This is a genomic window from Bradyrhizobium sp. Ce-3 (assembly GCF_022835695.1).
In the GTDB taxonomy this organism is placed as follows: domain Bacteria; phylum Pseudomonadota; class Alphaproteobacteria; order Rhizobiales; family Xanthobacteraceae; genus Bradyrhizobium.
This window is the reverse complement of sequence record NZ_BQUV01000010.1, coordinates 1-54580: the sequence shown is the minus strand read 5'-3', so window position 1 is coordinate 54580 and position 54580 is coordinate 1. Positions and strand designations below refer to the sequence as shown.

Annotated in this window: 53 protein-coding genes, 1 other RNA gene and 1 riboswitch (1 of these 55 cut by a window edge); of the genes, 22 read left to right on the top strand and 32 right to left on the bottom strand. The window is 65.7% G+C overall.

The genetic code is table 11. The features are described 5' to 3' along the window. Positions 1 to 155, top strand: partial view of an MFS transporter gene (locus BRSPCE3_RS29740; RefSeq protein WP_244069902.1) — the end only. It extends 1174 nt beyond the left edge of the window; 155 of the gene's 1329 nt are visible here — the last part of the coding sequence; its start codon lies off the left edge, out of view; it ends in the stop codon at positions 153 to 155. 144 nt (positions 156 to 299) lie between these two features. Here BRSPCE3_RS29740 and BRSPCE3_RS29735 read toward each other — a convergent pair whose 3' ends face one another. Continuing rightward, positions 300 to 2018, bottom strand: a complete 1719-nt coding sequence (locus BRSPCE3_RS29735) for an amidohydrolase family protein (protein WP_244069901.1) — start codon at positions 2016 to 2018, stop codon at positions 300 to 302. 167 nt (positions 2019 to 2185) lie between these two features. After that, complete coding sequence (locus BRSPCE3_RS29730) at positions 2186 to 4006, bottom strand: chloride channel protein (protein ID WP_244069900.1); 1821 nt, start codon at positions 4004 to 4006, stop codon at positions 2186 to 2188. Between the two features lie 27 nt (positions 4007 to 4033). Here BRSPCE3_RS29730 and BRSPCE3_RS29725 point away from each other — a divergent pair, with 27 nt between their 5' ends. Beyond that, positions 4034 to 4240 carry a hypothetical protein gene (locus BRSPCE3_RS29725; RefSeq protein ID WP_244069899.1) on the top strand — a complete coding sequence of 69 codons (207 nt, stop codon included), beginning with the start codon at positions 4034 to 4036 and terminating at the stop codon, positions 4238 to 4240. Positions 4241 to 4313: 73 nt separating this feature from the next. Continuing rightward, positions 4314 to 5903, top strand: coding sequence for a CYTH and CHAD domain-containing protein (locus BRSPCE3_RS29720; RefSeq protein ID WP_244069898.1), 1590 nt, complete (start codon positions 4314 to 4316; stop codon positions 5901 to 5903). A 113-nt stretch (positions 5904 to 6016) separates the two neighbouring features. Here the strand turns inward: BRSPCE3_RS29720 and BRSPCE3_RS29715 are convergent, their stop codons facing one another. Further along, the gene (locus BRSPCE3_RS29715) at positions 6017 to 7249 is read right to left on the bottom strand and encodes an MFS transporter (RefSeq protein WP_244069897.1); all 1233 of its coding nucleotides are present in this window, start codon (positions 7247 to 7249) and stop codon (positions 6017 to 6019) included. A gap of 172 nt (positions 7250 to 7421) precedes the next feature. On the opposite strand from BRSPCE3_RS29715, the gene BRSPCE3_RS29710 reads away from it, so the two are divergent. Further along, on the top strand, positions 7422 to 8669 hold the full coding sequence (locus tag BRSPCE3_RS29710; protein WP_244069896.1) for a hypothetical protein: 1248 nt from the start codon (positions 7422 to 7424) through the stop codon (positions 8667 to 8669). 153 nt (positions 8670 to 8822) lie between these two features. Here the strand turns inward: BRSPCE3_RS29710 and BRSPCE3_RS29705 are convergent, their stop codons facing one another. Continuing rightward, entirely contained in the window at positions 8823 to 8996 is a 174-nt protein-coding gene (locus BRSPCE3_RS29705; RefSeq protein WP_244069895.1) for a hypothetical protein, read from the bottom strand. Between the two features lie 110 nt (positions 8997 to 9106). Further along, positions 9107 to 11362 carry a TonB-dependent receptor gene (locus tag BRSPCE3_RS29700; protein WP_244069894.1) on the bottom strand — a complete coding sequence of 752 codons (2256 nt, stop codon included), beginning with the start codon at positions 11360 to 11362 and terminating at the stop codon, positions 9107 to 9109. A 108-nt stretch (positions 11363 to 11470) separates the two neighbouring features. Beyond that, a riboswitch (cobalamin riboswitch) is annotated at positions 11471 to 11669 on the bottom strand. 112 nt (positions 11670 to 11781) lie between these two features. On the opposite strand from BRSPCE3_RS29700, the gene BRSPCE3_RS29695 reads away from it, so the two are divergent. Genes BRSPCE3_RS29695 through BRSPCE3_RS29685 form a run of 3 tightly spaced genes read left to right on the top strand, consistent with a single transcriptional unit; the run spans position 11782 to position 14431 of the window. Continuing rightward, positions 11782 to 12825, top strand: a complete 1044-nt coding sequence (locus BRSPCE3_RS29695; protein WP_244069893.1) for an iron ABC transporter permease — start codon at positions 11782 to 11784, stop codon at positions 12823 to 12825. Then, a complete protein-coding gene (locus tag BRSPCE3_RS29690; RefSeq protein WP_244069892.1) occupies positions 12822 to 13595 on the top strand; it encodes an ABC transporter ATP-binding protein in 774 nt (257 codons plus the stop codon). Before BRSPCE3_RS29695 ends, BRSPCE3_RS29690 begins: the two co-directional genes overlap by 4 nt. Before the next feature lie 5 nt (positions 13596 to 13600). Further along, positions 13601 to 14431 (top strand): ABC transporter substrate-binding protein, encoded by an 831-nt coding sequence (locus BRSPCE3_RS29685; protein ID WP_244070131.1) that lies wholly within the window; start codon positions 13601 to 13603, stop codon positions 14429 to 14431. 95 nt (positions 14432 to 14526) lie between these two features. Here the strand turns inward: BRSPCE3_RS29685 and BRSPCE3_RS29680 are convergent, their stop codons facing one another. From BRSPCE3_RS29680 to soxX, 9 genes are all read right to left on the bottom strand, one after another. Beyond that, positions 14527 to 15567, bottom strand: coding sequence for an MBL fold metallo-hydrolase (locus tag BRSPCE3_RS29680; RefSeq protein WP_244069891.1), 1041 nt, complete (start codon positions 15565 to 15567; stop codon positions 14527 to 14529). Between the two features lie 282 nt (positions 15568 to 15849). Next, the gene (locus tag BRSPCE3_RS29675) at positions 15850 to 16293 is read right to left on the bottom strand and encodes a DsrE family protein (protein ID WP_244069890.1); all 444 of its coding nucleotides are present in this window, start codon (positions 16291 to 16293) and stop codon (positions 15850 to 15852) included. A gap of 8 nt (positions 16294 to 16301) precedes the next feature. Further along, complete coding sequence (locus BRSPCE3_RS29670; protein WP_244069889.1) at positions 16302 to 16757, bottom strand: hypothetical protein; 456 nt, start codon at positions 16755 to 16757, stop codon at positions 16302 to 16304. Continuing rightward, a complete protein-coding gene (gene soxB / locus BRSPCE3_RS29665; RefSeq protein WP_244069888.1) occupies positions 16754 to 18502 on the bottom strand; it encodes a thiosulfohydrolase SoxB in 1749 nt (582 codons plus the stop codon). The genes BRSPCE3_RS29670 and soxB overlap by 4 nt, the downstream gene beginning before the upstream one ends. A gap of 34 nt (positions 18503 to 18536) precedes the next feature. Continuing rightward, positions 18537 to 18845, bottom strand: coding sequence for a hypothetical protein (locus BRSPCE3_RS29660; RefSeq protein WP_244069887.1), 309 nt, complete (start codon positions 18843 to 18845; stop codon positions 18537 to 18539). Further along, positions 18842 to 19699, bottom strand: a complete 858-nt coding sequence (gene soxA / locus BRSPCE3_RS29655) for a sulfur oxidation c-type cytochrome SoxA (protein WP_244069886.1) — start codon at positions 19697 to 19699, stop codon at positions 18842 to 18844. Before soxA ends, BRSPCE3_RS29660 begins: the two co-directional genes overlap by 4 nt. Beyond that, entirely contained in the window at positions 19696 to 20007 is a 312-nt protein-coding gene (gene soxZ / locus BRSPCE3_RS29650) for a thiosulfate oxidation carrier complex protein SoxZ (protein WP_016848045.1), read from the bottom strand. The genes soxA and soxZ overlap by 4 nt, the downstream gene beginning before the upstream one ends. A 71-nt stretch (positions 20008 to 20078) precedes the next feature. Further along, a complete protein-coding gene (gene soxY, locus BRSPCE3_RS29645) occupies positions 20079 to 20573 on the bottom strand; it encodes a thiosulfate oxidation carrier protein SoxY (RefSeq protein WP_244069885.1) in 495 nt (164 codons plus the stop codon). 32 nt (positions 20574 to 20605) lie between these two features. Then, positions 20606 to 20896, bottom strand: a complete 291-nt coding sequence (soxX, locus tag BRSPCE3_RS29640; RefSeq protein ID WP_244070130.1) for a sulfur oxidation c-type cytochrome SoxX — start codon at positions 20894 to 20896, stop codon at positions 20606 to 20608. A 388-nt stretch (positions 20897 to 21284) separates the two neighbouring features. Here soxX and BRSPCE3_RS29635 point away from each other — a divergent pair, with 388 nt between their 5' ends. Continuing rightward, entirely contained in the window at positions 21285 to 21974 is a 690-nt protein-coding gene (locus tag BRSPCE3_RS29635; protein WP_244069884.1) for a DUF938 domain-containing protein, read from the top strand. Here BRSPCE3_RS29635 and BRSPCE3_RS29630 read toward each other — a convergent pair. Continuing rightward, positions 21965 to 22837, bottom strand: coding sequence for a protein-L-isoaspartate O-methyltransferase (locus tag BRSPCE3_RS29630; RefSeq protein ID WP_244069883.1), 873 nt, complete (start codon positions 22835 to 22837; stop codon positions 21965 to 21967). The genes BRSPCE3_RS29635 and BRSPCE3_RS29630 overlap by 10 nt on opposite strands. Before the next feature lie 79 nt (positions 22838 to 22916). On the opposite strand from BRSPCE3_RS29630, the gene BRSPCE3_RS29625 reads away from it, so the two are divergent. The 3 genes from BRSPCE3_RS29625 (at position 22917) to BRSPCE3_RS29615 (ending at position 26642) form a co-directional block, all read left to right on the top strand. Then, positions 22917 to 23414, top strand: coding sequence for a type II toxin-antitoxin system HicB family antitoxin (locus tag BRSPCE3_RS29625; protein WP_244069882.1), 498 nt, complete (start codon positions 22917 to 22919; stop codon positions 23412 to 23414). A 296-nt stretch (positions 23415 to 23710) separates the two neighbouring features. Beyond that, positions 23711 to 24955 carry an MFS transporter gene (locus BRSPCE3_RS29620; RefSeq protein ID WP_244069881.1) on the top strand — a complete coding sequence of 415 codons (1245 nt, stop codon included), beginning with the start codon at positions 23711 to 23713 and terminating at the stop codon, positions 24953 to 24955. A gap of 118 nt (positions 24956 to 25073) precedes the next feature. Next, positions 25074 to 26642 carry an MFS transporter gene (locus BRSPCE3_RS29615; RefSeq protein ID WP_283843179.1) on the top strand — a complete coding sequence of 523 codons (1569 nt, stop codon included), beginning with the start codon at positions 25074 to 25076 and terminating at the stop codon, positions 26640 to 26642. Here BRSPCE3_RS29615 and BRSPCE3_RS29610 read toward each other — a convergent pair. Further along, complete coding sequence (locus BRSPCE3_RS29610; protein WP_244069880.1) at positions 26534 to 27028, bottom strand: VOC family protein; 495 nt, start codon at positions 27026 to 27028, stop codon at positions 26534 to 26536. The two genes, BRSPCE3_RS29615 and BRSPCE3_RS29610, sit on opposite strands and share 109 nt — an antisense overlap. A 135-nt stretch (positions 27029 to 27163) precedes the next feature. Continuing rightward, the gene (locus tag BRSPCE3_RS29605) at positions 27164 to 27709 is read right to left on the bottom strand and encodes a carboxymuconolactone decarboxylase family protein (RefSeq protein WP_244069879.1); all 546 of its coding nucleotides are present in this window, start codon (positions 27707 to 27709) and stop codon (positions 27164 to 27166) included. Between the two features lie 168 nt (positions 27710 to 27877). Here BRSPCE3_RS29605 and BRSPCE3_RS29600 point away from each other — a divergent pair, with 168 nt between their 5' ends. Beyond that, on the top strand, positions 27878 to 29062 hold the full coding sequence (locus BRSPCE3_RS29600) for an acyl-CoA dehydrogenase family protein (RefSeq protein WP_244069878.1): 1185 nt from the start codon (positions 27878 to 27880) through the stop codon (positions 29060 to 29062). A gap of 155 nt (positions 29063 to 29217) precedes the next feature. Further along, positions 29218 to 30357 carry an acyl-CoA dehydrogenase family protein gene (locus BRSPCE3_RS29595; RefSeq protein WP_244069877.1) on the top strand — a complete coding sequence of 380 codons (1140 nt, stop codon included), beginning with the start codon at positions 29218 to 29220 and terminating at the stop codon, positions 30355 to 30357. 117 nt (positions 30358 to 30474) lie between these two features. Here BRSPCE3_RS29595 and BRSPCE3_RS29590 read toward each other — a convergent pair whose 3' ends face one another. The 9 genes from BRSPCE3_RS29590 to BRSPCE3_RS29550 all read right to left on the bottom strand — a co-directional run bounded on the left by BRSPCE3_RS29590 (position 30475) and on the right by BRSPCE3_RS29550 (position 38689). Beyond that, positions 30475 to 31512: an amino acid ABC transporter substrate-binding protein gene (locus BRSPCE3_RS29590; protein ID WP_244069876.1), complete on the bottom strand. Its 1038-nt coding sequence runs from the start codon at positions 31510 to 31512 to the stop codon at positions 30475 to 30477. 61 nt (positions 31513 to 31573) lie between these two features. Further along, complete coding sequence (locus BRSPCE3_RS29585; RefSeq protein WP_229167489.1) at positions 31574 to 32167, bottom strand: L,D-transpeptidase; 594 nt, start codon at positions 32165 to 32167, stop codon at positions 31574 to 31576. Between the two features lie 223 nt (positions 32168 to 32390). Then, the gene (locus BRSPCE3_RS29580) at positions 32391 to 32519 is read right to left on the bottom strand and encodes a DUF2474 domain-containing protein (RefSeq protein WP_244069875.1); all 129 of its coding nucleotides are present in this window, start codon (positions 32517 to 32519) and stop codon (positions 32391 to 32393) included. Further along, on the bottom strand, positions 32519 to 33520 hold the full coding sequence (gene cydB / locus BRSPCE3_RS29575) for a cytochrome d ubiquinol oxidase subunit II (protein ID WP_244069874.1): 1002 nt from the start codon (positions 33518 to 33520) through the stop codon (positions 32519 to 32521). The genes BRSPCE3_RS29580 and cydB overlap by 1 nt, the downstream gene beginning before the upstream one ends. Continuing rightward, positions 33517 to 34920, bottom strand: a complete 1404-nt coding sequence (locus tag BRSPCE3_RS29570) for a cytochrome ubiquinol oxidase subunit I (protein ID WP_244069873.1) — start codon at positions 34918 to 34920, stop codon at positions 33517 to 33519. The genes cydB and BRSPCE3_RS29570 overlap by 4 nt, the downstream gene beginning before the upstream one ends. 75 nt (positions 34921 to 34995) lie before the next feature. After that, positions 34996 to 35574, bottom strand: a complete 579-nt coding sequence (locus tag BRSPCE3_RS29565; RefSeq protein WP_244069872.1) for a thioredoxin family protein — start codon at positions 35572 to 35574, stop codon at positions 34996 to 34998. 18 nt (positions 35575 to 35592) lie between these two features. Next, positions 35593 to 36288 carry a cytochrome c biogenesis CcdA family protein gene (locus BRSPCE3_RS29560; RefSeq protein WP_244070129.1) on the bottom strand — a complete coding sequence of 232 codons (696 nt, stop codon included), beginning with the start codon at positions 36286 to 36288 and terminating at the stop codon, positions 35593 to 35595. Between the two features lie 481 nt (positions 36289 to 36769). Then, positions 36770 to 37381 (bottom strand): sigma-70 family RNA polymerase sigma factor, encoded by a 612-nt coding sequence (locus BRSPCE3_RS29555; protein ID WP_244069871.1) that lies wholly within the window; start codon positions 37379 to 37381, stop codon positions 36770 to 36772. A 246-nt stretch (positions 37382 to 37627) separates the two neighbouring features. After that, positions 37628 to 38689, bottom strand: a complete 1062-nt coding sequence (locus tag BRSPCE3_RS29550; RefSeq protein WP_244069870.1) for an acyltransferase family protein — start codon at positions 38687 to 38689, stop codon at positions 37628 to 37630. Between the two features lie 231 nt (positions 38690 to 38920). On the opposite strand from BRSPCE3_RS29550, the gene hrpB reads away from it, so the two are divergent. From hrpB to BRSPCE3_RS29530, 4 genes are all read left to right on the top strand, one after another. After that, positions 38921 to 41401 (top strand): ATP-dependent helicase HrpB, encoded by a 2481-nt coding sequence (gene hrpB / locus BRSPCE3_RS29545; RefSeq protein ID WP_244069869.1) that lies wholly within the window; start codon positions 38921 to 38923, stop codon positions 41399 to 41401. Between the two features lie 264 nt (positions 41402 to 41665). Beyond that, a complete protein-coding gene (locus BRSPCE3_RS29540) occupies positions 41666 to 43117 on the top strand; it encodes an NCS1 family nucleobase:cation symporter-1 (protein WP_244069868.1) in 1452 nt (483 codons plus the stop codon). A gap of 177 nt (positions 43118 to 43294) precedes the next feature. Then, positions 43295 to 43807 (top strand): TIGR02281 family clan AA aspartic protease, encoded by a 513-nt coding sequence (locus BRSPCE3_RS29535; RefSeq protein WP_244069867.1) that lies wholly within the window; start codon positions 43295 to 43297, stop codon positions 43805 to 43807. A 154-nt stretch (positions 43808 to 43961) separates the two neighbouring features. Further along, entirely contained in the window at positions 43962 to 45461 is a 1500-nt protein-coding gene (locus tag BRSPCE3_RS29530) for a phosphomannomutase/phosphoglucomutase (protein ID WP_244069866.1), read from the top strand. Between the two features lie 193 nt (positions 45462 to 45654). Here BRSPCE3_RS29530 and BRSPCE3_RS29525 read toward each other — a convergent pair whose 3' ends face one another. From BRSPCE3_RS29525 to BRSPCE3_RS29510, 4 genes are all read right to left on the bottom strand, one after another. Then, the gene (locus tag BRSPCE3_RS29525; protein ID WP_024578797.1) at positions 45655 to 46155 is read right to left on the bottom strand and encodes an Lrp/AsnC family transcriptional regulator; all 501 of its coding nucleotides are present in this window, start codon (positions 46153 to 46155) and stop codon (positions 45655 to 45657) included. Positions 46156 to 46231: 76 nt separating this feature from the next. Then, positions 46232 to 47179, bottom strand: a complete 948-nt coding sequence (locus tag BRSPCE3_RS29520) for a sugar kinase (RefSeq protein ID WP_244069865.1) — start codon at positions 47177 to 47179, stop codon at positions 46232 to 46234. Positions 47180 to 47343: 164 nt separating this feature from the next. Beyond that, positions 47344 to 48294 carry an NAD(+) diphosphatase gene (gene nudC, locus BRSPCE3_RS29515; RefSeq protein WP_244069864.1) on the bottom strand — a complete coding sequence of 317 codons (951 nt, stop codon included), beginning with the start codon at positions 48292 to 48294 and terminating at the stop codon, positions 47344 to 47346. 7 nt (positions 48295 to 48301) lie between these two features. Further along, on the bottom strand, positions 48302 to 48721 hold the full coding sequence (locus BRSPCE3_RS29510) for an HIT domain-containing protein (protein ID WP_244069863.1): 420 nt from the start codon (positions 48719 to 48721) through the stop codon (positions 48302 to 48304). A 111-nt stretch (positions 48722 to 48832) separates the two neighbouring features. Between BRSPCE3_RS29510 and ffs the strand changes: the two genes are divergently transcribed. From ffs to BRSPCE3_RS29485, 5 genes are all read left to right on the top strand, one after another. Further along, positions 48833 to 48929: signal recognition particle sRNA small type (ffs, locus tag BRSPCE3_RS29505), an RNA gene on the top strand. Positions 48930 to 49041: 112 nt separating this feature from the next. Further along, entirely contained in the window at positions 49042 to 50895 is a 1854-nt protein-coding gene (locus BRSPCE3_RS29500; RefSeq protein WP_244069862.1) for a DNA polymerase III subunit gamma/tau, read from the top strand. A gap of 21 nt (positions 50896 to 50916) precedes the next feature. Next, positions 50917 to 51237 carry a YbaB/EbfC family nucleoid-associated protein gene (locus BRSPCE3_RS29495; protein ID WP_021079589.1) on the top strand — a complete coding sequence of 107 codons (321 nt, stop codon included), beginning with the start codon at positions 50917 to 50919 and terminating at the stop codon, positions 51235 to 51237. Then, entirely contained in the window at positions 51238 to 51843 is a 606-nt protein-coding gene (gene recR / locus BRSPCE3_RS29490; protein ID WP_244069861.1) for a recombination mediator RecR, read from the top strand. It abuts the gene before it with no gap. Positions 51844 to 51989: 146 nt separating this feature from the next. Continuing rightward, on the top strand, positions 51990 to 52433 hold the full coding sequence (locus tag BRSPCE3_RS29485; RefSeq protein ID WP_375709977.1) for a hypothetical protein: 444 nt from the start codon (positions 51990 to 51992) through the stop codon (positions 52431 to 52433). Positions 52434 to 52686: 253 nt separating this feature from the next. Here BRSPCE3_RS29485 and BRSPCE3_RS29480 read toward each other — a convergent pair whose 3' ends face one another. Next, the gene (locus BRSPCE3_RS29480; protein WP_244069860.1) at positions 52687 to 54060 is read right to left on the bottom strand and encodes an AmpG family muropeptide MFS transporter; all 1374 of its coding nucleotides are present in this window, start codon (positions 54058 to 54060) and stop codon (positions 52687 to 52689) included. 77 nt (positions 54061 to 54137) lie between these two features. After that, positions 54138 to 54443 carry a GIY-YIG nuclease family protein gene (locus tag BRSPCE3_RS29475; protein WP_244069859.1) on the bottom strand — a complete coding sequence of 102 codons (306 nt, stop codon included), beginning with the start codon at positions 54441 to 54443 and terminating at the stop codon, positions 54138 to 54140. Between the last annotated feature and the right edge of the window lie 137 nt (positions 54444 to 54580).

Genomic DNA, 54580 nt, shown 5'->3' with positions numbered 1-54580 from the left:
CCGGCTACATGTCCGGCTTCACCATCAACGCCGCGATCATGGCCGGCTCCGGCGTGCTCGGGTTGCTGCTGCTGTGGCCCAATACCGAGCGCGCGCGGCTGACCGGCACGTCACAGCCCGCGGGCACGATCAAGGGCGCGATGTCGCCGACGTAAGGGCCTGCCTCTTCGACCCTCCCCTGAAGGGCGCCGCAAGGCGGGAGGGTCCGTAGCCCGGATGGAGCGAAGCGAAATCCGGGGTCGCGCTATCCGCGGATGGAATTGCCCCGGATTGCGCTTCGCTCCATCCAGGCTACGCACTTACTGCAAACCCTGCGCGCCGCGGACCAGTCTGCCCGGGCGTGCGCCGGTGGCCTTGCCCGCGCGCTGGGTCACCACGCCCGAGACGATGGTCGCGTCGTAGCCGTCGACCTGCTGCAACAGCCGGCGTCCGCCGACCGGCAGGTCGTAATGCACCTTCGGCGGATGCAGATGCAGCCGGTCGTAATCGATCACATTGACGTCGGCCTTGAAGCCTGGCGCGAGCACGCCGCGATCGGTGAGACCCACCGACAGCGCGGTCTTGCGCGACTGCGCCGCGATCACGAACGGGATCGAGAGCTTGTCGCCGCGGCTGCGGTCCCGCGTCCAGTGCGTCAGGAGATAGGTCGGGAAGCTGGCGTCGCAGATGATGCCGCAATGCGCACCGCCGTCGGACAGGCCCGGCACGGCGCTGGGTTCGCGCAGCATCTCATGGACGGCGTCGAGATTGCCGTCGGCATAATTCAGGAACGGCACATAGAGCATGCCGCGGCCCTCGTCGGTCAGCATCGCGTCATAGGCGAGCTCCTCCGGCTGCCGGCCCTGGCCCCGCGCCTGCGGGCCGAGCGCGTTCTCCGGCGGTTGCTCATAGTCCGGCGGATTGCCCAGCAGATACATCTTGTCGTAGTTCGGCCGGAAGAACAGCGGGTCGTCGGTTGCGGTTGCGCTCTCGCTCAGGATCGCCGCGCGCACCTCCGGCCGGCGCAAATGCGCAAGCCGCTCGGCCAGCGGCAGCCTGGCGATCTCGCGATAGCTCGGATGGGTCTGGAACGGGTTGCGCGACAATTCGAGGCCAAGCAACAGCCCGACCGGCCGCGCCGCGATCTGGGTCGTGATCGAGAGGCCGCGGGCGGCAGCCTCATTGATGGTGTCCATGGTCTGCCGCCAGCGCCGCGGCGCCTTGTCGGCCTGGGCGACCGAGAACGAGATCGGGCATTTGGTGGTCTCGGCGACCCGCAGCATCATCGGCAGATCTTCGTGCACGGTGCTCTGGTCGAGCACGAATTGCAGCACGCTGCGGCCGACGCCATGCATCGCGCCGGCGATCGCGGTCAATTCATCTTCGCCGGCCTTCAGCGTCGGCGTGTAGTCGCCGGTCGAGGTGCGGTGATTGAGCGTGCGCGAGGTCGAGAAGCCCAGCGCGCCTGCACGCACCGCATCGCCGGCCAGCGCCGCCATCGCCTTGTTGTCGTCAGGCGTTGCGGGATCGCGGCGTGCGCCGCGCTCGCCCATCACATAGACCCGCAGCGCCGCGTGCGGCAGCTGCGCGCCGATATCCATGTCGAAACTGCGCTTCGACAGCCATTCCATGTAGTCGGGGAAGCTCTCCCACGCCCAGGGAATGCCGGCGGAGAGCACCGGCTCAGGAATGTCCTCGACGCCTTCCATCAGCTGGATCAGCCTGACGTGGTCGCTCGGCCGGCATGGCGCGAAGCCGACGCCGCAATTGCCCATGATCGCGGTGGTGACGCCGTTCTGCGACGACGGCGTGATGTCCTGGCTCCAGGTCACCTGGCCGTCGTAATGGGTGTGGACGTCGACGAAGCCCGGCGCCACCAGCTTGCCGCGGGCGTCGATCTCTTCTTTGCCTTTCGCCGAGACCTTGCCGACCTCGGTGATCTTGCCGCCCGAGATCGCGACATCGGCTTCATAGAGGTCGCCGCCCTTGCCGTCGGCAATCGTGCCGCCGCGGATCACGAGGTCTGGGGTCGAGGTCATGGCATTTCATCCCGAAGCTGTTTTTTGGTTGCCGGCATCATGGGTGAGCCCTTGATGCTGTCAACCATCGCCGATGAAGCTCTGGGATGCGCCGGTGCTGATGTGCCCGCGAGGATCGATCGTTGCCGCCCGGCGGAAATTTGTTCCGCTGGCATGCCGCTGCGGACCTATCGCGCGCCGAAGAACGCCGTCTTCTGGGTCTCCTCGGCTTGCAGCCGGGCGCGCACCCGCATCAGGTCCTTCCAGCCGATATAGCCGACCAGGCGCTGGTCCTCGCGCGAGATCACAGGCAGATGCGAGACGTTGACCTGCATCAGGCGGTCGGCGAGCCCGTCGAGATATTCGTCGGGATAGGCGACGGTGATCTTGCCGCCGGCCAGCAACTGCTTGAGCGTCGCGGTGCGATGCTTGCCGGCGCGGCGCCAGCGCAGCACCGATGGCGGGTCGATCACCCCGAGTACGTGATGGTTGGCATCCACGACCGGGAAGCTCGGGTGACCGGTCTTGGGATTGGTCAGGAAGGCTGCCGCGCCGTGCAGCGTCATGGTGTCGGCAACGCTCTCGACCGCCTTGGTCATTACGTCGCGGACCCGCGTCAGCGCGAAGGGGTCGACCCGGTACTCGCGCACCAGATGGTGGCCGCGCCGGGCCACCTTTTCGGTCAGGATCGAGCGCCGCATCAACAGCACCGTGACGCCATGCGCGCTGCAACAGGCCGCGATCAGCGGCAGCAGCACATGGGTGTTGCCGGTGAGCTCGACGGCGAAGAACGTTGCCGTCAGCGGCGAGCGCATCGTGCCGCCCATCGTCGCGGCCATCGCCAGCAGCGCCCAGAAGCCGGGGCTCGCCGCCGGCAGATAGCCGCTCAGCGCCGTGCCCATCGCGCCGCCCATGATCAGTAGCGGCGCCAGCACGCCGCCCGACGTGCCGGAGCCGAGCGCGACCGACCAGATCACGGCCTTCACCACGAGCAGCAGCAGCGCGGCCTTCAGCACCACGTCACCTTGCAGCATCGAGGCGAGGTTGTCATAGCCGACGCCGAGTGCCTGCGGCTCGATCAAGCCGCCGAGGCCGACGACCAGGCCGCCGATCAGCGGCCACCACATCCAGTGGATCGGCAGCTTCAGGAACAGGTCCTCGCAGCCATAGACCAGTTGGGTGAGCACGCCCGACAGCAGCCCGGACAGGATTCCGATCAGCATCCAGGCACCGAGCTGCAGCACCGAGATCTCGACGCCGCCGGTGAACGGGAACAGCGGCGCCGGCATGTGCAGGAAGGTGCGCCCGACCGCCGCCACCACCGCGGCAACGGTGACAGGAATGAAGCTGCGCGGCGTCCATTCGAACAGCAGCAGCTCGACCGCGAGCATGATCGCCGCGATCGGCGTTCCGAACACCGTGGTCATGCCGGCGGCGGCGCCGGCCACCAGCAGGGTCTTGCGCTCATTGTCGCTGACGGGAAGCATCTGCGCGATCAAAGAGCCGATCGCGCCGCCGGTCATGATGATCGGGCCCTCGGCGCCGAACGGGCCGCCGGTGCCGATCGAGATCGCCGACGACAAGGGTTTGAGGATCGCGACCTTGGGATCGAGCCGGGACCGGCCCAGCAAGATCGCCTCGATCGCTTCCGGGATGCCGTGTCCGCGGATCTTCTCGCTGCCGAAGCGCGCCATCAGGCCGATGATCAGCGCGCCGGCGACCGGCACCAGCACGGTCCAGAGGCCGAGCGGCGAATCCTGCAATTTCAGGTCGGCGAAGCTGAACTGGCCGAAATAGGCGATGTTGGTGGCGAGCTTGATCAGCTCCAGCAGTGCCGCACCGGCCAGCACGCCGGCGGCGGAGACGAACACGGCGATCGCCGAGATCACCACGACGCGCGGATCGGTGGTGAAGTCGCTGAGAAGATGGCTGGCCTTGTCGCCGATCTTGGCGCTGGTCTTCGCGCCAGGTTTGGCACCGGGGTTCGATTTGGTGGAAATGACGCTCATGGGTCGCGTAACGCTCGGGTGAAGTGGATGCCGCGTCATATCGCATTACGATATAATTACAAGCGCGAGCCATCGAATGGCAGCGTTGAAATGTCTCGCGAAATCGCCGGCGACTGCCCGGAAAGCCAGATCGACTGGGAGGCGTCGTCGCTGTCCGGCCCGTCCCTCGCCCTTGGCTGGCAGTGCAGCCAAATCCAACTTAAAGGTGTGATCTTAGATCAAATTCACGGCTAAAGCAGGCCGCGATGCAGCGATATGCCTTGTCATCGTCATGAATCCTTCATAAACCACGCCGGGGACGATATCATTGAATGAGCGGCGACCGGTCGTGATCGATGCGGGCAATGCCATGGCCGTCGGGCATGGCGATCAGGCGGAAGTCGAGCTCAAGCTGCTTGCGCCGCAAGGCAGCCTCGAAAAGCTGCGCGAGGCGCCCTGCATCGTGCAGCATGCGCGCAACCGCGGCGCGTTTCATCGGCTGGAAACGGTTTACTACGACACGGCGGAGCGGCTGCTGTTTCAGCATGGCATGTCGCTGCGCGTGCGCCACAGCGGCAAGACCTTTACCCAGACGCTGAAGCTTGCCCCCAATGGCGCGCAGCCCCTGATGCGACGCCAATGGGAGATGCCCGTTGAAGGCATCGTACCGGATTTGCGGCTGCTTCCCGCCGACGAGATCGGCGAGCCCGTGGCGACGCTGAGCAACGACGCGCTGATCCCGGTGTTTGCGACCAAGGTGCGCCGACACGCGCGGCAACTCGATCTGCCCGATGCATCGGTCGAAGTCGCATTCGACGAGGGAACCATCGAGGCCGATGCGCGCCAGGAGGTCTTGTCGGAAATCGAGCTCGAGCTGAAGAGCGGCAATGCCGGCGTGCTGTTCGATTTGGGGGCGCAATTGCTCGACGCTGCGCCGTTGCAGATCGGCACGCGCAGCAAGGCGGAACGCGGCTATGCGCTCGCGTTCGATGTCGCGCCGTCGGCGGCGAAGGCCGAGGCGTCAGGTATCACCGCGGATCTCGTGGTCGACGACGTCATCGCGCGGCTGGTCGGCTCCTGCTGGCACCATCTGTTGAAGAATCACGCGGTGGCCGAGCAGGGCACGGACCCCGAAGGCGTGCACCAGATGCGGGTCGCGTTGCGGCGCCTGCGCACGATCTGCGCGCTGTTCCGGCGCGACATCCCGTCGCCGGCATTTTCGACGATCAACAGCGAAGCAAGATGGCTGATGCGGCAACTCGGCAAGGCCCGGGATTGGGACGTGTTCGCCGAAACGACGATCACCCGCCTGGTCAGCGCGGTCCCCGATATCGACCTCGACGGCCTCCGCAAGGCGGTCGAGCAGCGGCAGAAGTCGAACTACGGCGCCTTGCATGGCGTCCTGGCCGATCCCCGCTGCAGCCGCTTCCTGCTCTCGCTCGGACAGCTGGTGGAGCGCCGCAGCTGGCGCAACGACATCGACAGCGAAGCACTGGCGATCCTGTCGCAACCGATGCCGGTGATTGCCGATCGAATTCTGCAGCGCTTGCATCGCAAGACGTTGAAGCGCGGTGCGGGCTTTCGCCGGCTCGACATCCATGCGCAGCACAATCTGCGGATCAACCTCAAGAAGCTGCGCTATGCGGCGGAGTTCTTCCTGCCGCTCCATGCCGCTCACGCGCCGGCGAAGCGCTACGTGAAGCGGCTGGCCAGGCTGCAGAACTGCCTCGGGCGGGTGTGCGACATCGGCAGCACGCGCGTGCTGCTCCACACCATCGCGCAGGACGATCAGCCCGCGCTTCATCTCGGCATCGGCGCGATGGCCGGCTGGCTGGCCCGCGATCAGATCGCGGTGGCCAAGACGTTGCGCAAGAGCTGGCAGCGTTTCAAGACGACGCCGGCATTCTGGGGCCGGTGAGGCCTCTGCAATTGCTAAAGCGCGATGAGATTGGTTGAATCGTCATAGCGCTTTCGATTTATGTTGAGCATGATCTGTTCGGAAAACCGCTTCGCACTTTTCCGGATCATGCCCTAGCGGGTCTGCGTCTGGACTGCCATCGCAGAGGCCTGCGGCTTGCGTTCGGTCACCAGCGCGAGCAGTACGGTCAGCACCATGAAGACGACCGAGGCGCCGAACACCCAATGCGGCATGTGCTGGTCCATGATCCAGCCGAACAATAGCGGGCTGACGATGCCGCCGAAGTTGAAGCCGGTGGAGACGATGCCGAAGGCGCGGCCGACGGCGCCGGGAGGCGCCGCGTTGCGCACCATCATGTCGCGGGACGGCGCGATCACGCCGCCGAGGAATCCGGCAAGCCCCATCGCGAGCGTGAGCGCCACCGGCGGCAGGTTCATCAGCGCGATCAGCAGCACCAGCACGGCATTGACTGCAAAGCACGCCGCGGCGAGCTGACTGTGGCGATGGGTCCAGTCGGCGAGATAGCCGCCGGCCAGCACGCCCGCCGCGCTGGCGCCGAGGAAGGCGGTGAGCGCGATGTTGGCGGTCGAGAACGACGCGCCGTAGCCGCCCATCAGCGCCACCACGCCGAAATTGTTGATGCCCGAGGTCGACAGGCTGAGCAGCGTGAAGAACGCGGTCAGCACCATCAGCGCCGGCGTGATCACGCTGGCCTTCGGCGCCGAAGCGTCCTTCGCTTTGTTCTTGTTGGCGCCGGCATCGGGAATCCCGAGCACGATCAAAAACAGCGCCACCAGCGGTCCCACGGCGCCGGCCACGATCAGCGCACCGAGGCCGCCGATCGAGGCGACCAGTGCTGCCATGATCGCGGGCGCCACCGCGCCGCCGAGGAAGCCGGCAAAGGTGTGGATCGAGAACGCGCGGCCCATCCGCGCCTCGTCCATATGGGCCGAGAGGATCGCGTAGTTCGCCGGATGGTAGACGCTGTTGGCAAGCCCGAGCAGCACCGCGCAGACGATCAGCGAGGTGTAGCTGAGATGCAGGCCGAGCCCGATCAGCGCACAGCCGCCGACCGTCAAGCCGATCAGCAGGATCTTGCGCGCGCCGATATGGTCGGCGAGGTAGCCGATCGGCGCCTGGGTCAGGCCGGAAACCACCGCGAACACCGTCAGCGCCAGCCCGAGTTCGACATAGCCGACGCCGAGCTGCTGCTTCAGGAACGGGAACAACATCGGCAGCACGAAGATATGGAAGTGGCTGACCCAATGGGCGACCGAAATCCCCGTCAGCGTGCGCAGCGCGCTGTCGGCTTTCGCTTGCTGCGGTGCGGCCAGAACGTCGACCATTGCTGAGACAACCCCAATTTCCCGATGCCCGGCAGGGCTGACGAAAAATAGAGGCTGGCCGCTAATTGTCCATGAACGCAGGCGCATGGCTGCCCCCGGCGCGGGCGTGCCGGATCGACACATGCGGCATAAAGGGCGGCGACAAAGGGCGGCGCCGCGGTGATGATCGGTCATGATCGACGCCCAAAAGCCGCTCCGCGTGCTGGTGTCGGAGGGCTCCAGCACCTCCGGCCGCGAGGCGATCACGATCCTGGGGCTGGCCGGCCATCACGTCGAGGTCTGCGATCCCTCGCGCTGGTGCCTGGCGCGCTATTCCCGTTTCGTCCGCAAATATCACCATTGCCCGCCGCTGCGGTCGGATCCGGCCGGCTTCCTGCGTTACGTCGAACGCCTATTGGCGTCGCAGCATTTTGACGTGCTTTTGCCGACCCATGAGCAGGGCTTTCTGTTCGCGCGCGCCGCGGCGCGGCTGACGTCACGCGCCGGCCTGGCGCTGCCGGATTTCGCCTCCTACCGCGCCGTGCACGGCAAGGCCGGCTTCAGCCGGCTGCTCGATCAGCTCGGCCTGCCGCAGCCGCCGACCCGGATCGTGAGCTCGGCCGAGGAGCTGCGCGACGGCCTGCGGTTTCCATCGGTGGTCAAGACGTCGGTCGGCACCGCGAGCCGCGGCATCTGGTTCGTGCGCGACGCCGGCGATCTCAATCGGGCGCTCTACGATCTCGAATCCGCAGGCGATTTCGCCGGCGAGGTGCTGGCGCAGGATCTGATCACCGGCACCGTCGAGAAAGCCCAGTCGGTGTTCTGTCGCGGCGCGCTTGTCGGCTTCCACGCCTATCGGCAGGTCGCGGCCGGTGTCGGCGGCGGCGAGGCGATCAAGGAGAGCGTGAGCCGGCCGGCGATCCTCGCCTGCCTCGAGACCATCGGTGCGCATCTTCGCTGGCACGGCGCGCTCTCGGTCGATGTCATCATGCCGCTCGACAGCGCGACGCCGCTGCTGATCGACTGCAACCCGCGGCTGGTCGAGCCGATGAACGCATACCAGTCGGGCACCGATCTGGTCGATCTCTTGCTGCGCGTCTCGCTCGGCGAGGCGCCGGCGCCGCTTCCCGAGGGCCGCGCCGGGGTCCGCACGCATCTGGCGATGCAGGCGCTGCTCGGCAGCGCCTCGCGCGACGGCACGCGGCGTGACCTGATCCGGGAATGCGGCCGCCTCGCCGCGGGCGAAGGTCTCTATCGGGGAAGCAGCGAGGAGCTGACGCCGGTGCGGCTCGATTGGCTCAGCGCCGTGCCGCTGGCGGTGACGACAGTGCTGCTGCTGGCATCGCCGCCGATCGCCGCATCGCTGGCCCGCGGCGGGTTTGGCGCGCATTTGCTCGATCGCGCGAGTATTGCAAAGATCGAGAGCGAGGATTTCGGTTAGCTCCATCCCCACGTCGTCCCGGCGAAGGCCGGGACCCATAACCACGAATGGTTATTAATGGGCGATGGCGGAACGACGAGTCCCTTTCACAACATCCGCCGCGGAGTATGGGTCCCGGCCTTCGCCGGGACGACATCGTGGATGGCGACAGCCCTACAGCGGTTCGTCATCATTGCCGTAGCGATCGAGCTTCGGCGTGGCGATGTCGCCGTCCTCGTAATACTCGTCGTCCTGCTTTGATGCAGGCGGCGAAGGCGCCTTCGCCTTGTCGTCGGTCGTCTCTTTGACCTTGGTACCGCCCTTGCTCGTCTTTCCGACCTTGGCCATGCGTTTCCCCTGCACGGGTCAAATCAGCTGAGGCAATTCTACCCCAGTTTCCTTGCGCTGTAATGTGAGCAGACGGCGCGGCGGGGTCGCATGCCGCCGCGCCGGAGAGCTCAAAATGTCGCGCCGGCCTTGACCATGTAGGTGCGGCCGGGCAGCGGATAGGCCGAGAATCGGCCATCGGTGAACGTGCTCGCGATCGCGTAGTCGTAATACAGCGCGTTGAACAGGTTGTTGACGCCGAGCGACCAGAAGAAGCGGTCAACTTGCCCGCTCAGCTTGATATCGGCGGTGGCATTGCCGGGGATCCGGCTCTGGGTGTTGGCCTGGTCGTTGTCCATGATGCGCGAGCTCCAGGCCCGCACCGTGGCGTCGAACACCAGATAGTTCTGCCAGATATTCCAGGTCACGCCGAGATTGCCGGTATAGCGCGACACCAGCGGCACGTCGTTGCCGGCCCAGATGCCCTCGCGGAAGACGGCGCGGGTGATCGCCATGCCGCCGCGCAGGGTGACGCTATCGCTGACCTTCAGCGAGGCGCTGGTCTCGGAGCCGTAGCGGCGGGTCGGATCGAGGTTGGTATTATAGAACAGCACCGGGTTGAAATGGATCTCGTTCTCGAGATCCATCAGATAGACGCTGGTCTGGACCTGAAAGCAGTTGGTCTTGACCCGGAAGCCGCCCTCGACGTCTTCCGAGGTCTGGGTCTTGAGCTGGAAGGTCTGCGGGATCGGGGCGAAGGTCAGCGGGTCGAACGCCGGGCCCGATGCGACGCGCTCGTCGACATCGGGCGTGCGGAAGGCGCGCGCGGCGCGGCCGAACACCGAGAAGGTGTCGGTGAAACGATGCTCGACGCCGACATGCAGCGCGTATTGCGTCTCGTTGCTGTCGAGCGGCGCCGCCTGCGCATCGAACGCAAAGGGCGCGTTCGGGTCGTAGCGGTCGCGCGCCGAGACACTCGTGTTCTGCACGCGCGCGCCATAGGAGAAATCGGTCGTCGGCAGCAGACCCAGCGTATGCTGCCAATAGCCGGCCACGCTCTGCTGCTCGATGTTGTAGATGTGATAGGGATCGACGCCCTGATAGGCGCCGCGTGCCTCGCGGAAGGTCGAATCGTAATAGTCGATGCCGGTCAGGATGGTGGATGGCATCCCCAGCATCGAGTTCTTGACGCTGAGCCGCGGCGTCAGCGACCAGGTCTGCAACGCGGCATCGTTGTAGGTCGAGGCAAAGCTGATGGTCGGCACAGTGCCGAAGAAGCCGCTCTGCGTCTCGCGCTGCCGCCAGCCGCCGTCGACGATGAGGTCGACGCCATTGATCAGCGTCTTGGTGAAGCCGGTCGTCACGCTCGCGGTCTGCTGGTTGGCGTAATCGAAGGGCGTCGCGGCGCCGCGGCGATCGCTGAGCAGCTGGTTGACGCCGATCGAGGGATCGACCAGCCGTCCGCCGGGCAGGCCGAGCTTCTGGTCGCTGCCGGTGACGGTCAGGAACGCCGTTAAATCCGATGTCGTGTAGTTGACGTTGCCGACCGCGTTGCGCTGGTCGAGCGCATTGTTGACGCGGTAGCCGTCGGATTTGATGCCGTTACCGTAGAACGAGGTCGACCACGGTCCGGAATTCAGCGCCGCGGACACCGCGGCCATCCGTGTGTTGAACGAGCCGTACCCGGCCTCGGCGCGCATCGTCGCCGGCGGACCGCCGGCACCGGTCTTGGTGATGATGTTGACCACGCCGCCGACCGAGTTGTCGCCGTAGAGCACCGCGCCGCTGTTGCCGCGGGTGATCTCGATCCGCTCGATCGAATCGAGCGGGATCGTGGTGAGATCGAAGCCGGCCTTGTCGACGTCGTTGAGGCGGCGGCCGTTGAGCAGGAACAGGGTGTTGTCGGTCGCGAACGCGCCGAAGCCGCGCAGGTCGACCGAGGTCTTGGCGCCGTTCGGCCCGCCGTAGAGCGATTGCAGTTGCACGCCCGGTACCTGCGCCAGAATCTCGGGCAGCGATTGCGATGGCGAATGCGCGATGTCGTCGGCTGTGATCACGGTCGAGGAGGAGCCGACAATGCCGGCGAACTGGCGGCCGCCGCCGCTGCCGGACCCGGTGGCCGTGCCGGTCCGGGCCGAGTTCGATCCCGCTCCACTGCCCGTGTTGGTGCTCTGGGACGTGCCCGGTGCCGGGCGGCGCGGGGCGGGGGTCTCGTCAGCGGCCGGTTTGGCGCGCGTCACGTTCTGGTCGCCGGATTTGGTGACTTCGATGGCCGGCAGCTGATCGGGCGCCTGCTGCGCCCGCGCGGCTGATACAGCGATTGCCGGCACAATCATCGTCGACGCGAGCAGCAGCGCGCGGCGCGGACTGATAGGGAAGGAGAACATAAGCGAGACCTCGGTAACGTCAGTGGCACGTCACCGCGAACCAGTCTCACCATTGTGCGTGCAGCATCAGGTGAAGCTCATGCCTGTACTCCCCGACCGGCATCTTCGCGTGTGACCACGGCTGACGGCAGGTCTCCTGGCTCGCGGGTCGTTACCCTTCGTCGCCTTCCCAGGACCGAGATTCCCAGTGGCATTTGACGAAGGATTCACCGCATACAGTTGCGGGGGCAGCCGCGGCGTTGGGGAAGTTTCCCCTTACCGCATTCCCTTTTCATCTCATGAAAGAACCGTCATGGTCATCTAGGGTTCGGCCGGGCAGCAAAGTCAATCCGGCGCAGGCCGGGCAATGGCCGCACGGCCACGGTTTTTGTCGGGTGTCGCTTGTCTGCCACGGCGATCGCTGTAAGAGCATGGATCCGATGAGCGTGCAGGATTTTGCCTTGGCGGCCGAGGTCGCGGCGCGGCGCCGGTGGGGCGCCACCGCGGCGCTGCTCGCGCTCGTGGTGCTGCTGTGCCTGCTCTCGCTCGGCATCGGGCCGGTGCGGCTGTCGCCGCTTGCGGTGATCGAGGCGCTGTTCGGTGGCGGCAGCGATGTGGCGCAAGTCATCGTGCGCGAGATCCGGCTGCCGCGCACCATCCTGGCATTCGCGATCGGCGGTATTCTCGGGCTCTCGGGCGCGGCGCTGCAGGGCCTGCTGCGCAATCCGCTGGCCTCGCCGTCGCTGTTCGGCGCGCCGCAATCGGCAGCGTTCGGCGCGGTGCTGGTGATCGCGCTGGGGCTGGCCGATGTGCGCTCCTACGCGCTGCCGGTGGTGGCGATCATCACCGCGTTCGGCTCGGTGTTCGCGCTGCTCGCGATCGCCGGCCGCAATGCCGGCCTTCTGATCCTGATCCTGGCGGGGCTCGCGATCTCGAGCTTCGCGGGAGCTGCGACCGCGCTGGTGATGAACCTCTCGAGCAATCCCTTTGTGGTGCTGGAGATCGCGTTCTGGCTGCTCGGCTCGCTGGAGGACCGCAGCTTCCAGCATGTCGCGCTGGCGCTGCCGTTCATCGTCGCGGGCGCCGCGATCCTGCTCGGCCAGGCGAGCGCCTTCCGCGCGCTGACGCTCGGCGAGGAAGCCGCGCAGAGCCTCGGCGTCGATGTCGGACGGCTGCGGCTCCTCGTGATCACGGGCGTCGCGCTCGGGGTCGGCGGCGCCGTTGCGGTGACCGGCACGATCGGCTTCATCGGCCTCGTTGCTCCCCATTTGATGCGCCCCGTCATCGGTCACGATCCGGCGCGGCTGCTGGTGCCGAGTGCGCTCACCGGTTCGGCGCTGCTGCTCGCGGCCGACATCGCGGTGCGCATCATCCCTTCAACCTCGGACATCAAGGTCGGCGTGCTGACCTCGATCATCGGCGTACCGTTCTTCCTCTATCTCATCATGCGCGAACGCCGTGCGCTCGGCGGAGGCGTGGCATGACACTGCTCTCCGCCACCGCGCTCAACGCCGCGCTCGGCAGCCGCAAGGTGCTGCACGACGTCTCGCTCTCGCTGGAAGCAGGCCATCTGGTCGCGCTGGTCGGCCCGAACGGCGCCGGCAAGACCACGCTGCTGCGCGCGCTCGCCGGGCTCATTCCATCCGACGGCGAGATCAAGATCGGAGGCGACGCGCTGGCAAAGCTGTCGCTGCGCGAGCGCGCGAAGCGTTTCGCCTATTTGCCGCAGGGGCACCTGGTGCACTGGCCGCTGCCGGCACGCGATATCGTCGCGCTCGGCCGCTATCCGCATGGCGCGACCGATCCGGCGCGGCTGTCGCCGAAGGACATGGAAGCGGTGCTGCGGGCGATGCAGGCGGTCGACGTCACCGAATTCGGCGATCGCCGCGTCACCGAGCTCTCCGGCGGCGAGCGCAGCCGCGTTGCGCTGGCCCGGGTCCTCGCGGTGGAGGCGCCGGTGATCCTGGCCGACGAGCCGACCGCCTCGCTCGATCCGCGCCACCAGATCGACGTGATGCAGAAGCTGCGCAACGTCGCCGACACCGGCGTGCTCGTGATCGTGGTGACCCACGACCTCGGGCTCGCCGCGCGCTTTGCCGATCATGTGCTGGTGCTGTCGGAAGGGCGGCTGGCCGCGCAGGGCGCGCCGGCTGAAGCGTTGTCGGAAGCAGTTCTCGCCAGCGTGTTCCGGGTCAGCGCCTACCGCGCTGAATTCCAGCGCGAAGCCGTCATCGTGCCGTGGGCGGACGTGTGATGCGGATGTGGCGCCTCGCTGCGGTAGCCGCAGCGGCATGGCTGATGTCGTGCGCTGGCGTGGCCGCCGCCGGACCGCGCATCGTCTCGATGAACGTGTGCAGCGACCAGCTCGTGCTATCGCTGGCCGACCCGGACCAGATTCTCGGCCTCAGCCGGTTTTCGCGCGATGCCTGGCAATCCTGGGCGGCCGAGAAAGCACGAAGCTATCCGCTTCTGTCTGGCGGCGCCGAGGATGTGCTGCTGCTCAAGCCCGACATTGTCGTGGTCAGCCTGTTCGACAAGCGCGCGACGCGTGACCTGTTGAAGGCCAACGGGCTGCATCTCGTCGAATTCACGGTGCCGCGCACGCTGGACGAGGTGAAGAGGCAGATTTTGGCGATGGGCGATGTGCTGCAGCATCCGGATCGGGCCGAGGTGGAGATCGCGCGCCTCGATGCGGCGATCGCCCGGGCGCGGGCGGTCGCGGGCGTGCACCATTATCGCGTGTTGCCGCTGGAGCGGCGCGGCTTCGTGTCGGGCGACCAGAGCCTCATCAACTCGCTGCTGGCGGCGACCGGCCTGACCAATGCGGCCGGCGAACTCGGCCTCGGCGCAGGCGGGTTTGCTTCGCTGGAGGCGATCGTGAAATTGCGGCCGGATTTCATCCTGGTCTCGGAGGCCGGCGATCGCGCCGAGGATGAGGGCCGCGCCTTCCTGCTGCATCCGGCGCTGGAGCGCTTCTATCCGCAGCAGAAGCGCCTCGTGCTGCCGGAGCGGCTCACGGTGTGCGGCGGCGTGATGCTGGCCGATGCGCTGGATCGATTGACTGAAGAGTTGAAACGGGTGGCGCGGTAATGGCGTAGCCCGGATGGAGCGAAGCGCAATCCGGGAAAGTCGCTCTACGGAAAGATTGGCCTCGGATTTCGCTGCGCTTCATCCGGGCAACGAGATCATCCCATCACCACAGGGCCGCCGGCCTTCTTCCACGCGTCGATGCCGCCTTCGATATGCGCCGTGTTCATCAGCCCCGCCTTCTTCGCGGCCGCCACCGCCATCGCCGAGCGTTCGCCGAAGGCGCAGAAGAACACGACGCGGCGGCCGGTCGCAGCCGCGACTTCGCGCAGCATGCCGCCGGGCTGCAGGCCGGCGCCGATCCCCGGATACGGCGCGTGCAAGGCGCCGGCGAGCGTGCCGTGCTTGGCGCGCTCAGCGCTCTCGCGCAGGTCGACCAGGAGGATGTCGGGCCGGCCGAGGCTTGCGATGGCGTCGCGCGCGCTCAGCGAGAGGCCTTCCTTGGCGAGCTCGTCCTGGTGCAGGCCGACATGCATGTTGGCCGGCAACACGACATCCATCAGCTTCGGATTCGGCAGATTGAGGTTGTTCATCAGCTCGACATAGTCGTCGATCGATTTCACCTGCAGCCGCGGATTGTAGCGCTTCTCCTCGCCGATGGTGGAGACGGTGTCGCCCTTGTAGTCGTGCGCCGGGAAGACCATGGTTTCCTCGGGCAGCTTGAGCAGGCGGTTGAAGATCGAATCGTACTGCGCCCGGGCGCTGCCGTTCTGGAAATCGGTGCGGCCGGTGCCGCGGATCAACAGCGTGTCGCCGGTGAAGACGCGATCGCCCATCAGGTAACTATAGGAATCGTCGGTGTGGCCGGGCGTGTACAGCGCCTCGAGGCAAAGCCCCTCGATCGTCACCCTGTCGCCATCGGAGACGCGCATCGACACCACGTCGGCCTTGCTCTGCTCGCCCATGATGGTGATGCACTGGGTGCGGTCGCGCAGCTCGCCGAGGCCGGTGACATGATCGGCGTGCAGATGGGTGTCGACGGCTTTCACCAGGCGGAGATCGAGTTCCTGCAACAGCTTGCAGTAGCGGTCGGCCTTCTCCAGCACGGGATCGAGGATCAGTGCCTCGCCGCCGGCGCGGCTCGCGAGCAGATAGCTATAGGTGCCGGACACGCTGTCGAACAGCTGGCGAAAGATCATGACGGCTTACCTGTTCTCCGGGTCGAGTCTTGGAGAGGATATTATTCCATAGATAGGGGCGATTCAAAGCAAATCCATCCCCCGGAGTAATCCGGTCCCGTCACCCCCAAATCCATCACCGTCACCCTGAGGAGCGCGCTCTTGCGCGCGTCTCGAAGGGTGCACGGCCCGGCCGTCTCCACGGAGGAGCAAATGCCTGCAGAAAGATCGTGGCCGTGCATCCTTTCGAGACGCCGCTGCGCGGCTCCTCAGGGTGACGGGGAAGCGATTGAGGGGTGAGCCCTACGGCCTCACGTAGCTCCAGCCCTGCTCCTGCAACTCCATCAGATGCACCACACCGGACGGTACGACGGTGGCGTCGGGGACGACGGAGATGGCGTGGCCCTCGGCCTTCTCCATGCCCTGCCTGGTGTTGTTGCAGGCGGAGAACTGGATCTTGCCGGGGAAGACGTCATCCTTGAGCCGCTTGATGCGGTCCTGCACCGGCGAGGTATCGCTGCGCAGCATGTTGAGGCCGGGGCCGTAGGTGACGATGTCGATCTCCACGTCCTCGTTCCTGGCGCGGTAGTACTCGATCACGTTTTTCGCGTTGTTGAGCGCGAGATTCATGACCTGCGGATCGTTCTGGTCGACCTGGATCGCGATGTGATGCGGCTTGTCGGCGGCGGGTACGCTTGCCGTGAAGGCAAGCGAAAGCATTGCGGCAGTGGCGAGACGGCGAAGCATGAGGACTCCTAGGGGCGGACCAGCGTATAGCCGTTCTCGGTGAGAAGCAGGATCTGCGCGACGCCGACCTGCACTGGCGTGGCGGCGGTGATGTAGTCCGGCCGCTTGCCGCTGTCGCGCTCGATGGTGTCGACGGTGTTGAGGCAGATGTCGACCCGTGCGCCCTGCGCGACCAGGCTCTCGACCAGCTTGCGGTTGGGATTGTCGGGCTTGAGCAGCTCGATGCCGGGGCCGAAGGCGACGATCTCGACCGCGACCTTGTCGGGGTCGTAATGCTTCATCAGATTGTTGGCGACACTGATGACGAGGCCCTGTTTCTTCGGATCGTTGTCGGAGAGCTGCAGCACGACCTTGTGCTCGGCGAACGGCTTGTCCTGCAGCGGCGCCAGCTGGGCGCGCGCCAGCGGCATCGCCAGCGCGATCACGGCGAAGCCGAATGCCGCGATGAACGCGCGGCGCGTCATCCGTGCCTCGCAATGCCGAGGTTGTCCTCGACGCCCTTCAGCGTCACGCCGGGTTCGTCGCGGTTCGGCGGCCGGCCGGAGCGCAGATGCTTGGCCACGACATCCCAGATCGGCGCGCCGTTCTGCTGGTTGACCGAGGCCCAGCCCGCGACCTTGTAGTGCTTGCCGGCCTCGAGATGCTTGCCGTTGCCGAGCTTCAGCTCGGAGATGCGCTTGCCGACGCTCTCGCCGGGCGTGCAGGTGTAGGCGAGGCCGCCGACGCGAACCATATCGCCGCCCTGCTGGTAGTATGGATCGGCGTTGAACAGATTGTCGCAGACATCTTCCAGCACATCCTTGATCTGGCTGCCGGTCATGCTGGCGACGTAGGTCTCGGGATAGGTGATCGCGGTTTCCGACAGCACGTCTTCCATGGTCAGCGGCTGGTTCGCGAGCGTGGTGAGGCCCCAGCGGAAACCGGGCGACAATGCGATCTCGGCGTTGAGCTCGTTGAGCAGCGCGTCGCAGATCAGCTGGTCGACGGTGCCGGAGAAATTGCCGCGGCGGTACAGCAGCCGGTCGGCGGTGCCGAGCCTGTCGCTCCATTCGTCGGCATGCGGATCGCGCATCTTGTCGATCAGTGCCTGCATCGCCGGATCGGGCTTCAGCAGCTCGGCGAACACCGGCAGCAGCCGGTAGCGGACATTGGCGACCTTGCCCTTGGCGAGATCGAGATCGAGCACGCCGATGAACTTGCCGTTGGAGCCGGCATTGGTCACCAGCGTGACGCCGCCGGCATTGGTCACCGTGATCGGGATCGGGATCGCGTCATGCGTGTGGCCGCCGAGGATGACGTCGATGCCGGTAACGCGGCTGGCGAGCTTGAGGTCGACGTCCATGCCGTTATGCGACAGCAGGATCACCGCGTCGACCTTGTCGTTGTTGCGATGGCCGTCGACGAGCTTCTGCAGCTCCTCGTCGCGGATGCCGAATTTCCAGTCCGGCGTGAAGCGCTTGGGATGCGCGATCGGCACGTAGGGGAAGGCCTGGCCGATGACCGCGACGCGGTGGCCGCCGATCTCCTTGATGATCGACGGCTTGAACACCCGCCCCGAGGCCGGATCGAACGCCTTGGCGTCGTTGAACGCGGCTTCCTCGGTCAGGAACACGTTCTGCGCCAGGAACTCGCCCTTGAAGCGCGAGAGATTGTCGCGCAGCACCTGTTCGCCATAGGTGAATTCCCAATGCCCGGTCATCGCCTCGATGCCGAGCAGGTTGGCGGCTTCCACCATGTCGGCGCCGTTCATGGCGTTGGCCAGCCCCGAGCCCTGCCAGAGGTCGCCGCCGTCGATCAGGATCGAGCGCTTGTCGCCGACATCGGCGCGCAGCTTGTCGACCAGGGTCTTGAGATGGGCGAAGCCGCCGAGCCGGCCGAAGCGGACTGCGGCCTTCTCGAACTCGACGCAGGTAAAGGCATAGGCGTCGGCGCTGTCGGGCCGGATACCGAAGCGGTCGAGGAACGCCTTGCCGACCAGATGCGGCGGTTGGCCGGCCATCGCGCCGATGCCGATATTGACGCTGGATTCGCGGAAGAACACCGGCTTCAACTGCGCATGGGTGTCGGTCATGTGCAGGATGCGGGCGTTGCCGAAGCGTTCGAGGTCGTAGACGCTGGCGGTGTCGGCGCCGCGCGCGAGGCGAGGCAGGCCGGCCACAAGCGCAGCTGTAGCCGAAGCTTTCAGGAAATCCCGGCGGCGGATGATCATCACTCTCTCCGCGCGGCCCCTGGCCAGCGCGCCTTTAGCGAACTTCCATGTCCTTCCAGCGTTCCTTTTCGCTGGTGGCCTGGAAGATCGATGCCTTTGCCAGCGCCTCGGCCTCCTTGGCCTGGGCGACTGCGCTGTCGAAATCACCAGCCTCACCGGCCTTTTTTGCGGCGGCGAGCGTCGATGCGGTCGTGGTCCACTGGTTGCGCAGGGTGCCGGCTTCCTTGTTGGCGGCTTCGGCCGCGGCATAGGCCGCCTTGTAGTCGGCCTCGGAGGCGGCAACCGCGCCCGTCGCGGTCGCGATCAGCAGGGCCGATGCCGCGAAGACCATTGTCGCTCTCATGGCCTTGCTCCCGGCCCTGAGATCGGCAGGCCATTGCTGACATAGGACAGATAGTATTCGAGGTTGCGGTACTCGTCGTCCTGCGGATTGAGCGGCACGCCGCGGATCTGGCTGTTGCAGGTGGTGAAGCGGCGGCTGGTGGTGCCCATGCCCGACCATTCCGAACGGTAGATTGGCATCGCATTCAGGATGCCGAGCGCCGGCGCCAGCACCTCGGCGCGAATCCGCTCGCCCGGGCTCTGGATATGGCAGGTGGCGCAGGAGAAATTGAGCTGGCCGCGGCGGGTGTAGAAATACTCCTTGCCGTTCTGATAGGCCTCCAGCGCGCGCGGATCGTTCGGGATCTTGATGTCCATCGGCTTGCCGCGTGAGGTGAAGGCCATGTAGGCGGTGAGCGCCGCCATATCGTCCTTCACATAGGAGAACGGCGCCTCGCCATTGGCCTCGCGGCAGCGGTTGAGCGCGAGCTCGAGCGTGACGACCTTGCCTTCCTTCTCGTCGAAATAGGGATAGTTCTGGCGGATGCCGATGCCCTTGTTCGGGAAGCAGTCGCCGTAGGTCTTGCCGTTCTTGAACGGCGTCGAGAACATTTCCTTGCCGGCTTCGAGCGAGAACTCGTAGGGCGGAAACTGCTCCTTCTCTTCCCACTGCTTGTGCAGGTCCTCATTCATCGAATAGGGACCGTTGACGAAATCCTCCAGCTTCAGCTTGGGGAATTTGCTGGTGAAGAATTTCTGGAACGCGGCCTTGTCGGCGGCGGGATCGACGGCGCCGGCGGCGTGCGCCGGCGCGCACGCCAGCACGCCGAGCGCCAGCGTCGCGATTGCTGCGCGGATTGCGAAGCGCCGCGTCATTGAATCTTCGCCGTGGTGGTGTCGGTCGCGCCCTTGTTGTCGACCCAGCTGACCTTCAGGTCGTCGCCCTTCTTGCCGCCCTTGAAGGCGAACTTGACATAAGGGTCCTTGGAGACGCCGCCGCCCCAGTCGGCGACGAACACCGGCTTGCCGTCATACTCGAAGGTCAGCTGCTGGATGAAATGCGGCGGAATGATCTCGCCCTTGGCGTCCTTGACGAAGCCGGAATCCATCGGATGCTGGATCAGCGCCTGCACCTCGGTGGTGTCGCCGTTTGACGTGGCGCGCACGCGAATGCTCGATGCCATCTGGTTTATCCCTGTTGTTTGCGCATGATCTTATCGGAAAACCGGTTCCCACTTTTCCGGATCATGCGCGCTCAGCCGCCGCAGCCGCCGACGGTGACCTTGATTTCCTTTTGGGCGCTGTAGAGTTTGCCGCCGGCCTCGACGATCACGGTGACGTTGCTGGTCTTGGCCATCTTGATGCGGTTGGCGACGCTCGGCAGCGTGCCGGCGGGAATCTTGTACGAGGCGATCAGCGAGATCGGGTTCTCGGCAACCAGGAACGAGATCGAGGTGACGTCTGCCAGCGTCGTGGTGGCGGAGATCGGCACCACCGCGCCGTTCTCGGCGATCTCGGGTGCATCCATCTTGACCTTGTCCGACGGCTCGGCGGTCTTGCCGTAGAGCGCCTTGATCGCGTCGGCCTCGGTCTTCTGCTTGAACGCCTCTTCCGGATATTTGTCGTTGGCGGCGGCGAGCGCCTGCGGCACGTCGAACGGAATGACGCCGAGGCCGATCAGCGCGGCGACGCCGGCGCCCTTCAGCACCAGGCGGCGGGTTCTGAAAAATTCGTTGGTCGTGATGTTCATCGAAAAAATCTCCTCAAGCGACGGTCGTGGCGTCACAGCGTCTGCAGGAAGTCCACCACCGCGCTGATTTCCTTCTCGCTCAGGATCCTGTTGCGGCCGAACGGCGGCATCACGGTCTGCGGGTTGCGCTTGGTCTCGTCGGTGACGATCGCGATCAGCTCGTCGCGGCTGTATTTCGCCTTCAGGCCGGTCAGCTCGGGGCCGATCGTGCCGGGCAGCTCGCCGCCCTTGATGACATGGCAGGTCAGGCAATTGCCCTTGCCGCGGTCGAAGGCGAGCTTCTGGCCTTCGGCGGCGGATTGGGCCTGCGCGGGCGCGGCCATGGCGGTACCTGCCAGCAGCGCCAGAACGAAGGCTGGCTTGACGAAAGTGGCGATCAAGGACGTTTCCCAGGCTTCAATCTCGATGATCCCATCGCAATATAAAGAGGGAAAAGCATAAAGGCCATCGGCTGGCAACACGGAGAATAGGCGCTTTGCGACGGGGTTAATGCCTGAACAGCGGTCCGTACGGATGATACCAGACCCGTCACCCTGAGGTGCGAGCGGAACGAGCCTCGAAGGGTCGACGGCCCGACTGTGGCCGATTCATCCTTCGAGGCTCGCTGCGCTCGCGCCTCAGGATGACGGGTCAGGCAGTGTCGGCGAGTCGGCCCCGCGGCTTTGCCGATAGGAACAGTTCGATCTAGAAGCGGGTAACAGGAGAAGCGGCGTGGCGGAGTTCGTGGTGGAGTTTGGCAAGGACGGCAGCCCGGTCGAGGCGGACGGGCGGCTCGACGCGGCGGCATTCCACCGCAATCACCAGCCGATCTGGGCGGTCCTCAAGGAATACCTTGCCGGCCGATCCGGCGACGTGCTGGAGGCCGGCAGCGGCACCGGCCAGCATGTCGTCTATTTTGCCGGTCAGACGCCCGACATCATTTGGTGGCCGAGCGACCTCCATGCCGCGCATCTGCGCAGCATTGCGGCCTGGCGGGCGCATGCCGGTCTGCCCAACATCAAGCCGCCGCAGCCGATCGATCTCTCGGATCCGGCCTGGTCGGCGGCGCCGCCGGACGGCAAAGGTCCGGACAAATTGCTCGCGATCTTCTGCGCCAACGTGATCCACATCGCGCCGTGGCGTGTCGCCGAGGGCCTGTTCGCCGGTGCCTCCAGGCATCTGCGCGCCGACGGCCGGCTGTTCCTCTACGGTCCGTTCAAGCGCGGCGGCAAGCACACCGCGCTCAGCAATGCCGTGTTCGACACCTCCTTGCGCGAACGCGACCCCGAATGGGGCGTGCGCGATATCGCCGATGTCGAGGCGCTTGCGGAGAGCGTCGGGCTGAAGCTCGCCGGCAGCTTCGAGATGCCGGCCAATAACATGATCCTGATGTTCGTGCGGAAGGATGCGGCTCAGTCGTAGGCCAGGCACCATCCGTCGCCCCGCAGCCAGCAGCGTTCGTCGGGAATCCCGGCATCGCGATGGAGCCGCGTCACCTTCTGCCAGCCACCGCGCGCGAACGCTTCGGCCAGGGCCTTTTCCGACGCCCCGTCGCGGCCGCCGTCGCAGGGAATGATCGCGACCGGGGATATCCAGGAGGCATGATAGCCCGTCCCCTCGCGCCGGATCCGGAATACTGCGCCGGATCGCGCCACCTGCTCCGGCGCACCGCCCTTGAATCCCTCGTCGGACGTCAGTGGCAGGATCAGCCGGCCGCCGTCGGCGAGGCCGTCGAGCCATCGCGCGGCAGGTCGGGTGCAGCCGGCGTTGACATAGATCACGTCGGCTGCATCGAACGACGCGAGCGTGCCGTCGCCTTCGATGATCTCGACATTTGCATATGGGACAAGGTTGGCGCGGGCGCGTGCCGCAAGCTCCGGGTCATACTCGATGCCGGTCACGCGACCGGTCGGTCCAGCCAGATGAGCAAGCAGCGCCGTGTAGTAACCCGTGCCGGTCCCGACATGCACCACGTGCTCGCCGACGGCCGGCGCGGCCTGGTGCATCAGATAAGCGTGCAGCGACGGCTGGCCGTTGTTGAGGCGGCGCTCGGGCAACAGCGCGACCAGATCGTTGGTGTAGAGATAGACCGGGTCGGCATCGGGCGTCGGCGTGTAGTCGCGGTGCCACCATCGCAGCATCAGCCAGGGTCCCGGACCGACGAAATCCCCGCGGGGAATGGCGGCGAAGGCCGCGGTCACGCGCGGATCGCTGACGTTTGCGGCAGCCATGATCTGCTTGGCGTAGGCGCCACGTATGATGCGGAGCTCGGCTTGCGGGTCCACGATTGCTCCCCTCCCTTGTAATGTGTCATTTGACACACCGCTGTGTGTGAAATAGCATACTCCAACGACGGAGGCCAGAATGAAGAGACGGCTTTATCCGGCCGTGCTGGAGCGCGGACCGCGCGGCGCTTTCGGGGCGTGGTTTCCGGATTTTCCCGGCTGCGTCGCCGGCGGCAGGTCGCAGGAAGAGGCGATCGAGCGTGCCGAGCATGCGCTGGCGCAGGCGGTCGACGGCTGGGTCGAGCAGGGCAAGCCGTTGCCGGAGCCGACACCGATCGAGCGCATCGTGGCACCCAAGGGCTCCGACGTCGCCGCATTCTTCATGGTCGGCGTCGATCCGCCTGATCCATCCGAGCGCGTCAACGTCTATCTGCCGAAAAGCCTGATCACGCGGATCGACAAGCGCGCTGCCGAGCTCGGCATGAGCCGTTCGAGCTTCTTCGGCTTTGCCAGTTCGCTCGCGCTGGAATGGCCGGGCGGCTATCCGCGCGGCGCCCCGATCGCACCGCGTTCCAAGGTGCACAAGACCGGCGCGCTGCGTGCCGAGAAGCGGCCGGGCAAGAAGCCGGTGCGGTAGCTTCCGCTCGTCATTCCGGGGCGCGCCTCTTGGCGCGAGCCCGGAATCCATTTCTCCGCGCGTTTCGTGTCTCCGCGCGTTTCGTGGATGAATGGATTCCGGGCTCTCGCTTCGCGAGCCCCGGAATGACGACGGGATAGGGTGCCAGGCGCTCCTTATTTCGAAAGGCGGAGCCATCCATCGTGTGCGCCTCCCGCATGGCCTTCGTCCGTTTGCGGCGGTTGATCGGCCTCGACCCGCTCTCCATAGTGCGCGCGATTGGAGGCTCCCGCCGGGGCTTCGAGGCGGGACCACCGATGATCGACGTGACGGCTGCGGATGAGACGAGCGACGACGCGCGGGCGCGCAGCAATGTGTGGCGGCTTGCGGCGGCGCAGGCGCTGACCGGCGCCAATTCGGCGGTGATCTTCGCCACCGGCTCGATCGTCGGCGCGACGCTGGCACCCGACATCTCGCTCGCGACGGTGCCGCTCTCGATGTATGTGCTCGGGCTCGCCGCCGGCACGCTGCCGACCGGCGCGATCTCGCGCGCCTATGGCCGCCGCGTCGCCTTCATCGTCGGCACCTTCTGCGGCACGCTGACCGGCGCGCTCGGCGCCTGGGCGATCCTGCATTCATCGTTCTGGCTGTTCTGCGGCGCGACCTTCCTCGGCGGACTCTATGGCGCCGTCGCGCAGTCCTATCGCTTCGCGGCAGCCGATGGCGCCAGCGTCGCATTTCGGCCCAAGGCGGTGTCCTGGGTGATGGCCGGTGGCGTGTTCGCCGGCGTGCTCGGGCCGCAGCTCGTGCAATGGACCATGGACATCTGGCCGCCTTACCTGTTCGCGTTCTCCTTCGTGATGCAGGCCCTCGTCGCGCTGGTGGCGATGGCGGTGCTCTCAGGCGTCGATGCGCCAAAGCCCGCGGCGGCGGATCTGCATGGCGGCCGCCCGCTGCTCGAGATCGCGAGGCAACCGCGCTTCATCGCCGCGGCGCTGTGCGGCGTGATCGCCTATCCGATGATGAATCTGGTGATGACCTCGGCGCCGCTCGCGATGAAGATGTGCGGGCTGTCGGTCAGCGATTCCAATTTCGGCATCCAGTGGCACATTGTGGCGATGTATGGCCCGAGCTTCTTCACCGGCTCGCTGATCGCGCGGTTTGGCGCACCTCGCATCGTCGCGCTCGGGCTGGCGCTCGAGGCTGTCGCCGCGATGATCGGGTTGTCCGGCATCACGGCGCCGCACTTCTGGGCGACGCTGTTCGTGCTCGGGATCGGCTGGAACTTCGCGTTCGTCGGCGCCTCCGCGCTGGTGCTGGAAACGCACCGCCCGCAGGAGCGCAACAAGGTGCAGGCGTTCAACGATTTCCTGGTGTTCGGCATGATGGCGATCGGCTCGTTCTCGTCGGGCCAGCTGCTCGCGCATTACGGCTGGAATGCCGTCAACATGGTGGTGTTTCCGCCAGTGCTGCTCGGGCTCGTCGTGCTGTCGCTGGCCTCGTTCGCCAAGCGCCGCGCCAAATTGCGCGCGGTGGAAGAAATCCCGGATCCCAGTATCTAGCCTGCTGCTGCCAATTGCTGACACTTCGATCCGTTTCGAAGTGACCGGCTTGCACGGCTCCTTACATCGTGGGAACGGAATAATCCGGTCCTGACGATGTGAGAAGCAAGAGCAAGAAATGGACGCATCATCGCCTACGCAAGCAGACGAATCCTCGCTCGGCTATGAGGGCTGGCGCATCGTCGCCGTCTGCTTCCTGCTTGCGACCTTCGGCTGGGGACTGGGCTTCTACGGCCAGAGCGTCTATGTCGCCGAGCTGCAGCGGCTGCACGGCTGGCCGGCGTCGCTGATCTCCTCGGGCACCACCTTCTTCTATCTGTTCGGCGCCGCGCTGGTCGCCTTCGTCAGCGAGGCGATCAAGGCGTTCGGTGCGCGCGGCTGCCTGATCGCGGGCACCCTTGCGATGGCGGTTGCCGCGGTGGCGATCGGCGAGGTGCGCGAGCCCTGGCAGCTCTATCTCGCCGATGCGCTCTTGGCGTTCGGCTGGGCCGGCACCAGCCTCGGCATCATCACCAACACGCTCGGCCTGTGGTTCGACAAGAAGCGCGGCATGGCGATCAGCCTGGCGCTGAACGGCGCCAGCTTCGGCGGCATCGTCGGCGTGCCGCTGCTGGTGGCCGGCATCGGTTATTTCGGCTTCTCCGGCGCGATGATCGCGGCCGCGGTGGCGCTCGTCGTGGTGATGGTGCCAGTCATCCTGATCTGCGTCGGACAGCCTCCGGCGCATCTGCACGCGGTGACGTCAGCGGCGGCCGCCGCACCGTCGGCGACCCAGGTGCGGGCGCGGGCGCTGCGCGACATCCGCTTCCTCTCGGTCTCGGTTGCCTTCGCGCTGGTGCTGTTCGCCCAGGTCGGCTTCATCGTGCATCTGATCGCCTATCTCGACCAGGTGATCGGCCGCGAGCGCGCCACGGTGGCGATGGCGCTGTTGACCGCGATGGCCGTGGTCGGGCGCGTGTCTTTCTCGTTCGTGATCGACCGGCTCAACCAGCGGCTGGCGTCGGCGCTGTCCTTTGTCAGCCAGGCGATTGCGCTCGCAATCATCATCAACGTGCATAACGACATCGCGCAGATCGCCGCCTGCGCGCTGTTCGGCTTCTCGGTCGGCAATCTGATCACGCTGCCGGCGCTGATCATCCAGCGCGAGTTCGACCCGCGCGCGTTCGGCGTGCTGGTCAGCCTGATCACCGCGATCAACCAGATCACCTACGCCTTCGGCCCCGGCGTGATCGGGCTGCTACACGATCTCTCAGGCAGCTACACGCTGCCGTTCTACGGCTGCATCGGGCTGGAGCTGATCGCGGCGGCGGCGATCATGAGGGGAAGCCGCTTTCCACCTCCCCTTGAAAAGGGGAGGTCGCTTTGCGCGCAGAGCAAAGCGGGTGGGGATCCGGTCTCTCCATTTGCAGCGGAGCCTGCGGCTGACCCCCATCCCGACCTTCCCCCTTTCAGGGGGAAGGGGAATAAAGCTGTAGCCCGGATGAAGCGAAGCGTAATCCGGGAGCAGCGTGACCTCATGGAGCGAACCCTGGATTTCGCTCCGCTCCATCCGGGCTACGAAATTATCGCACCGCGGAATTACGCCACCCGCTGCTTCAGCAGGTCTTCCAGATCCAGCCGCCGTGTGAACATCGAAAGCTTGCCGTCGGCGCTGCGCGGCCATTCGGCTTCGGGCCGGTCCCAATAGAGCTCGACGCCGTTCTCGTCGGGATCGCGCAAATAGAGCGCCTGGCTGACGCCGTGGTCGCTGGCGCCATCGAGCTGGATGCCGGCCGACAGCACCCGGTGCAGCGCATCGGCGAGCGCCGGACGGGTCGGATAGAGGATGGCGGTGTGGAACAGGCCGGTGGTGCCGGGTGGCGGTGGATGGCCGCCCTTGCTCTCCCAGGTGTTGAGGCCGATGTGGTGGTGATAACCGCCGGCCGAGATGAAGGCCGCATCCGTCCCGAGGCGCTGCTGCAGTTCGAAGCCGAGCACGCCGCAGTAGAAGCCGAGTGCGCGCTCGAGATCGGCGACCTTGAGATGGACATGCCCGATCCGCGTGCCCGCGATGATGGGGGGATTTTCCGGCATGACATGGCTCCATTGGCATCAACGCCGCGCCATCAGGGGCAGGGCTTCGCCGCCTGATATAGTCCGGATTTGCCGGCCCCGGAGCTACCCATCCGGAAACCCAGCGTTTCCGAACGGCGCCACGGTCCGCCTGACCTAGCAGAGCTCCGACAACTCGCCGCCGGGCAGCTGGAACTCAAACGTGTTCAGCGTCATCGATACCATGGTGTAGTAGCCGCAGAGGCCGATCACCTCGACCAGGCCGCGCGGGCTCAGCACCTCGACCGCCTCGTCATACAGCCCCTTCGGCAGGCCGTGACCTTCGTGCAGTGCCTTGGCGACGTCGTAGATCACCCTGGCCTTGGGATCGTCGAAGGTCGGCGTCCGGCGCACGCGAATGTCCTCGATGATCTTGGGGTCGAGGCCGCCTTTCAGCGCGAGGCGCTTGTGGGCATACCACTCGTAATGCGCGGTCCAGTGCCGCGCGGTGACGAGGATTGCGATCTCCGCGAGTTTCGCCGGAAAGATCGTGTCGAAGCGCAGCACCTCGCCGAGCCGGGTGGCATGCCGCGCCATCTCCGGACTGTTCAGCCAGGCCATCATCGGCGCCGGTGGCGCGCCGCGCTTGCCGGCGATCGACTCGTCGTAGGTTTCTTTCTGGGCGGCGTTCATTTCGCTAGGCGAAAGCAGCTTCAGCCGCATGTCCGTTTCCTCTTGTTTTTCAATCGTTACCCCACCTCGGCGATACACCCGATCGCGCAAGGTGAGTAGCGACGCCAGAGCATGGCGCGGCCGCGAGGCATATTGAATTCGGCGGCTGCGTAGGTCTAAGGTCGAATCCAATTCGTCGAATTTGACTGGAAACGCATCATGGCTGACCTCGAGAAATTCCGCGCGGAGACCCGCGCCTGGCTGGAGCAGAACTGCCCGGCGGAGATGCGCAAGCCGATGACCTCGGATGGCGACACCTTCTGGGGTGGCCGCAACGCGAAATTCTCCTCCGACGCGCAGCGTGTCTGGTTCGAGCGGATGCGCGACAAGGGCTGGACCGTGCCGCATTGGCCGAAGGAATATGGCGGCGGCGGCCTCGACGGCGAGGAAGCCAAGATCGTGCGCCAGGAGATGGCGGCGATCGGCGCGCGTCAGCCGCTGACCTCGTTCGGCATCTCGATGCTCGGACCGGCGCTGCTGAAGTACGGCACCGAGGAGCAGAAGAAGGAGCATCTGCCCAAGATCACCGCGGGCCTGATCCGCTGGTGCCAGGGCTATTCCGAGCCGAATGCCGGCTCCGACCTCGCATCGCTGCAGACCCGCGCGGTCGGCGACGGCGACGACTACATCATCAACGGCCAGAAGATCTGGACCTCCTACGCCAATTACGCCGACTGGATTTTTTGTCTCGTGCGCACCGATCCGGCGGCCAAGAAGCATGACGGCATCAGCTTCATCCTGTTCGACATGGCCTCGAAGGGCGTGTCGACAAAACCGATCCTCCTGATCTCGGGCTACTCGCCGTTCTGCGAAACCTTCTTCGACAATGTCCGGGTGCCGAAGTCGCATGTGGTGGGCACGGTCAATCGCGGCTGGGATGTCGCGAAGTACCTGCTGCAGCACGAGCGCGCGATGATCTCGGGCATGGGCGAGCGCGGCGTCGGCCGTCCGCTCGGCCAGATCGCCGCCGACTCGGTCGGCGCGGACGCGGAAGGCAAGCTCGACGATGCGCAGCTGCGCAGCCAGATTGCGAGCTTCGAGGTCGACGAGGCCGCGCTCGCCGCAGCCGCCGAGCGTGCGGTTGATCTCGCCAAGGCCGGGCAGTCGCATCCGGCGTTCTCCTCGGCGATGAAATATTACGGCACCGAGCTCAACAAGCGCCGCTACGAGATCCTGATGTCGGCCGGCGGCATCGACGCGCTGGAATGGGAGAGCGACCGCTCCAAAGGCGGCGCCCGCCCGCGCGCCTGGCTGCGCACCAAGGCCAACTCGATCGAGGGCGGCACCTCCGAGGTGATGCTCGGCATCGTCGCCAAGCGCATCCTCGATCTGCCGGGCGCGTGAGGCACAGTTTCACCACCCGTCATTCCGGGATGGCCCGAAGGGCCAGGCCCGGAATCCATAACCACGATCGGGAGTATGGATTCCGGGCTCGCGACTACGTCGCGCCCCGGAATGACGAGTTCAACATCTGAATTATCGAAGAGCGGAATCCATCCATGGCCCTCGTCCTCACCGAAGAACAATCCATGCTGCGCGACAGTGCGCGCGGTCTCATCAGCGACAAGGCGCCGGTGGCGCATCTGCGCGGTCTGCGCGATGCCAAGGACACCACCGGCTTCTCGCGCGAGCTCTGGTCAACCTTTGCCGAGATGGGCTTCTCCGGGCTGCTGGTGCCTGAAAAATTCGGCGGCAGCGGGCTCGGCTGCGTCGAGGCCGGCATCGTCATGGAGGAGATCGGCCGCACCTTGATGCCGTCGCCGTTCCTTTCGACCGCGGTGCTCGCCGCATCGGCGCTGTCGCGCGGCGGCAGCGAGGCGCAGAAGGCGCAGCATCTGCCCAAGATCGCCGACGGCTCGCTGCTCGCGGCGCTCGCGATCGACGAGGGCGCCAAGCATCGCCCGCTGCAGACCAGGTTGCAGGCCACGCGTTCCGGCAACGGCTTCAAGCTGTCCGGCGACAAGGCCTTCGTGGTCGACGGCCACACCGCGGACCTCCTGATCGTTGCGGCGCGCACCGGCGGCAGCGCCGGCGACAGCAACGGGCTGACGCTGTTCCTGGTCGATCCGAAGGCCAGGGGCCTCGTGGTCGAGCGCACCGCGATGGTCGATTCGCACAACGCGGCGCGCATCGTGTTCGACAATGTCGAGGTCAATGCCGATCAGGTGCTCGGCGAGGTCGATCAGGGCTTTGGCCTGCTCGACGGCGTGCTCAATATCGGCCGCGGCGCGGTGGCGTCCGAAATGGTCGGCCTTTCCGACGAGGTGTTCGGCCGCACCGTGACCTATCTGAAGGAGCGCAAGCAGTTCGGCAAGGCGATCGGCGAATTCCAGGCGCTGCAGCACCGCGCCGCCCAGCTCTACATCGATATCGAGATCACCCGCGCTGCCGTGCTCAAGGCGCTGCAGGCGCTCGATGCGGATATCGAGAAGGCCGCTACCGCGGTCGCAGTGGCAAAAGCGCGTGCCGGCACCACGGCGACGCTGGCCGTGCAGGAAGGCGTGCAGATGCACGGCGGCATGGGCATGACCGACCAGTTCGACATCGGCTTCTTCATGAAGCGCGCCCGCGTCTGCCAGGAGCTGTTCGGCGACAGCAATTTCCACACCGACCGGCTGGCGAGCGGCAAGGGGTATTGATTGTCATTCCGGGGCGCGCTTAGCGCGAGCCCGGAATCCATTGCGCCGCCGTTGCTGCGGCCTGATGGATTCCGGGCCTGCGCCTGTCGGCGCATCCCGGAATGACGACATTTGTTGTTACCGGATCGGCGGCGCGTACTGCACGCCGCCGGCGTTCCAGAGCTGGTTCATGCCGCGCGGGATCTTCAGCTTGGAATCGGCGCCGACGTTGCGGTCGTAGACCTCGCCGTAATTGCCGACATGGCGGATGATGCGCACCGCCCAGTCCTTGGTCAGGCCGAGATCCTCGCCATAGGAACCCTCGGTGCCGACCAGCCGCATCACTTCCGGCTTCTTCGACTTCAGCGCCTCGTCGATGTTCTTCGAGGTGATGCCGAGCTCCTCGGCGTTGATCATGGCGTAGAGCGTCCACTTCACGATCATCATCCAGTCGTCGTCGCGCAGGCGTACGACCGGCGCCAGCGGCTCCTTGGAGATGATGTCGGCCAGGATCATGTGGTCGTTCGGCTTGGAGAGGTTGAGCCGCAGCGCGTAGAGCTGCGAGGCATCCGAGGTCAGCGTGTCGCACTGGCCGGAGTCGTAGGCCTTCACGACATCGTCCAGCTTGTCGAACTTCATCTCCGTGTACTTCATGTTGTTGGCACGGAAATAGTCGGCGAGGTTGAGCTGCGTCGTGGTGTTGGCCTGGACGCAGACCTTGCTGCCGTTGAGGTCGAGCGCGGAGTCGATGTTGCGCGAGCGCGGGATCATGAAGCCCTGGCCGTCATAATAGGCGACCGCCGGGAAATAGAGATCGTAATTGGTTTCGCGCGACATGCTCCAGGTGGAGTTGCGCGACAGGATGTCGACCTTGCGGTTCTGCAGCTCCTTGAAGCGCTCGCTGGCGTCGAGCGGAACGAACTTGGCCTTCGACGGATCGTCGAAGATCGCCGAGGCCACCGCGCGGCAGAAGTCGACGTCGAAGCCGGTCCAGTTGCCCTTGTCGTCCGGGTTCGAGAAGCCCGGCAGGCCCTTGTTGACACCGCACAGCACCTCGCCGCGGCGCACGGTGCGCTTCAGCGTGCGGGTGTCGTAGCGCTCATAGGTGATGGCGGCGGCCGCAATCAGCGCGGCGACCGCGAGCCCGATCGTCAGGCCGCCTCGAAATGTACGCATGGGTTCTCTCTCGCGAAGGATCGGGGAAAAGCGGATCGATATCGAAGGCGGGTGGTGGAGATTAGAGTTCGGGCTTCTGCCGGATGATCACCTTGGTGCCGACGGGAACGCGGTTGTAGAGATCGGCGACGTCGGCATTGACGAGGCGGAAGCAGCCCGACGAGATCGCGGTGCCGATGGTGTCGGGCCGGTTGGTGCCGTGGATGCGGTACACCGTGGTGCCGAGATACATGGCGCGCGCGCCGAGCGGATTGCCCGGGCCGCCCGCCATGAAGCGCGGCAGATAGGGCTGGCGGGCGATCATTTCCGGCGGCGGGGTCCAGTCCGGCCACTCGGCCTTGCGGGTGATGGTCACCAGGCCCTGCCACGTGAAGCCGTCGCGGCCGACGCCGATGCCGTAGCGCAACGCGCGGCCGTTGCCTTGCACGAGGTAGAGATGGCGTTCGGCGGTGGAGACGATGATGGTGCCCGGCGCCTCGTTGGTCCGGTAGTAGACGACCTGCTTCTGCCACTCCGGATCGAGCTCGTAGCTGTCGTCGGCGACCAGGCCCGGCTCGTCGGCGTCCGGGCGGCTCTGGGCAAAGCCTTGCGACGTCGACAGCACGAGCGCGCCCGTGGCGATCAACATCCAGACCAGGTGACGAAGTTTCGTCATTGAAAGCTCTCCTTGTTGGCGCAGCGCCAAATGGTTGCTCCACCCAAATGCGCATGGTCCGCCAAAGTGTGAGCGGTTTGGCGATCAGACCATGCGCCACTTTTAACTCGAACATCAAATCTGAGCGGCAGCTTGATGGCAAGTTTAGGGCGGGCGTCACACTATATCACTGTAATGCTTCTGTTTTTTGTCATGGCACCCGCGGCACGCGGCGCGGGACGCCTTATTTCGGCGCGATCCAGAGTCGCAACGCGAACGATATGACCGTCACCGTGCCGACGCCGCCGAGCCAGAGCGCTGCGAACCATAACAGGCGCTGCCCGAGCGGCCGCTGATTCGGAGGAAGGGGCATCAATGATATCCGTGGCCGGGGCGCACCTTGCCGCGGAATACCCAATAGGCCCAGGCGGTGTAGCCGAGGATCAGCGGCACCAGGATCGAGACCCCGAACAGCATGAAGATCTGGCTGTTGGCGGGCGACGCCGCCTGCCAGATCGTGATGCTCTGCGGCACGATGTAGGGGTACATGCTGATGCCGAGCCCGGCATAGGACAGGGCGAACAGGGCGAGCACCAGGAAGAACGGCTGGTGGTCGTTCCTGTTGCCGAGCGCGCGCAGCAATAGCGCGGTGACGGCGGCGACCGCGATCGGGACCGGCGCGGTGAGGATGATGTCGGGCCAGGCGAACCAGCGCTGGGTGTACTGCACGGCCAGGAACGGCGTTGCGATGCTGACGGCGCCGATCGCGCACAGCATCGCGACCAGCAACATCCAGCTCAGATGATAGGCGCGCTCGCGCAGCTCGCCCTCGGTCTTCATCACCAGCCAGGTCGCGCCCAGCAGCGCATAGCCGATCACCAGCGCGATGCCGGTCAGGACGCTGAACGGCGTCAGCCAATCCCACCAGCCGCCGGCATAGTGGCGTCCCTCGACATGGATGCCCTGCAGGATGGCGCCGAGCGCGATGCCTTGCGCCAGCGTTGCGACCAGCGAGCCGCCGGCGAAGGCGAGATCCCATTTGTTGCGCGCCTTCTGGGTGCGCCAGCGGAATTCGAAGGCGACGCCGCGGAACACCAGCCCGAGCAGCATCGCGATCATCGGCGTGTAGAGCGCCGGCATCAGCACCGCATAGGCCAGCGGAAACGCCGCCATCATGCCGCCGCCGCCGAGCACAAGCCAGGTCTCGTTGCCGTCCCACACCGGCGCCACCGTGTTCATGATGACGTCGCGGTCGGCCTTCTGCGGGAACAGCGGAAACAGGATGCCGAGGCCGAGATCGAAGCCGTCCATCACGACATAGACGAACACGGCAAAGGCGATGATGAAGGCCCAGATGATGGCGAGATCGATCATCGCACGCCCTCCACGGCACCTGCCGCCGGCGTGATGCCGGCCGCGCGGGCGGGGAGGTCCTTGGTCGGGCCCTGCTCGCCGGGATGCGGCGGCTGCGCCATCAGCCGCAGGATGTAGATCACGCCGGCGGTGAACACGGCGAAATAGACGATGATGAAGGCGATCAGCGAGGAGCCAACCGCCGGCGCTGCCAGCGGCGACGCCGAATCGGTGGTGCGCAGCAGCCCGTAGACCGTGAACGGCTGCCGCCCGGTCTCCGTGGTGATCCAGCCGGCGAGCACCGCGATGAAGCCGGCCGGGCCCATCAGCACCGCGAAGCGATGCAGCAGCTGCGACTGGTACATCATGCCGCGCCAGCGCATCAGCAGGCTGAACAGGCCGAGGCCGAGGATCAGGAAGCCGAGCCCGACCATGATGCGGAACGACCAGAAGGTGATCGGCACCGGCGGCCAGTTTTCACGCGGCACGGTATCGAGGCCGGCGAGCGGCGCGTCGAGCGAATGCTTCAGGATCAGCGACGACAGCTTCGGCACCTCGATCGCGTACTTCACCTTGGCCTCAGCCTGGTCGGGCCAGCCGAACAGGATCAGCGGCGCGCCGTCCTTGTGGCTCTGGTAATGGCCTTCCATCGCCATCACCTTGGCCGGCTGGTGCTCCAGCGTGTTGAGGCCGTGCTGGTCGCCGGCAAGGATCTGGATCGGCGCCACCAGGGTCGCCATCCACATCGCCATCGAGAACATGACGCGCGCGCCCGCCAGATGCTGGTCGCGCAGCAGATGCCAGGCGCCGACCGCGCCGACCACCAGCGAGGTGGTGAGGTAGGCCGCCAGCACCATGTGCACGAGGCGATAGGGGAACGACGGATTGAAGATCACCTTGAGCCAGTCGGCGGCGACGAACTGGCCGTCGGCATTGACGGCATGACCGGCCGGCGTCTGCATCCAGGAATTGGCCGACAGGATCCAGAACGCCGAGATCAGCGTGCCGATCGCGACCATCAGCGTCGCCACGAAGTGCAGCCTGGGGCCGACGCGCTCCAGCCCGAACAGCATCACGCCGAGGAAGCCCGCCTCGAGGAAGAACGCGGTCAAGACCTCATAGGCCATCATCGGGCCGATCACGGGCCCGGTCTTGTCGGCAAAGGACGACCAGTTGGTGCCGAACTGGTAGGACATCACGATGCCCGACACTACGCCCATGCCGAACGCGACCGCGAAGATCTTCAGCCAATAGTTGAACAGGTTGATGAAGACTTCACGCCTGGTGATGAGCCACAGCGCTTCCAGCACCGCGAGATAGCTCGCAAGCCCGATCGAGAATGCGGGAAACACGATGTGGAACGACATCGTGAAAGCGAATTGCGCGCGGGCGAGTACGACCGCATCCCAGCCTTCGAACATGATCCACCACTTGTCGTCGACCTGGCATGAACCTTAGCATGCCAGGTGTGACGGCAAACAGGGCGGATTGTCCGATCAACTATTGGCGTTGAGCAGCCGGGCGACGGTGCGGTCGATCTCGTCGTATTGCCCCTCGCCGGCATGCTGGAACACGATCTTGCCGTTCTGGTCGATGATGTATTGCGCCGGCCAATACTGGTTGCCGTAGGCATTCCAGGTCTGCGAATTGTTGTCCTGCGCCACCGGATACAGGATGCCGTGCCGCTTCAGCGCCGCCTGCACGTTGGAGGCCGAATGCTCGAACGGGAATTCCGGGGTGTGGACGCCGATCACGACGAGGCCGCGATCCCGGTACTTTGAATAAAGTTGGGTGACGTGCGGCAGCGTGTTGACGCAGTTGACGCAGCCATAGGTCCAGAAATCCACCAGCACGACCTTGCCGCGCAGATCGGCAAGCTTCAACGGCTGCGAATTGAACCAGGTGCTGATCCCGGCGAATTCCGGCGCGGTCGGGCTCTGTTCGGTGGTCATCGCGACCGCCCGCGGCACCGGGACGGCCGGCGCGTCGGACTCGGTGCAGAGACCAGGAATCACGGCGCCGCCGAGACCAAGGGCCGCAACCACGGCCGATACAGCAATCAAGCGCAGGGGCATCGATATCTCCTCAAGAGTTCACAGGCCGATCTGGCCGTTGGGATAGAACTGGGTCAGCCACGCCACGATCAGCGTGTCGTATTGCAGGTAGGACAGCGCGGCGAAGCCGATGATCACGACGCCAAATCCCTGCTGCAGCCGCGGCGCGATCCGCGCCATGCTGCGCACGCGGGTGGTGACGGCCTGCCCGCCATAGGCAATCGCCAGCATCGGGATCGCGGCGCCGACCGCATAGGTGACGAGCTGCAGGCTCGCCCACGCCGTGTCCTTCGAGGTCGCGACGATGGTCAGGATCGAGCCGAGCACGGGGCCGGCACACGGCGTCCACACCAGGCCGAGCGTCGAGCCGAGCACGAAGCCGCCGAACAGGCTCGGCGATGGCGCCGCCTGACCGACGCCGCCGGCCGCACCGGTGAGCCGGATCGCCAGCCACTCGAACGGCGCCGGCCAGATCATCAACAGGCCGAAGCCTGCGAGCAGCACGGCGGCGCCGGTCCGCAGCACGTTCGGATCGAAATCGAAGGCGCGCGTGATCGCGCTCAGCAGCAATGCCACCGCAGAGAATGACATCACGAAGCCGAGCGCGATCATCGCGGGCCGCGCCTTGCCGGTCTGGCCTATCGATACCCCGAGCAGGATTGGCAGCATCGGCAGGGTGCAAGGCGCGGCGACGGTGGCGACACCGGCAAGCAGGGCAAGCGCAAGGCTGAGCATCGTCGTCCGTCCATCAGGAGTCCCGGCGCGCCAGAGGGCCATGCCGGTTACGCCTGATGTTCTTCGCGAGGACGCTTTGGCCGTTACGGCCGTCCGGGTGCCGATGACGTCACGTCAGCGTGAGGCCGCTGTCATGCGTTGCGAGGCTCGCGCCACCCAACCGGTGTCATCGCCCGGCTTGACCGGGCGACGACAGTCTTTTTGTGGCCGCAAGTTGCCCCGCCAAAAACAGAGCGACCCGGCTGGGGGGCATCCCGGCCGGGTCGTTGGAGGTTACTTGGGAGGTTAGAACTAGAGAGGTATCGAAACTGAGTCAGTGACTTGGGGTTGGGGTTGCGTCGTTGGATATCGGTATAGAGATCGCGTTTTTCCGGGTGATGTCGTCGATTGTTTCAATTGTTTCGTCGCCCGATTGATTTGGCTTCGTGGACAATTGCCCGGATTGCGCGATCTCCTTATAAGTCACTGAAATTGCGTTGCTTTATGCCGCGACGCTGTCCACGCCGGCGCCCCTCAGGAGGTCGGCGAGCTGCTTGCGGGCATAGAACATGCGGGTCTTCACCGTGCTCTGCGGGATCCCGATGATCTGGCCGGCCTCCTCGACCGACTTCTCATGGTAGTAGACTAGGTTGATGATCTCGCGGTGGGCCGGCGACAGCTTGGCCACGCAGGCGCGCAGGATCTCGCTGGTGGTGGCGCGATCGAGCGAGGTTTCCGGCGTGTCGGCACCGTCGGCGATTTCCAGCACGTCGTCCTGGTCGATGTCCTCGTGCTTGCGCTGGCGCAGCGCGGTCAGCGCCTTGAAGCGGGCGATCGACAGCAGCCAGGTCGAGACCTGCGAGCGGCCCTCGAACTGGGCCGCGGTGCGCCAGACGTCCAGGAACACCTGGCTGACCAGGTCCTCGGCCATCGTGGTGTCGCGCACCATGCGGAGCACGAAACGGTAAACCCGGACGTTGTGACGGGAATAGAGCGTGTGCATCGAGGTGCGGTTATTCTTGGCGATACGCGCGAGCAGCATTTCATCCGAGGTCGCGCGGGCAGCATCGATATGCTTCGTGGCTGCGGCGTTGATGGCGATGACGTTCGGCATGACAGGCTCCCAGTTCGCCGTTGGGCGGCGGTTCGTTGGGAGAAAGCTAGTTACCGCCCGTTTCCGGATGTCTGCGCGAAAAGCGGAAAATGGTTTCGTGAGGGGGAGAATTGTTTCGTCGCCGGCCGAACGACGAAACATTCGGGACCGAAAAGCCAGTTATTTCAACGCGCGGAAAGTTGGAGTGACCGGAATCACCCCCACGGGAACGATTCCGGGGGCATGACTTTCGGCACTGTCGGGGGCCTATTCGGCCGCCTGCAAAGCGGGCGTTGCCTTTTTCGGGGCAATCCAGAACGCGCCGGGCCGTTCGAACAGGAAATTGGCCCGCACCGCCAGCGCCAGCCGCCAGATCAGCAGCGAGCCGGCGACGCCGGCCACGGTCACGACCAGCGAAATCAGGCCGATGTCGAGGTCGTAGCGCAGCAGCAGGGTGCGGGTCGCGGCCATCGGCAGGAAGAAGGCGAGATAGATCACGATCGAGTGCTCGCCGCAGAAGCGCAGGAAGCCGAGCCAGTGCGCGCGGGCCAGCAGCGTGCCGGTCACGATGATCGCACAGGCGCCGGCAAAGCCGAGCGCCAGCGAGACGACCGGCCATTCGCTGACATCGCGCGCAACCAGGCCGCCGTTGATCAGCACCCAGAGCCCAAGCCCGAGCAGGGCCAGCGCAGGCCGCGCCCGCGCGCGGTCCGAGAGCGCGAACACGTAATCGGCGAGGATATAGCCGGTGTAGAAATAGACGAAGCGGGCGCTGAACTCGTCGACCACGTACCAGCCGGTCGCGACATGCGCCGACTCCAGCGCGGCCGCGATCAGCCAGATCGCGAGCGGGTGGACGTTGCGGGCGAGCTTGGTGACGACGAAGAAGATCGGCAGCAGATAGATGAACCACAGCGTGCCGAACGGCTGGATGAAGGCGACGAGGTATTGCAGCCCGACCTGGGCCCAGCCTTCCTGGGCGGCCAGCGACGGTGCCTTGAAGCCGAACTGGATCGTCACCCACAGCACGTAGAAATAGGCGAAGTGCATCACCTTGCGGTCGAGATAGGTGCGCCAGTCGCGATCGATCACGACCGACAGGAACAGTCCCGAGATCAGGAAGAAGTCCGGCATCCGGAACGGTTTGGCGAACATCACGACATAATGCATGAAGCCGGTCTGCTCGGCGGCCTTCTCGACCCCCAGCACCGAATGCATCATCACCACCATGATGATGCAGATGCCCTTGGCATAGTCGACCCAATCGACGCGCGCACTCGCGTTCCCGGTGGAACGATCTGTCGCGGCGATTGTGCCGTTTGTGGTCATCCTTGTCCTGTTTCGGCGTGATCGGGACCATCATCGGCCCGATCGGTTGCTTTCTCCTTTATCAGTACAAAGGATGTGCCACCTTAACCCGACCCAGCTTAACCCCTGCCTTTCCCCGGTTCCCTGGACCAGGCGAATGGTCTAAGAGCCCGGGAAATCCTAAGAGAATCCGACGCTCGTTAACCACAGGACGCGAGGCTGGCCGAGGGCCGTGGCCTGCGATGAGACCCCTTGCCGCACCAATTCGATAGCCCGCTGCCGATCGACGCCGTGCTCGATGAACTCGACCGCACGCTCGATCGCCACAACGCCGCCGTGCTGGTCGCGCCGCCGGGCGCCGGCAAGACCACACGCGTGCCGCTGGCGCTGCTCGATGCGCCCTGGGCCAGGGGAAAGAAGATCATCGTGCTGGAGCCGCGCCGCATCGCCGCGCGCGCCAGCGCCGAGCGGATGGCGAAGACGCTCGGCGAGCGGCCCGGCGAGACCGTCGGCTATCGGGTGCGCTTCGGCTCGAAGGTGTCGCGCGCGACCCGGATCGAGGTCGTCACCGAAGGCATCTTCTCGCGCCAGATTCTCGACGACCCCGAGCTCAACGGCGTCGCCGCGGTGCTGTTCGACGAATTCCACGAGCGCTCGCTCGATGCCGATCTTGGCCTCGCGCTGGCGCGCGACGCGCAGACCGGCCTGCGCGAGGATCTGCGCATCCTCGTGATGTCGGCGACCCTCGACGGCGCGCGCGTCGCCAGGCTGCTCGGCGATGCGCCTGTGGTCGAGAGCGAGGGCCGGGCCTTTCCGGTTGAGACCCGCTATGTCGGCCGCAAGGTCGACGCGCCGCTGGAGCGGCAGATGGCCGAGACGATCGCGACCGCGCTGCGCGTCGATGCCGGCTCGGTGCTGGCCTTCCTGCCGGGCGCGGCCGAGATCCGCCGCACGCAAACGTTTCTCGCCGAGCGCGTGCACGATGCGTCCGTGGAGATCGTGCCGCTATTCGGCGCGCTCGATCCCAGCGTGCAGGATCGCGCCATCGCGCCGGCGCCGAAGGGCATTCGCAAGGTCGTGCTGGCGACCTCGATTGCCGAGACCTCGCTGACCATCGAGGGCGTCCGCATCGTGGTCGATTGCGGCCTGGCGCGGGTGCCGCGCTACGAGCCTGATATGGCGCTGACCCGGCTCGAGACCGTGCGCGCCTCGCGCGCCGCGGTCGATCAGCGCCGTGGCCGCGCCGGCCGCATCGAGCCCGGCGTCTGCTACCGGCTCTGGGACGAGCCGCAGACCGCCTCGCTGCCGGCCTATACCGCGCCCGAGATCCTCTCGGCCGACCTGTCCTCGCTGGTGCTCGATCTCGCGCAATGGGGCGTCAGCGATCCCGCAAGCGTTGCCTTCCTCGATCCGCCGCCGGGGCCGGCGCTCAAGGAAGCCAGATCGCTGCTGTCGGAGCTCGGCGCGCTGGACGGTGACGGCCGCATCACCGCGGAGGGCCAGAGCCTGCGCGCGCTGGCGCTGCCGCCGCGGCTGGCGCGCATGATCGTGGATTCCGCACGTTTCGGGATGGGCGAGGAGGCGGCTGAAATCGCCGCGGTGCTGACCGAACGCGGGCTCGGCGGCGACAGCGTCGATCTCGACCACAGGCTCGACCAGTTCCGCCGCGACCGCTCGCAGCGCGCATCGAGCGCACGCAGCATGGCCGCGCGCTGGGCTTCGCAAGTGACCTCGCAGGTCAAGGTGGCGGTGAGCGAGCAGAAGGATCTCTCGACCGGCGTCATGCTGGCCTTCGCGTTTCCGGATCGCGTTGCGAAGAACCGCGGCAATGGCAGCTTCGTGCTCGCCAATGGCCGCGGCGCCGCCGTCGAGCAGACCGCGGCGCTGGCACGGCTGCCTTACATCGCGGTCGCCGAACTGACCGGCACCGCTGCAAGCGGTCGCATCCTGTTGGCAGCGCCGATCACCCAGGACGAGATCGAGCAGCGCTTCGCCGACCAGATCGAGACCATCGAGGAGGTGACGTTCGACCGCGCTGCGATGGCGCTGCGCGCGCGCCGCCGCCGCTCGCTGCATGCGATCACGTTCTCGGAAGCGCCGATGCCGCTCAAGCCGTCGGCCGAGACCGCGCGTGTGTTCGCCGACGGCCTGATCGCGGCCGGGCTCGACCGGCTGCCCTGGTCGAAACATTCGAAGCAGTGGCGCGACCGAATCATGTTCCTGCGCAAGGCCGAGGACGAGAGCTGGCCCGATCTGTCGGACACCGCGCTTGCTGCGCGGGCCGACGATTGGCTGGTGGGAGCGCTGTACGACAAGATCGCGCTGAAGGACCTGTCCGCCGGCGACCTGTCGGATGCGCTGATGGCGCTGTTGCCGTGGGAGTTGCGGGCGCGGCTCGACCGCGAGGCGCCGACCCATTTCGAGGCGCCGACCGGAACGCAGCTTGCGATCGATTACGAGGCCGAGCAGGGCCCGACCATTGCAGTCAGGTTGCAGGAGCTGTTCGGGCTCAACACCCATCCCTCGATCGCCAGGGGCGCGGTGCCGCTGGTGCTGGAACTGCTGTCGCCGGCGCAGCGCCCAGTGCAGGTGACGCGCGACCTGCCGGGCTTCTGGCGCGGCAGCTATGCCGCGGTGCGTTCCGACCTGCGCGGCCGCTATCCGCGCCACCCCTGGCCGGAAGATCCCGCCGGCGCGATGCCGACCAGGCGCGTGAAACCGCGCGGAACGTGAATCTTCGAGGCAACGCTTTCTCGCATTCGTCGTCCCGGCGAAGGCCGGGACCCATACGCCGCGGCCGATGTTGTGGATGGCACTCGTCGTTCCAACATCGCGCAACAAGCAACATTTGTGGTTATGGGTCCCGGCCTTCGCCGGGACGACACTGAGCCCTTTTCTCGTTCATGCTCTATCGGTTGCGCTGGCGAGCGTCGGCAAACGGTGATTAGATTTGCAGGCTGGGATGGGATCACGGGCTCGCACATTGGGGACGCTGCCATGGAGATCAAGAACGCATCGCCGTCGCTGTACAACGAAGATTTGGCGCCGGCCAGGGAACGCAACTGGGGCGCCTTCAGCATCTTCAACGTCTGGACCTCGGACGTGCATAGCCTTTGGGGCTATTATCTCGCCGCCAGCCTGTTCCTGCTCTGCGGCAGCTTCGTCAACTTCGTCATCGCGATCGGCGCCGGCTCGCTGGTGATCTTCGTGCTGATGAGCCTGATCGGCAATGCCGGCGTCAGGACCGGCGTGCCCTATCCGGTGCTGGCGCGGGCCTCGTTCGGGATCTGGGGCGCCAACATTCCGGCGCTGGTGCGCGCCATCGTCGCCTGCTTCTGGTACGGCGCGCAGACCGCGGCGGCCTCGGGCGCGATCGTCGCGCTGCTGACCCGCATCGACGGCTTCAAGGCGTTCCACCAGTCGAGTCACATGCTCGGCCATTCCACCCTCGAGGTGATCTGCTTCGTGGTGATCTGGGCGCTGCAGCTGCTGATCATCCAGCGCGGCATGGAAACGGTGCGCCGCTTCCAGGACTGGGCAGGCCCCGCGGTGTGGCTGATGATGCTGGTCCTTGCGATCTATCTCTGTATCGCGGCCGGCGGCATCTCGCTGACCGCGCCGATCCCGCAGGATGTGCTGCTGGAGAAGACCAAGGAGGCCGGCGTGCCGGGCGTGCCCGGCTCGTTCCCGGCGCTGTGCGCCGTCGCCGCGACCTGGATCACCTATTTCGCCGCGCTCTATCTCAATTTCTGCGACTTCTCGCGCTACGCACCCGACGTGCACGCGCTGCGCAAGGGCAATATCTGGGGCCTGCCGGTCAATTTGATCCTGTTCTCGCTGGTCGCCGGCGTCACCACGATCGCGGCCTTCAACGTCTATCACGAGGTGCTGCTGCATCCCGACCAGATCTCGGCCAAGTTCGACAGCTGGTTCCTGGCGCTGCTCGCCGCGGTCACTTTCGCGGTGGCGACGCTCGGCATCAACGTCGTCGCCAATTTCGTCTCGCCGGCGTTCGATTTCTCCAACGTGTTTCCGCGCCATATCGATTTCAAGAAGGGCGGCTACATCGCGGCGCTGATCGCGCTGGCGCTGTATCCGTTCGCGCCCTGGGAGGGCAGCGCCGCCTCGTTCGTCGGATTGATCGGCGCGACCATGGGGCCGATCTTCGGGATCATGATGGTCGATTATTATCTGATCGCCAAAGGCCGCGTGAACGTGCCGGCGCTGTACCAGGAGGACGGCGAATATCGCTTCCAGAACGGCTGGAACGTCAGCGCGCTGGTCGCCGCCGCGATCGGCGCCCTGTTCTCGTCGGTGCTGCCGAACTTCACCTCGCTCCTGCCTTCGTGGTGGGCGGTCTATGGCTGGTTCTTCGGGGTCGGGATCGCGGGCGCGGTCTATTACGCGCTGCGCGTGGCGATGCCGAGCCCGGTCGCCAAAACCGCCTGAGGGGCGGCGAATTCGTCTCCGGGCAGGCGGCCGACGACATTCGGCCGCCTCTGTCCGGTCATCTTAACCCTTCGCTCATCCTTTTCGCCAAAATGGCAGGCTCGTGCGCTCGCCCTCGCTCGCGGCGGGGCGGGCGGCGTGGTGAAATTGCGTGTTCGGTTTTCCGAGTATGGTGTCATGCGTAACCTGATGATTTTCGCGGCCATCCTGATCGGGCTGGGCACCTTGATGGCCCAGATGGCCAGCAAGATGGCCCCCGCCGCCGCGACCACCACCAAGCAGACCATCGCCCCCGCCGTCACGGTGGCGCAGGCCAGCGCCCGCACGCTCAGCATCGCGCCCGATCCGCGCGGTCATTTCGCGACCGACGGCCGCATCGACGGCCAGCGCATCAACTTCATGGTCGACACCGGCGCCTCCGTGGTTGCCCTGAACGAGACCTCGGCCGCGCGCTTCGGCCTGCGCCCGGTGCCGGGCGATTACACCTCGCGCGTCACCACCGCCAACGGCACCATCAAGGCGGCGCCGGCCCGCCTCGCGATGATCGAGATCGGCGGCCTCACCGTGCGCGACGTCGATGCGCTGGTGCTGCCGGACGAGGCATTGTCCGAAAACCTGCTCGGCCTGTCCTTCCTGTCCAAGCTGAAGCGCTTCGAATACGCCAACGGCAAATTGTTGCTGGAGCAATAAATCCAGCCCTTTCGGGGTATAAGCGGCGACTCGATATCGCCGCCATTTCCGCCGTAATTGTCGGCCACCAGCCGCAGTCCCACCTTTCGCCCGGCCTGCGCATTCGCTAAAGGCTGCGGCGACGTCTTCTCGCATGCGACCATAAGGCCGACCCATGTTTCCCAAGCCGAAACCCGCGCTGGTTCCGAACACCTATGCCTTCGAATCCGAGCCGATGGTGAAGCCGACCGGGTTTCGCGAATACGACGCGCGCTGGCTGTTCAACAAGGAGATCAATTTGATGGGCGTGCAGGCGCTGGGCATGGGGCTCGGCGCGCTGATCGCACAGCTCGGCGTCAAGCAGGAGATCGTCACCGGTCACGATTTCCGCGGCTATTCCGCGTCGATCAAATACGCGCTGATCTCGGGCCTGATGGCGGCCGGCTGCAAGGTGCATGACATCGGGCTCGCGGTGACGCCGATGGCCTATTTCGCGCAGTTCGATCTCGACGTGCCCTGCGTCGCGATGGTCACCGCCTCGCACAACGACAATGGCTGGACCGGCGTCAAGATGGGCGCCAACCGTCCGCTCACCTTCGGCCCCGACGAGATGACGCGGCTGAAGGAGATCGTGCTCAACGCCGATTTCAACAACAAGGCCGGCGGCTCCTATCAATTCCATGAAAACTATCCGGCGCGCTACATCGCCGATCTCACCAGCCGGCCCAAGCTGAAGCGGAAATTGAAGGTCGTGGCGGCCTGCGGCAACGGCACCGCGGGCGCGTTCGCGCCGCAGGTGCTGCAGGCGATCGGCTGCGAGGTAATCCCGCTCGACACCGAGCTCGATCACACCTTTCCGAAATACAATCCGAATCCGGAAGACATGGAGATGCTGCACGCGATCCGCGATGCGGTGCTGGCGCACAAGGCCGATGTCGGCCTCGGCTTCGACGGTGACGGCGACCGCTGCGGCGTGGTCGACAACACCGGTGAGGAGATCTTCGCCGACAAGGTCGGCGTCATGCTGGCGCGCGACATGTCGGCGATCAACGCCAATGCGCAGTTCGTCGTCGACGTGAAGTCGACCGGGCTGTTCGTCACCGATCCGGTGCTGCAGAAGCAGGGCGCCAACACGGTGTATTGGAAGACCGGCCATTCCTACATGAAGCGCCGCACCAACGAGCTCGGCGCGCTCGCCGGTTTCGAGAAATCAGGCCACTTCTTCTTCAACAAGCCGTTCGGCCGCGGCTATGACGACGGCCTGGTGTCGGCGATCGCGATCTGCGAGATGCTCGACCGCGCCCCTGGCAAGTCGATGGCCGACCTGAAGGACGCGCTGCCGAAGACCTGGTCGTCGCCGACCATGTCGCCGCATTGCGCCGACGAGGCGAAATACGGTGTGGTCGACGCCGTGGTGAAGCACTTCGAGACGCTGCAGCAGCAGGGCGCGCAGGTCGCGGGCCAGAACATCCGCGATCTCGTCACCGTCAACGGCGTCCGCGTCACCGTCGCGGACGGCAGCTGGGGCCTGGTGCGCGCCTCGTCGAACAAGCCGGAGCTCGTGGTCGTGGTGGAAAGCCCGGTCAGCGAGCAGCGGATGCGCGACATGTTCGAGGCGATGGATTCGGTGCTGCGCACGCATCCCGAGGTCGGCGAATATAATCAGAAGATTTGAGCTGGGTGCTCGCCGCGAAGAACGGCGTCATCACCCGCGAAAGCGGGTGATCCAGTACGCCGGGGCTTCTCGATTGAAAACCGCTGTCTCTGGAATACTGGATCGCCCGGTCCATGTGCGCAATTGCGCACAGTCCGGGCGATGACAGTTGAGAAGGCGGCGAGCCGCGCGATGGCACAGTTGAGAAAGAGTCTTACGCCGCCGGCACCGGCAGCGCCGTCACCGACTTGATCTTCTCCATCGCAAAGCGCGAGGTGACGTTCTTCAGCGGCACGGCAGAGATCAGCTTCTTGTAGAACACGTCGTAGGCCTGCATGTCGGCGACCACGACGCGCAGCATGTAGTCGACGTCGCCGGCCATCCGGTAGAACTCCATCACCTCGGGCATGGCGCTGACGGCGTCGGCGAATTTGCGCAGCCAGGCTTCCGAATGGTCGGCGCTCTCGACCGAGACGAACACCGAAATCCCGAGCCCGATCTTGTTCTGGTCGACCAGCGCCACGCGGCGCAGGATCACCCCGTCGGCCTCGAGCCGCTGGATGCGCTTCCAGCACGGCGTCGACGACAGCCCGACCCGGTCGCCGATTTCGGCGACGGAGAGCGAGGCGTCCTCCTGCAGCACGGTCAGGATCTTGCGATCGATCGCGTCGAGGCGGCGGTTGTTGTCATGAAGCTGAATGGCGACATCGGTCATAGAAGAAAGTTCCACATGAAGGTTCAAACTCCCTCATATAGAGAAAAATCTTCCAAATCAAGCGGGCCGTATCCGGTCAGGCCGGCCGCACCTCGGCGTGTTCGCCCAAAAACGCTTCAACTTCAGCACGTTGCGGTGCGGCATAGGCACCCCCGAAGCGGGTGCATTTCAGCGCCGCGGCGGCGGAGGCGAAGCGCAGCGCCTGCCGCAGCTCCTGCTTCTCGGTGATCGCCAGCGCAAAGGCGCCGTGGAAGACGTCGCCGGCGCCGAGCGTGTCGACGGTATGGACCGGGAAGGCGGGGGTTTCCTCGAGCTCGCCCCGCTCATTGAGCCAGATCGTGCCCATCGGCCCGCGGGTGCCGGCCAGGAACGAGGGGGTGAGCTTGGCAAGCTTGTGCAGCGCCTGGCCGTCGTCGGTGACGTCGGCGGTCTCCTGCAGCGGCTCGCTGGAGAACACCAGGTGCGAGGAGGCGGTGAGCAGCCCCTCCCGCATCGACATCGCGCGGTCGACGTCGACCACCACCGGAATGCCGCGCTTGACCGCCTCGGCGCACAGTTCGGTGCAGAACGGCGCGCAGCGGCTCTCGGTCAGGATCGCCGCGCAATCCTCCAGCAACAGCTCGGTCGGCGGCAGCTTGACCTTCCAGAGCTCCGGATCGCGGAAGGTGACGATGGTCCGCTCGCCGGTGTCGTCGATCATGATCGCCGAGATCGGCGTCACCAGATCAGGCATGTGGATGAGATGGTTGGTCTCGATGCCTTCTTCCGCCAGCTTGTCGAAGATGTAGCGGCTCGAGGTCTCCCGCTGATCGCCCATCGGTCCGCAGATCGAGACCCGGCCGCCGAGCCGGACGATGCCGATCGCCGCGTTCAGCGCGTTGCCACCGCAGATCTCCTCGAAATGCGTCGCATTCTCCTTGGAGCCGCGCGCCGGAACGCCGACGCGGAACGTCAGGTCGCGCACCGGCAGGCCGATGCAGAGGATGCGGGGCGGAACTTTCGGGGCGCCGTCTTGAAAATTCATGCAGGGATCCGTCGCAATGGTTCCACGCGCGATGATCCTCATCGCGCTTTAGCTCATTGTTTGGGCATGATCTTTTCGGAAAACCGCTTCGCACTTTTCCGGATCATGCCGTCTACTGCCAGGCAGTACGCAGATCTAATCGGCAGAACGATGTCCGGTTCCCGCTATTGGTCGAGCGGATTCCGGTGGTGCACCCAGCGGCCGAGCAAATGATGGGCAATCGCGAACGGATGCGGACCGGCCAGGCCGTCGGGATGCTGGCGCTTGAGCATCAGCGTCGCCTCGGCGTGGTCGAACCAGCGTGCATCCTCGAGCTCGGAGCGGTCGACCACGATGTCCTCGTTGGTCGCGCGCGCGGTGCAGCCGATCATCAGCGATGACGGGTAGGGCCAGGGCTGCGTCATGTAGTAATTGACGTCGGTGCAGCGGATGCCGCTTTCCTCGAAGATCTCGCGCCGCACCGCGTCCTCGATGGTCTCGGCGGCCTCGACGAAGCCGGCGAGGCAGGAATACATCCCGGGCATGAACTGCTTCTGCCGTCCCAGCAGCACCTTGTCGCCCGACGTCACCAGCATGATGACCACCGGATCGGTGCGCGGAAAGTGCTCGGCCTTGCAGCTCGGGCATTCGCGCTTCCAGCCGCCCTCCCGCATCGCGGTGCGGGTGCCGCAGTTCGGGCAGAAGCCGTGGCGCTGATGCCAGGTCACCATCGATTTCGCCATCGCGATCGCCGACAGCTGCTCGGGCGGCACCACGCCCTGCATCGCCATGCCGCGCAATTCGGTGATCGCGACGTCGGCGCGCCCGACCAGCTTCTCGGCCGCCTGCGGCGCGATCCCCATGCCGAAGATCGGCGCGGCATCGCGCAGCCCCAGGAAGATCGTGCCGGGATTGGCGCCGTAGCTGCGGGCCTCCTCCAGCGAGAGCAGGGCACGCGCCCCGCCTTCGTCCTGCTTCACGACCAGCGAGTCGCGATAGATCACATAGGCTCTCGCCTCGCGGTGGCCCTCCAGCGCGAACAGTTTCTCGTCATTGCTGCGCAGATGCGCGGCGCGGTCCAGCACATGGGTGACGAAGGCCGGCTGGCCGAGCGGAAATGAATCGGACGTGGACATTGAATTTTCAACCCAACCAGATCTTGCGGCGAAGCGCGTTGATGAAATTCTGCACTTCCTCGGCGTCATGCGCCAGCGGCGGCATCACGCCCCAAACGGGACGCGGCCATGCAGCGTCGCTGGTGCGGCGCGCGATGAGATGGACGTGAAGCTGCGGGACGAGGTTGCCGAGCGCTGCGACATTCAGCTTGTCGCATTTGGTGACCTCTTTGAGGGCCCGCGAGACGCGGGTGATCTCGGTCATCAGCTGCGCCTGCTCGACCTCGTCGAGATCGATGATCTCGACCGCGCCGTCGCGCCGCGGCACCAGCAGCAGCCAGGGATAATGCGCGTCCTTGATGACGAGCACCTTGCACAGCGGCAGGTCGCCGATGTCGATGGTGTCTTTCTTGAGCTGCGAATGCAGCGACCAATTGGAGGCGGGCATGAGGGGCAAATAATGCCTTTCCATGTTCCCAGACAAGTCCCACAAAGCCAGCCTTACAAAGCCGGGTCAGGCGGCTTGCTTTCCGGCGGTTTTGGCCCCAAATAGGGACCGGGAGATTGGCGGTGGACGAGCCACTCGCCAACCGGGTCAGGTCCGGAAGGAAGCAGCCCTAACGAGGTCCGGATCGGGTCGCTCGTCAGTCTCCTACCTGTTTTTCCGAGCGAATCGCGCTGGAATGGCGGTCTCCGCGCCCGGCGCTCGATTTCGGCTCCTATCCGCACGCCGGCCGAAGAGACAATTCCCTAGTTGCGGATCGATGCATGAATGACGCTGGCGACCCCTCCCAACCGTCCGACGGCGCAGGCAAAGCAAGCCTTGACGGCGGCTTTGATCTGGGCGGCGGGCCTGAAGCGGCCAAGCCGTACCGCGTTCTCGCCCGCAAATACCGCCCCTCCAGCTTCGAGGATCTGATCGGCCAGGAGGCCATGGTCCGCACCGTCTCGAACGCGTTCGAGACCGGGCGGATTCCGCAGGCCTGGATCCTGACCGGCGTCCGTGGGGTCGGCAAGACCACCACCGCGCGCATCCTCGCACGTGCGCTGAACTACGAAAAGCCTGATGGTTCGGTGCAGGGGCCGACCATCCACATGCCCGACCTCGGCGTGCACTGCCAGGCGATCATGGAAAGCCGGCACATGGACGTGCTGGAGATGGACGCCGCCTCGCACACCGGCGTCGACGATGTCCGCCAGATCAATGACAGCGTGCGCTATGCACCGGCGAGCGCGCGCTACAAGGTCTACATCATCGACGAAGTCCACATGCTGTCGACGGCGGCCTTCAACGCCTTCCTGAAGACGCTGGAGGAGCCGCCGGAGCACGCCAAGTTCGTGTTCGCCACGACCGAAATCCGCAAGGTGCCGATCACGGTGCTGTCGCGCTGCCAGCGCTTCGATCTGCGCCGTGTCGAGGCCGACGTGCTGATGAAGCACCTCGGCAACATCGCGGCCAAGGAGGGCGTCGAGGTCGAGCCCGAGGCGCTCGGCATCATCGCACGCGCCGCCGAGGGATCGGTGCGCGATTCGCTGTCGCTGTTCGACCAGGCGATCGCGCATGCCGCCGGCAAGGTGAAGGCCGACGCGGTCAGGCAGATGCTCGGCCTCGCCGATCGCACCCGCGTCATCGATCTGTTTGAACAGCTGGCGCGCGGCGATATCGCGGCAGCCTTCGCCGAGTTCCGCGCGCAGTACGATGTCGGCGCCGATCCGGTGGTGGTGCTGTCGGACCTTGCCGAATTCGTCAATTTCGTCACCCGCGTCAAGTTCGTTCCGGGCACCGCCGACAATGTCGCGTTCGGCGAGACCGAGCGCCTCCGCGCGCGCGAATTCGCCGCAAAACTGTCGACGCGGGTGCTGTCGCGGATGTGGCAGATGCTGCTCAAGGGCATCGCCGAGGTGCAGACCGCGACCCGCCCGGCCGCTGCCGCCGAGATGGTGCTGGTGCGGATCGCCTATGTCGCCGACCTGCCGACGCCGGACGAGGTGATCCGGATGATCGAGCAGAATGGCGGCGGCACGGCGCCCGCGATCTCAGTCTCTGCCGCATCGCAGCCGCCGCGCGGCGCACCGACGTCGGCCATGTCCGCGATGCCCTCAGTGCCGGTGCGGGCGCCGCAGGCTGCGCCGCGCGCCGATCTTGCCGCGCGTCCGCAGATGGCCGCGCCCGCCGCCAATGCCGCGCCGACGTTGCGGATATCGAGCTTTCCGCAGCTGATCGCGCTTGCCGGCGAGAAGCGCGACATCATGACCAAGAGCGCGCTGGAGGCCGATGTGCGGCTGGTGCGCATCGAGGATGGCCAGCTCGAGATCGCGCTGGAGCCGAAGGCGCAGCGCGCGCTCATCACCGATCTGCCGCGCAAGCTCGAACTGTGGACCGGCCGGCGCTGGACCGTGATCATCTCCAACGAGGCCGGCCAGCCCACGGTGCGCTCGCAGAACGAATTGGCGCGCGGCGAGCACCAGCGCGCCGCCGAAGCCGATCCGCGCGTGCAGGAGGTGCTGGCGCGCTTCCCCGGCACCAAGGTGGTCGAGGTGCGCCGCCTTGCCGCCGAGGTTCCGGTGGCGGATGCTTCAGGCGAAGACCCGATTGAAACTTCCGACAGCGACGACGATTGATCTGATCATAGGAACGCAGGCATGGCTGATTTTCTCGGCATGATGAAGCAGGCAGCGCAGCTGCAATCCAAGATGCAGGAGATGCAGGAGCAGCTCGGCAATGTCGAGGTCGAGGGCATTTCCGGCGGCGGCCTGGTCGCGGTGCGCATGACCGCCAAGATGGAAGTGAAGGGCGTCAAGATCGATCCGTCGCTGATGAAGCCGGAGGAGCGCGAGGTGCTCGAGGATCTCCTGGTCACCGCGCATGGCGATGCCCGCCGCAAGGCCGAGGCGGCGATGCAGGAAAAGATGATGGCGCTGACCGGCGGGCTCGGCCTGCCGCCGGGATTTGGTCCGACTTAAATGGCTGCTGGAGTTGCCGGCCCCGAGATTGAACGTCTGATCCAGCTGCTGGCGCGGCTGCCCGGGCTCGGGCCGCGTTCGGCGCGGCGCGCGGCGCTGCATCTGATCAAGAAGCGCGAAGCGCTGATGACGCCGCTGACCGCGGCGCTGCAGGTGGCGATCGAGAAGATCCAGGTCTGCAAGACCTGCGGAAACATCGATACGCAAAACCCCTGCACGGTGTGCACCGATCCGCGCCGCGATCCCTCGATCATCGTCGTGGTCGCCGATGTCGCCGATCTCTGGGCATTGGAGCGCGCCAATGCGACCAATGGCCGCTATCACGTGCTCGGCGCGACGCTGTCGCCGCTCGACGGCGTCGGCCCGCAGGATCTCACCATCGATCAGCTGGTGGCGCGTGCGCATGCGGCGGAGGTCAGCGAGATCATTTTGGCGCTGAATGCGACCGTCGACGGCCAGACCACCGCGCATTACATCACCGACCTGTTGTCGGACGCCAATGTGCGGGTGACGCGGCTGGCGCATGGCGTGCCTGTTGGCGGCGAGCTTGATTATCTCGACGAAGGTACGCTATCGGCTGCCATGCGGCAGCGGACGCTGTTCTAGCCCGCGCTCGAAAGCCGGACGCCGCGGTGTCCGCCAGGCGATCCGTCACAAGTCGAAAAGATCGCACTGAAACAAAATGATAGGGTGGATGACGATTCGGGGACGGTCATCCACGCTCTGACGAATCAAAGACGGAACCACTGCAAATGACGACACACCGATTCGGCGTACGCTGGGGCTTTGCGTTCTTGAGCTCTGCGTGTCTCGCGGCAACCCTCGCCGCGCCCTGCGCGATCGCGCAGCAGAGCGATGCGCCGCAGAAGCCCGGCAAGATGATCCACGCCGGCGACGTGCTGTCGGGCGAGCTCGGCGTCATGAAGGTGCGCGACACCAAGAATCGCGGCAAGCGCGTCGCGACCTACCAGATCACCAGCGAGCCGCGCCGCCTGCCGCCGCCGAACGGTCTCTGCAACCTGGAAACCGGGCCGGAAACCTTTCAGCTGGTTCCGACCAACGACGCCCAGGCCGCGCAGCTCAAGAGCCTCTCCGGCAAGGCCATCTCGGTGAAGGTCGACGAGATCGCCTGCGCCAAGGACGCCGGCGAGATGAGCGAAGCCATCGTCACCAAGTGGAGCGTGGTGGCGAAGTAGGTTTGTGCCGCAAATTTCGCTGTCATCGCCCGGCTCGACCGGGCGATCCAGTACGCCGCGGCTTCTCCATTGGATCACGAACGCCTCTGGAATACTGGATCACCCGGTCGAGCCGGGGGACGACAGCTTGTAGCCCGGATGGAGCGAAGCGAAATCCGGGACGGTCGTGCGGGTCGAGAGATTTCCCGGATTGCGCTGCGCTCCATCCGGGCTACGTCCTTCGCGGGTGATGACAGGGGAGCGAGCGGCTGGACTAAACCCTCACCGGCCCCAGCTCGTCAAAATGCCCGCGTCGCTGCAGCCATGCCAGCAGGATCAGGCTCGGGATCGCGACCAGCACGCAGATCACGAAGAACATTTGCCAGCCGACCGCCTTGGCTACATAGCCCGCGCCCGACGACAGATAGGTGCGGCCGACCGCCGCCAGCGCCGTCAGCAGCGCATACTGGGTCGCGGTGTGCAGCGGGTTGCGGCACAGCGCCGACAGGTAGGCGACGAAGATCACGGTGCCGATCGCGCTGGTGAAATTCTCCGCGGTGATCGCCAGCGCCAGCGCCCATTGATCGACGCCGACATGCGCGAGCCAGGAGAATGAGAGGTTGGCGACCGCCTGCAGCACGCCGCCGATCCACAGGCTCGCCGCGAGCGAATAGCGCCGCGCCACGAAGCCGCCGGCAAAGCCGCCGATCAGGGTCGCGGCAAGGCCGACGCCCTTCACGATCGCCGCGTAATCGACCTTGGAAAAGCCGATGTCGATCACGAACGGCGCGGTCATGGTGCCCGAGAACGCGTCGGTGAACTTGAACAGCACCACGAAGGCGAGCGCCGCGAAGGCGTTCTTGCGGCTGAGGAACTCGGAGAACGCACCGAGCGCCGCGTGCAGCACGCGTTCGGCTGTGGTCTGCGCATGGGTGGCCGCCTCGGCGCCTTTCGATTGCACCGGCTCGGTTGCAGCAAGTGCCGTGACCATCCCGATCACGACCAGCGCGGCCATCACCACATAGCCCCACATCCAGGCCGACGGGCGCTCGACGCCCGCGGACTCGAAGCCGCTGACGATGAACAGCGCGCCGGCGGTCGAGACCAGCATGCCGATGCGATAGGCCGCGACGTACGACGCCATGCCGGCGGCCTGCTCGCTTTCCGGCAGGCTTTCGACGCGGAAGGCGTCGACCACGATGTCCTGTGTCGACGAGGCGGCCGCGACCAGCAAGGCGGCGAACGCCGCGAACCACGGCGACCGCGCCGGATCGGCCATCGCCAGCACCAGGATCGCCGCGATCAACAGCAACTGCGAGAACAGCAGCCAGCCGCGGCGCCGCCCGAACATCTGCGTGAACAGCGGCACGTGCAGCGCGTCGACCAGCGGCGCCCACAGGAATTTCAACGTATAGGGCGTGCCGATCAGCGCCAGCAGCCCGATGGTGCCGAGATCGACCCCGGCCTCCTTCATCCACACCTGCAAGGTCGAGCCCGACAGCGCCAGCGGCAGGCCGGAGGAGAAGCCAAGCAGCAGCACGATCAGCACCCGCGGCTGCAAGTACACGGCGAAGCTGTCGCGCCAGGAGGTGGCAGGCGGTTCCTGCGGCTTCGCGGGCGCGTCGGACGTCGCTTCAGGTGCTGTCATGGGTAGTTGGTAGCAGATTCGAGCCCAAAGAAGGTGTCATCGCCCGGCTCGACCGGGCGATCCAGTATCCCAGAGGCCTATCCGCCACCTGCGGCAATTTCCGGGTAAAGATCGATCCAGTCCGGATTGTCCTTCTCGATCAGCGAAACCTTCCACGCGCGCGGCCACTTCTTTAGCCGCTTCTCCCGCTTGATCGCGTTCTCGGGATCATCGAATTGCTCGAAATACACGAGCTTCACCACATCGTACTTCTCGGTGAAGCCCTCGACCAATTTCAGCTTGTGCTCGCCCACACGACGAATGAGGTCATTTGTCACACCGATGTAGAGCGTGCCGCCGATGTGGCTCGCAAGGATGTAGACGTAGTAGCTACGTGCTCCCAATTGCCGCCTCTGGAATACTGGATCACCCGCCTTCTGTTTAGCCCGGACAGATCACTGACGGGTGTTCGGAGACATAGCTGACACATCAACTTGGCTGGATTGGTCCGATTCGGGAGGCCGTCCATGCCGTGGAGTGA

Excerpts from the sequence above, each read along its gene's own strand:
- BRSPCE3_RS29495 (WP_021079589.1), top strand. The coding sequence starts at position 50,917 with ATGGCTGATTTTCTCGGCATGATGAAGCAGGCAGCGCAGCTGCAATCC.
- BRSPCE3_RS29530 (WP_244069866.1), top strand. The coding sequence starts at position 43,962 with ATGTTTCCCAAGCCGAAACCCGCGCTGGTTCCGAACACCTATGCCTTC.
- soxZ (WP_016848045.1), bottom strand. The coding sequence starts at position 20,007 with ATGGCATCGAGCATTCGCGTGCGCGCCACGTCAAACGGCGACACCACC.
- BRSPCE3_RS29680 (WP_244069891.1), bottom strand. The coding sequence starts at position 15,567 with ATGATCTTTCGCCAGCTGTTCGACAGCGTGTCCGGCACCTATAGCTAT.
- BRSPCE3_RS29520 (WP_244069865.1), bottom strand. The coding sequence starts at position 47,179 with ATGAATTTTCAAGACGGCGCCCCGAAAGTTCCGCCCCGCATCCTCTGC.
- BRSPCE3_RS29550 (WP_244069870.1), bottom strand. The coding sequence starts at position 38,689 with ATGACCACAAACGGCACAATCGCCGCGACAGATCGTTCCACCGGGAAC.
- BRSPCE3_RS29560 (WP_244070129.1), bottom strand. The coding sequence starts at position 36,288 with ATGCTCAGCCTTGCGCTTGCCCTGCTTGCCGGTGTCGCCACCGTCGCC.
- BRSPCE3_RS29480 (WP_244069860.1), bottom strand. The coding sequence starts at position 54,060 with ATGACAGCACCTGAAGCGACGTCCGACGCGCCCGCGAAGCCGCAGGAA.
- BRSPCE3_RS29735 (WP_244069901.1), bottom strand. The coding sequence starts at position 2,018 with ATGACCTCGACCCCAGACCTCGTGATCCGCGGCGGCACGATTGCCGAC.
- BRSPCE3_RS29705 (WP_244069895.1), bottom strand. The coding sequence starts at position 8,996 with ATGGCCAAGGTCGGAAAGACGAGCAAGGGCGGTACCAAGGTCAAAGAG.
- BRSPCE3_RS29660 (WP_244069887.1), bottom strand. The coding sequence starts at position 18,845 with ATGAGAGCGACAATGGTCTTCGCGGCATCGGCCCTGCTGATCGCGACC.
- BRSPCE3_RS29565 (WP_244069872.1), bottom strand. The coding sequence starts at position 35,574 with ATGCCCCTGCGCTTGATTGCTGTATCGGCCGTGGTTGCGGCCCTTGGT.
- soxX (WP_244070130.1), bottom strand. The coding sequence starts at position 20,896 with ATGGCCGCGCCCGCGCAGGCCCAATCCGCCGCCGAAGGCCAGAAGCTC.
- cydB (WP_244069874.1), bottom strand. The coding sequence starts at position 33,520 with ATGATCGATCTCGCCATCATCTGGGCCTTCATCATCGCCTTTGCCGTG.
- BRSPCE3_RS29700 (WP_244069894.1), bottom strand. The coding sequence starts at position 11,362 with ATGTTCTCCTTCCCTATCAGTCCGCGCCGCGCGCTGCTGCTCGCGTCG.
- BRSPCE3_RS29595 (WP_244069877.1), top strand. The coding sequence starts at position 29,218 with ATGGCCCTCGTCCTCACCGAAGAACAATCCATGCTGCGCGACAGTGCG.
- BRSPCE3_RS29600 (WP_244069878.1), top strand. The coding sequence starts at position 27,878 with ATGGCTGACCTCGAGAAATTCCGCGCGGAGACCCGCGCCTGGCTGGAG.
- BRSPCE3_RS29695 (WP_244069893.1), top strand. The coding sequence starts at position 11,782 with ATGAGCGTGCAGGATTTTGCCTTGGCGGCCGAGGTCGCGGCGCGGCGC.
- nudC (WP_244069864.1), bottom strand. The coding sequence starts at position 48,294 with ATGTCCACGTCCGATTCATTTCCGCTCGGCCAGCCGGCCTTCGTCACC.
- BRSPCE3_RS29510 (WP_244069863.1), bottom strand. The coding sequence starts at position 48,721 with ATGCCCGCCTCCAATTGGTCGCTGCATTCGCAGCTCAAGAAAGACACC.
- BRSPCE3_RS29625 (WP_244069882.1), top strand. The coding sequence starts at position 22,917 with ATGAAGAGACGGCTTTATCCGGCCGTGCTGGAGCGCGGACCGCGCGGC.
- BRSPCE3_RS29620 (WP_244069881.1), top strand. The coding sequence starts at position 23,711 with ATGATCGACGTGACGGCTGCGGATGAGACGAGCGACGACGCGCGGGCG.
- BRSPCE3_RS29605 (WP_244069879.1), bottom strand. The coding sequence starts at position 27,709 with ATGCGGCTGAAGCTGCTTTCGCCTAGCGAAATGAACGCCGCCCAGAAA.
- soxB (WP_244069888.1), bottom strand. The coding sequence starts at position 18,502 with ATGATCATCCGCCGCCGGGATTTCCTGAAAGCTTCGGCTACAGCTGCG.
- BRSPCE3_RS29710 (WP_244069896.1), top strand. The coding sequence starts at position 7,422 with ATGATCGACGCCCAAAAGCCGCTCCGCGTGCTGGTGTCGGAGGGCTCC.
- BRSPCE3_RS29580 (WP_244069875.1), bottom strand. The coding sequence starts at position 32,519 with ATGCCCCTTCCTCCGAATCAGCGGCCGCTCGGGCAGCGCCTGTTATGG.
- BRSPCE3_RS29690 (WP_244069892.1), top strand. The coding sequence starts at position 12,822 with ATGACACTGCTCTCCGCCACCGCGCTCAACGCCGCGCTCGGCAGCCGC.
- BRSPCE3_RS29715 (WP_244069897.1), bottom strand. The coding sequence starts at position 7,249 with ATGGTCGACGTTCTGGCCGCACCGCAGCAAGCGAAAGCCGACAGCGCG.
- BRSPCE3_RS29555 (WP_244069871.1), bottom strand. The coding sequence starts at position 37,381 with ATGCCGAACGTCATCGCCATCAACGCCGCAGCCACGAAGCATATCGAT.
- BRSPCE3_RS29585 (WP_229167489.1), bottom strand. The coding sequence starts at position 32,167 with ATGACGAAACTTCGTCACCTGGTCTGGATGTTGATCGCCACGGGCGCG.
- BRSPCE3_RS29535 (WP_244069867.1), top strand. The coding sequence starts at position 43,295 with ATGCGTAACCTGATGATTTTCGCGGCCATCCTGATCGGGCTGGGCACC.
- BRSPCE3_RS29590 (WP_244069876.1), bottom strand. The coding sequence starts at position 31,512 with ATGCGTACATTTCGAGGCGGCCTGACGATCGGGCTCGCGGTCGCCGCG.
- soxA (WP_244069886.1), bottom strand. The coding sequence starts at position 19,699 with ATGACGCGGCGCTTCGCAATCCGCGCAGCAATCGCGACGCTGGCGCTC.
- BRSPCE3_RS29725 (WP_244069899.1), top strand. The coding sequence starts at position 4,034 with ATGCCGCGTCATATCGCATTACGATATAATTACAAGCGCGAGCCATCG.
- BRSPCE3_RS29730 (WP_244069900.1), bottom strand. The coding sequence starts at position 4,006 with ATGAGCGTCATTTCCACCAAATCGAACCCCGGTGCCAAACCTGGCGCG.
- recR (WP_244069861.1), top strand. The coding sequence starts at position 51,238 with ATGGCTGCTGGAGTTGCCGGCCCCGAGATTGAACGTCTGATCCAGCTG.
- BRSPCE3_RS29670 (WP_244069889.1), bottom strand. The coding sequence starts at position 16,757 with ATGACGCGCCGCGCGTTCATCGCGGCATTCGGCTTCGCCGTGATCGCG.
- BRSPCE3_RS29500 (WP_244069862.1), top strand. The coding sequence starts at position 49,042 with ATGAATGACGCTGGCGACCCCTCCCAACCGTCCGACGGCGCAGGCAAA.
- BRSPCE3_RS29525 (WP_024578797.1), bottom strand. The coding sequence starts at position 46,155 with ATGACCGATGTCGCCATTCAGCTTCATGACAACAACCGCCGCCTCGAC.
- BRSPCE3_RS29685 (WP_244070131.1), top strand. The coding sequence starts at position 13,601 with ATGTGGCGCCTCGCTGCGGTAGCCGCAGCGGCATGGCTGATGTCGTGC.
- BRSPCE3_RS29540 (WP_244069868.1), top strand. The coding sequence starts at position 41,666 with ATGGAGATCAAGAACGCATCGCCGTCGCTGTACAACGAAGATTTGGCG.
- BRSPCE3_RS29610 (WP_244069880.1), bottom strand. The coding sequence starts at position 27,028 with ATGCCGGAAAATCCCCCCATCATCGCGGGCACGCGGATCGGGCATGTC.
- BRSPCE3_RS29570 (WP_244069873.1), bottom strand. The coding sequence starts at position 34,920 with ATGTTCGAAGGCTGGGATGCGGTCGTACTCGCCCGCGCGCAATTCGCT.
- BRSPCE3_RS29485 (WP_375709977.1), top strand. The coding sequence starts at position 51,990 with ATGACGACACACCGATTCGGCGTACGCTGGGGCTTTGCGTTCTTGAGC.
- soxY (WP_244069885.1), bottom strand. The coding sequence starts at position 20,573 with ATGAACATCACGACCAACGAATTTTTCAGAACCCGCCGCCTGGTGCTG.
- BRSPCE3_RS29615 (WP_283843179.1), top strand. The coding sequence starts at position 25,074 with ATGGACGCATCATCGCCTACGCAAGCAGACGAATCCTCGCTCGGCTAT.
- BRSPCE3_RS29675 (WP_244069890.1), bottom strand. The coding sequence starts at position 16,293 with ATGCTTCGCCGTCTCGCCACTGCCGCAATGCTTTCGCTTGCCTTCACG.